The sequence below is a fragment of the Streptomyces sp. NRRL WC-3742 genome (assembly GCF_000720635.1).
Lineage (GTDB): Bacteria > Actinomycetota > Actinomycetes > Streptomycetales > Streptomycetaceae > Kitasatospora.
In genome coordinates this window covers 1-57,031 of record NZ_JOCF01000023.1, presented here as the reverse complement: position 1 = coordinate 57,031, position 57,031 = coordinate 1, and the positions used below count along the sequence as shown (strand labels likewise).

General features: G+C 72.6%; 45 protein-coding genes and 3 pseudogenes (1 of these 48 cut by a window edge). 16 read left to right on the top strand and 32 right to left on the bottom strand.

Annotation, left to right across the window (positions count from 1 at the left end):
• The 4 genes in view from IH61_RS46945 to IH61_RS0114905 are tightly spaced (at most 4 nt apart) and all read left to right on the top strand, a layout consistent with a single transcriptional unit that may run on beyond the window.
• On the top strand, positions 1–418 hold the final stretch of the coding sequence (locus IH61_RS46945; protein ID WP_051837074.1) for a sugar efflux transporter. Its footprint begins 854 nt before the window's first position; only the last 418 of its 1,272 coding nucleotides appear in the window; the start codon falls outside the window, past its left edge; it ends in the stop codon at positions 416–418.
• On the top strand, positions 415–1,362 hold the full coding sequence (locus IH61_RS0114915) for a glycosyltransferase (protein WP_063763204.1): 948 nt from the start codon (positions 415–417) through the stop codon (positions 1,360–1,362). Before IH61_RS46945 ends, IH61_RS0114915 begins: the two co-directional genes overlap by 4 nt.
• Positions 1,359–2,150 carry a PIG-L deacetylase family protein gene (locus tag IH61_RS42880; RefSeq protein WP_031069725.1) on the top strand — a complete coding sequence of 264 codons (792 nt, stop codon included), beginning with the start codon at positions 1,359–1,361 and terminating at the stop codon, positions 2,148–2,150. Before IH61_RS0114915 ends, IH61_RS42880 begins: the two co-directional genes overlap by 4 nt.
• A 4-nt stretch (positions 2,151–2,154) precedes the next feature.
• Positions 2,155–4,755, top strand: a complete 2,601-nt coding sequence (locus tag IH61_RS0114905) for a glycoside hydrolase family 3 protein (protein WP_051837072.1) — start codon at positions 2,155–2,157, stop codon at positions 4,753–4,755.
• Between the two features lie 168 nt (positions 4,756–4,923).
• Here IH61_RS0114905 and IH61_RS0114900 read toward each other — a convergent pair whose 3' ends face one another.
• Positions 4,924–7,908 (bottom strand): glycoside hydrolase family 48 protein, encoded by a 2,985-nt coding sequence (locus IH61_RS0114900; RefSeq protein ID WP_031069720.1) that lies wholly within the window; start codon positions 7,906–7,908, stop codon positions 4,924–4,926.
• Positions 7,909–8,321: 413 nt separating this feature from the next.
• Here IH61_RS0114900 and IH61_RS0114895 point away from each other — a divergent pair, with 413 nt between their 5' ends.
• Complete coding sequence (locus tag IH61_RS0114895) at positions 8,322–9,326, top strand: LacI family DNA-binding transcriptional regulator (RefSeq protein ID WP_031069719.1); 1,005 nt, start codon at positions 8,322–8,324, stop codon at positions 9,324–9,326.
• A gap of 86 nt (positions 9,327–9,412) precedes the next feature.
• Here the strand turns inward: IH61_RS0114895 and yjfF are convergent, their stop codons facing one another.
• The 9 genes from yjfF to IH61_RS0114850 all read right to left on the bottom strand — a co-directional run bounded on the left by yjfF (position 9,413) and on the right by IH61_RS0114850 (position 21,203).
• A complete protein-coding gene (gene yjfF, locus IH61_RS0114890) occupies positions 9,413–10,390 on the bottom strand; it encodes a galactofuranose ABC transporter, permease protein YjfF (protein ID WP_031069717.1) in 978 nt (325 codons plus the stop codon).
• Complete coding sequence (locus tag IH61_RS0114885) at positions 10,390–11,454, bottom strand: ABC transporter permease (protein ID WP_037972752.1); 1,065 nt, start codon at positions 11,452–11,454, stop codon at positions 10,390–10,392. Before IH61_RS0114885 ends, yjfF begins: the two co-directional genes overlap by 1 nt.
• A 56-nt stretch (positions 11,455–11,510) precedes the next feature.
• Positions 11,511–13,043, bottom strand: a complete 1,533-nt coding sequence (locus tag IH61_RS0114880) for a sugar ABC transporter ATP-binding protein (RefSeq protein WP_031069711.1) — start codon at positions 13,041–13,043, stop codon at positions 11,511–11,513.
• Positions 13,044–13,151: 108 nt separating this feature from the next.
• The gene (locus IH61_RS0114875; protein ID WP_031069709.1) at positions 13,152–14,141 is read right to left on the bottom strand and encodes an ABC transporter substrate-binding protein; all 990 of its coding nucleotides are present in this window, start codon (positions 14,139–14,141) and stop codon (positions 13,152–13,154) included.
• Between the two features lie 189 nt (positions 14,142–14,330).
• Complete coding sequence (locus tag IH61_RS0114870; protein WP_031069707.1) at positions 14,331–15,746, bottom strand: PHB depolymerase family esterase; 1,416 nt, start codon at positions 15,744–15,746, stop codon at positions 14,331–14,333.
• 69 nt (positions 15,747–15,815) lie between these two features.
• Positions 15,816–18,176, bottom strand: coding sequence for a beta-glucosidase (locus IH61_RS0114865; protein ID WP_078911107.1), 2,361 nt, complete (start codon positions 18,174–18,176; stop codon positions 15,816–15,818).
• A gap of 8 nt (positions 18,177–18,184) precedes the next feature.
• Entirely contained in the window at positions 18,185–19,003 is an 819-nt protein-coding gene (locus IH61_RS0114860; RefSeq protein ID WP_031069703.1) for a carbohydrate ABC transporter permease, read from the bottom strand.
• A complete protein-coding gene (locus IH61_RS0114855) occupies positions 19,003–19,941 on the bottom strand; it encodes a carbohydrate ABC transporter permease (protein ID WP_031069700.1) in 939 nt (312 codons plus the stop codon). Before IH61_RS0114855 ends, IH61_RS0114860 begins: the two co-directional genes overlap by 1 nt.
• A gap of 11 nt (positions 19,942–19,952) precedes the next feature.
• Positions 19,953–21,203: an ABC transporter substrate-binding protein gene (locus IH61_RS0114850; RefSeq protein WP_234327186.1), complete on the bottom strand. Its 1,251-nt coding sequence runs from the start codon at positions 21,201–21,203 to the stop codon at positions 19,953–19,955.
• 200 nt (positions 21,204–21,403) lie between these two features.
• On the opposite strand from IH61_RS0114850, the gene IH61_RS0114845 reads away from it, so the two are divergent.
• From IH61_RS0114845 to IH61_RS0114835, 3 genes and pseudogenes are all read left to right on the top strand, one after another.
• The gene (locus tag IH61_RS0114845) at positions 21,404–22,429 is read left to right on the top strand and encodes a LacI family DNA-binding transcriptional regulator (RefSeq protein ID WP_031069697.1); all 1,026 of its coding nucleotides are present in this window, start codon (positions 21,404–21,406) and stop codon (positions 22,427–22,429) included.
• 442 nt (positions 22,430–22,871) lie between these two features.
• Positions 22,872–23,501, top strand: a pseudogene (locus IH61_RS0114840) (glycoside hydrolase family 11 protein); the annotation flags it as partial.
• Between the two features lie 186 nt (positions 23,502–23,687).
• On the top strand, positions 23,688–25,181 hold the full coding sequence (locus IH61_RS0114835; RefSeq protein WP_031069694.1) for an endo-1,4-beta-xylanase: 1,494 nt from the start codon (positions 23,688–23,690) through the stop codon (positions 25,179–25,181).
• Positions 25,182–25,194: 13 nt separating this feature from the next.
• Here IH61_RS0114835 and IH61_RS40895 read toward each other — a convergent pair whose 3' ends face one another.
• Complete coding sequence (locus IH61_RS40895; RefSeq protein WP_420713923.1) at positions 25,195–26,163, bottom strand: RNA-guided endonuclease InsQ/TnpB family protein; 969 nt, start codon at positions 26,161–26,163, stop codon at positions 25,195–25,197.
• 217 nt (positions 26,164–26,380) lie between these two features.
• Positions 26,381–26,449, bottom strand: a pseudogene (locus tag IH61_RS50275) (helix-turn-helix domain-containing protein); the annotation flags it as partial.
• Between the two features lie 257 nt (positions 26,450–26,706).
• Here IH61_RS50275 and IH61_RS40890 point away from each other — a divergent pair.
• A pseudogene (locus IH61_RS40890) lies at positions 26,707–28,064 on the top strand (non-reducing end alpha-L-arabinofuranosidase family hydrolase).
• Between the two features lie 112 nt (positions 28,065–28,176).
• Here the strand turns inward: IH61_RS40890 and IH61_RS0114820 are convergent.
• Positions 28,177–29,829, bottom strand: a complete 1,653-nt coding sequence (locus tag IH61_RS0114820; RefSeq protein ID WP_051837063.1) for a hypothetical protein — start codon at positions 29,827–29,829, stop codon at positions 28,177–28,179.
• Positions 29,830–29,974: 145 nt separating this feature from the next.
• Here IH61_RS0114820 and IH61_RS0114815 point away from each other — a divergent pair, with 145 nt between their 5' ends.
• Positions 29,975–30,466, top strand: a complete 492-nt coding sequence (locus IH61_RS0114815; protein ID WP_037972730.1) for an Lrp/AsnC family transcriptional regulator — start codon at positions 29,975–29,977, stop codon at positions 30,464–30,466.
• Here the strand turns inward: IH61_RS0114815 and IH61_RS0114810 are convergent.
• Positions 30,445–31,383 carry an EamA family transporter gene (locus IH61_RS0114810; RefSeq protein WP_199823317.1) on the bottom strand — a complete coding sequence of 313 codons (939 nt, stop codon included), beginning with the start codon at positions 31,381–31,383 and terminating at the stop codon, positions 30,445–30,447. The two genes, IH61_RS0114815 and IH61_RS0114810, sit on opposite strands and share 22 nt — an antisense overlap.
• Before the next feature lie 40 nt (positions 31,384–31,423).
• Here IH61_RS0114810 and IH61_RS0114805 point away from each other — a divergent pair, with 40 nt between their 5' ends.
• Together IH61_RS0114805 and IH61_RS0114800 are read left to right on the top strand one after the other, a co-directional pair.
• Entirely contained in the window at positions 31,424–31,996 is a 573-nt protein-coding gene (locus IH61_RS0114805; protein WP_078911113.1) for a MarR family winged helix-turn-helix transcriptional regulator, read from the top strand.
• An 81-nt stretch (positions 31,997–32,077) separates the two neighbouring features.
• Positions 32,078–32,776, top strand: a complete 699-nt coding sequence (locus IH61_RS0114800; RefSeq protein WP_031069686.1) for an SDR family oxidoreductase — start codon at positions 32,078–32,080, stop codon at positions 32,774–32,776.
• Positions 32,777–32,824: 48 nt separating this feature from the next.
• On the opposite strand, the gene IH61_RS0114795 is transcribed toward IH61_RS0114800, so the two are convergent.
• Positions 32,825–33,364 carry a hypothetical protein gene (locus IH61_RS0114795; RefSeq protein ID WP_031069684.1) on the bottom strand — a complete coding sequence of 180 codons (540 nt, stop codon included), beginning with the start codon at positions 33,362–33,364 and terminating at the stop codon, positions 32,825–32,827.
• Positions 33,365–33,555: 191 nt separating this feature from the next.
• Positions 33,556–34,410, bottom strand: coding sequence for an alpha/beta fold hydrolase (locus tag IH61_RS0114790; RefSeq protein WP_031069682.1), 855 nt, complete (start codon positions 34,408–34,410; stop codon positions 33,556–33,558).
• Between the two features lie 560 nt (positions 34,411–34,970).
• On the opposite strand from IH61_RS0114790, the gene IH61_RS44515 reads away from it, so the two are divergent.
• Positions 34,971–35,450 carry an ArsR/SmtB family transcription factor gene (locus tag IH61_RS44515; RefSeq protein ID WP_051837061.1) on the top strand — a complete coding sequence of 160 codons (480 nt, stop codon included), beginning with the start codon at positions 34,971–34,973 and terminating at the stop codon, positions 35,448–35,450.
• 62 nt (positions 35,451–35,512) lie between these two features.
• Positions 35,513–36,172 (top strand): SMI1/KNR4 family protein, encoded by a 660-nt coding sequence (locus tag IH61_RS0114780; protein ID WP_031069681.1) that lies wholly within the window; start codon positions 35,513–35,515, stop codon positions 36,170–36,172.
• Between the two features lie 45 nt (positions 36,173–36,217).
• Here the strand turns inward: IH61_RS0114780 and IH61_RS0114775 are convergent, their stop codons facing one another.
• The 12 genes from IH61_RS0114775 to IH61_RS0114720 all read right to left on the bottom strand — a co-directional run bounded on the left by IH61_RS0114775 (position 36,218) and on the right by IH61_RS0114720 (position 48,547).
• The gene (locus IH61_RS0114775) at positions 36,218–37,432 is read right to left on the bottom strand and encodes an LLM class flavin-dependent oxidoreductase (RefSeq protein WP_031069679.1); all 1,215 of its coding nucleotides are present in this window, start codon (positions 37,430–37,432) and stop codon (positions 36,218–36,220) included.
• The gene (locus tag IH61_RS0114770; RefSeq protein WP_037972728.1) at positions 37,429–38,784 is read right to left on the bottom strand and encodes an NtaA/DmoA family FMN-dependent monooxygenase; all 1,356 of its coding nucleotides are present in this window, start codon (positions 38,782–38,784) and stop codon (positions 37,429–37,431) included. The genes IH61_RS0114775 and IH61_RS0114770 overlap by 4 nt, the downstream gene beginning before the upstream one ends.
• Positions 38,781–39,710, bottom strand: coding sequence for a hypothetical protein (locus IH61_RS0114765; RefSeq protein ID WP_031069675.1), 930 nt, complete (start codon positions 39,708–39,710; stop codon positions 38,781–38,783). The genes IH61_RS0114770 and IH61_RS0114765 overlap by 4 nt, the downstream gene beginning before the upstream one ends.
• 71 nt (positions 39,711–39,781) lie before the next feature.
• Entirely contained in the window at positions 39,782–41,029 is a 1,248-nt protein-coding gene (locus IH61_RS0114760; RefSeq protein WP_051837102.1) for a pyridoxal phosphate-dependent aminotransferase, read from the bottom strand.
• 21 nt (positions 41,030–41,050) lie between these two features.
• Entirely contained in the window at positions 41,051–42,745 is a 1,695-nt protein-coding gene (locus IH61_RS0114755) for an AMP-binding protein (protein ID WP_037972726.1), read from the bottom strand.
• The gene (locus IH61_RS0114750; protein ID WP_051837059.1) at positions 42,742–43,872 is read right to left on the bottom strand and encodes a Glu/Leu/Phe/Val dehydrogenase dimerization domain-containing protein; all 1,131 of its coding nucleotides are present in this window, start codon (positions 43,870–43,872) and stop codon (positions 42,742–42,744) included. Before IH61_RS0114750 ends, IH61_RS0114755 begins: the two co-directional genes overlap by 4 nt.
• 31 nt (positions 43,873–43,903) lie before the next feature.
• Positions 43,904–44,467 (bottom strand): type 1 glutamine amidotransferase, encoded by a 564-nt coding sequence (locus tag IH61_RS0114745; RefSeq protein ID WP_031069668.1) that lies wholly within the window; start codon positions 44,465–44,467, stop codon positions 43,904–43,906.
• A complete protein-coding gene (locus tag IH61_RS0114740; protein WP_031069667.1) occupies positions 44,464–45,273 on the bottom strand; it encodes an acetylglutamate kinase in 810 nt (269 codons plus the stop codon). The genes IH61_RS0114745 and IH61_RS0114740 overlap by 4 nt, the downstream gene beginning before the upstream one ends.
• Positions 45,270–46,325 carry an N-acetyl-gamma-glutamyl-phosphate reductase gene (gene argC, locus IH61_RS0114735; protein ID WP_031069665.1) on the bottom strand — a complete coding sequence of 352 codons (1,056 nt, stop codon included), beginning with the start codon at positions 46,323–46,325 and terminating at the stop codon, positions 45,270–45,272. The genes IH61_RS0114740 and argC overlap by 4 nt, the downstream gene beginning before the upstream one ends.
• Positions 46,322–47,173: an ATP-grasp domain-containing protein gene (locus tag IH61_RS0114730; RefSeq protein ID WP_031069663.1), complete on the bottom strand. Its 852-nt coding sequence runs from the start codon at positions 47,171–47,173 to the stop codon at positions 46,322–46,324. The genes argC and IH61_RS0114730 overlap by 4 nt, the downstream gene beginning before the upstream one ends.
• A gap of 1 nt (position 47,174) precedes the next feature.
• Positions 47,175–47,360: a hypothetical protein gene (locus IH61_RS0114725; protein WP_031069661.1), complete on the bottom strand. Its 186-nt coding sequence runs from the start codon at positions 47,358–47,360 to the stop codon at positions 47,175–47,177.
• A gap of 35 nt (positions 47,361–47,395) precedes the next feature.
• Complete coding sequence (locus tag IH61_RS0114720; RefSeq protein WP_078911104.1) at positions 47,396–48,547, bottom strand: isopropylmalate synthase; 1,152 nt, start codon at positions 48,545–48,547, stop codon at positions 47,396–47,398.
• Between the two features lie 257 nt (positions 48,548–48,804).
• Here IH61_RS0114720 and IH61_RS0114715 point away from each other — a divergent pair, with 257 nt between their 5' ends.
• On the top strand, positions 48,805–49,581 hold the full coding sequence (locus tag IH61_RS0114715; RefSeq protein ID WP_031069658.1) for an arylmalonate decarboxylase: 777 nt from the start codon (positions 48,805–48,807) through the stop codon (positions 49,579–49,581).
• A gap of 54 nt (positions 49,582–49,635) precedes the next feature.
• Here the strand turns inward: IH61_RS0114715 and IH61_RS0114710 are convergent, their stop codons facing one another.
• From IH61_RS0114710 to IH61_RS0114690, 4 genes are all read right to left on the bottom strand, one after another.
• Complete coding sequence (locus IH61_RS0114710; RefSeq protein ID WP_051837057.1) at positions 49,636–50,352, bottom strand: response regulator transcription factor; 717 nt, start codon at positions 50,350–50,352, stop codon at positions 49,636–49,638.
• Positions 50,353–50,409: 57 nt separating this feature from the next.
• Entirely contained in the window at positions 50,410–51,612 is a 1,203-nt protein-coding gene (locus tag IH61_RS0114700; RefSeq protein ID WP_420713922.1) for an IS701 family transposase, read from the bottom strand.
• Positions 51,613–52,053: 441 nt separating this feature from the next.
• Positions 52,054–53,283: an MFS transporter gene (locus tag IH61_RS0114695; RefSeq protein WP_031069651.1), complete on the bottom strand. Its 1,230-nt coding sequence runs from the start codon at positions 53,281–53,283 to the stop codon at positions 52,054–52,056.
• 58 nt (positions 53,284–53,341) lie between these two features.
• Complete coding sequence (locus IH61_RS0114690) at positions 53,342–53,887, bottom strand: SDR family NAD(P)-dependent oxidoreductase (RefSeq protein WP_031069649.1); 546 nt, start codon at positions 53,885–53,887, stop codon at positions 53,342–53,344.
• A 194-nt stretch (positions 53,888–54,081) separates the two neighbouring features.
• Here IH61_RS0114690 and IH61_RS0114685 point away from each other — a divergent pair.
• A partial coding sequence (locus IH61_RS0114685) for a BTAD domain-containing putative transcriptional regulator (protein WP_031069647.1) occupies positions 54,082–57,031 on the top strand: 2,950 nt, incomplete at its 3' end.

The following is a 57,031-nucleotide window of genomic DNA, read 5'->3' as shown; positions in this document are numbered from 1 at the left end:
GCTGATCATCATGGCCGGTGCCTGGGCCGAACGGATCGGCAAGGCCCGGCTGCTGCTGACGGCCGCCGTCTGCGCCACGCTCTTCTTCGCCGCCCTGCCGACGGTGCACGGCCAGGCCCTGCTGCTGCTCCTCCAACTGCCCAACGCGTTCTGGACGGCAGTCGTGATGAACATCCCGGTCATCATGCTGCAGGACTCCCTGCCCGGGCGCCCCGGCACCGCCTCCTCGCTCTACTCCAGCGCGTTCAAGACCGGCATGTTCCTCGGCGGCCTGGTCGTCGGCACGGTCGCGACCTGGACGGGGTACGGGCAGGTCTTCTGGGTGTGCGCCGGCCTCACCGCCCTCGCCGGACTGCTGGTCCTCGCCTCCGAACGCGCCGGCACCCCCGCCCCCACCTCCGAAGGGAACGCCGTATGACCGCGCCGCCCGTCTGCACGGTGATCGTGCCCACCTACAACCGCTCCGGACTGCTCCGGCACACCCTCGACTCGCTGGCGCGCCAACGCCTCGCCCCGGGCGAGGAGTTCGAGGTGATCGTCGTCGACGACGGCTCCACCGACGACACGGCCGCGACCGCGACCGGCTACCGCGAGCGGCTCGACCTGCGGTACCTCTTCCAGGAGGACCAGGGCTACCGGGTGGCCGGGGCCCGCAACCTCGGCATCGCCGACGCCCGTGGCGAGGTCTGCGTCTTCGTCGACTCCGGCGTGATCCTGCACTCCGGCGCGCTCGCCGCGCACCTGGCCGCGCACCGCCGGGCCGAGGGCCCGGTCGCCGTCCTCGGCTACGTCCGCTGCTTCAACGAGGGCAACGAGGACGGCGAACAGATCACCGCGGAGATCGACTTCACCGACCCGGACGCCTCCCTCGGCCGGTTCACCGAACAGCACCGCTGGCCGGACCTGCGCGAGACCTACTACGAGCGGTACGGCGAGGACCTCGGCGCGCTCACCGCGCCCTGGCTCATGTGGTGGACGTGCCACGTGTCCGCGAACACCGCCCAGCTGCGCGAGGTCGGCGGGTTCGACGAGGCGTACCGCTCCTGGGGCGCCGAGGACGTCGACCTCGGCTACCGGCTGCACCGGGCCGGCGCCCGGTTCGTGCTGCGCCGCGACGCGGCCTCGCTGCACGTGCCCCACCCCAAGGTCTACGAGGACAACATGGCCTCGGCCGCCGCCAACTACCGTTACTTCGCCGAGAAGTTCGACACCCCGGTCGCCCGACTGGTCCCCGACCACCACTTCGAGGAGATCGAGGACATCCTGCGCTCCCGGGGCCTCGCGGACGGGGCCGTGACCGACCTCTTCGGCACGGTCACCCGCCCGGTCGACCTGCCCGTCGCCGAGAGGAGCGGCCGGTGACTCCCCCGCTCCTCGGCACCTGGACCGAATGGCACCTGCGCGCCATGCGCTCCCAGGGCACCGTCCTGGTCTTCGCACCGCACCCCGACGACGAGGTGATCGCCTGCGGCGGCACCATCGCCCGGCTCGTCGCCGAGGGCGCCCGGGTGCGCGTGGTCTTCGCCACCGACGGCGCCATGTCGCACTCGGCGGTGCTCGGCATCCACACCGACCCCACCCCGGCCGAACTCCGCACGATCCGCCGGGGCGAGGCGCTGGCGGCCGCCCGGGCGATGGGGCTGCCGGAGGGCGCCGTACGGTTCCTGGACTTCCCGGACACCCGGCTCGCCGACCACCTGGAGGAGTTCCGCACCGAGGTCCTCAAGGTGCTCCACCAGTACCCGGACGCGGCCGAGGTGTACCTCCCGCACGAGGTGCGCGAACTCAACGCCGACCACCGGCTGACCGGTGAGACCGTGGTCGGCTGCCTGGCCGAACTCGGCCTCACGCCGACCGCCTACCGCTACGTGGTCTGGGACGAGCGCACGGAGCAGGAGTTCGCCTTCGTCAACCGGAACCCGCCGGCCGCGAGCGCCGGAGCGGCCGAACGGCTCATCGCCGCCGACATCACCGAGTACCTGCCGCGCAAGCAGGCCGCGCTGCGCGAACACCGCACCCAGGTCGACCTGTTCGCCCCCGGCCAGACCCGGCCGGTCGTGCCCGAGCCGTTCCAGGAACGCGTACTGACGGCCCGGGTCGAGGAGTTCTGGATCAACGAGCCGGCGAGCGCCCGGCCGGAAACGGAGTGACCCGGTGACGCAGACACCGCCGCCCCTCGAGCAGGCCGGCGGGCGCACCCCGCTGCCCGCGCTCGCACCGCTGCCCACCTGGCCCCGGCTCACCTCGGCGATCGCGCCCGATCCCGTGATTGAGCGTCAGGTCGCCGAGATCGTGGCGCAGTTGACGCTGGAGGAGAAGATCGGGCAGATGATCCAGCCCGAACTCGCCCAGCTCACCGCCGAGGACATCCGCGAGTACAGCATCGGCTCGGCCCTCAACGGGGCCGGGATCTGGCCGCACGGCCGCCGCCACGCCACCGTCCGGGACTGGGTGGACCTGGTGGACCACTTCTGGACCGCGGCCGAACAGACCTGGCAGGACCGGCCGTTCCGCATCCCGTTCATGTGGGCCACCGACGCCGTCCACGGCCACAACAACGTCCACGGCGCCACGGTCTTCCCGCACAACATCGGCCTCGGCGCGGCCGCCGACCCCGACCTGATCCGCCGGATCGGCACCGCCACCGCCCGCGAGGTCGCCGCCACCGGCATGGACTGGGTCTTCGCCCCCACCGTGACCAATCCGCGCGACCGCCGCTGGGGCCGCTACTACGAGGGCTACGGCGAGGACCCGGCGCTCGGCCACGCCTACGGGCGTGCCATGGTCGAAGGGCTCCAGGGCGACGTCGCCGCGCTGCGCACCGACCTCCGGGTGCTGGCGACGCTCAAGCACTGGATCGCCGACGGCGGCACGGCGGACGGGCGCGACCGGGGCACCGCGCTCTGCTCGGAGCAGGTCCTGCGCGACATCCACGCCCAGGGCTTCCTGGGCGGCATCGAGGCCGGGGCGCAGAGCGTCATGGTCTCCTTCAGCAGCTGGGAGCACCCGGCCAACTACGACCACACGCCGGGTGGCGGCGAGCCCTACAACCACAAGGTGCACGGCAGCCGGTACCTGATCACCGACGTGCTCAAGGACGCCCTGGGCTTCGACGGCATCGTGATCAGCGACTGGGACGCGCACTCCGAGGTCTCGCGCTGCTCGGCCGGGGACGCCGGGTACGCGATCAACGCGGGCCTCGACGTGCTCATGGTGGCCGGCCGGGAGGCGTGGCAGAGCGTCCACCGCACGACCGCGGCACAGGTCCGGGCCGGCATCGTCCCGCAGGAGCGGATCGACGACGCCGTCTCCCGCGTCCTGCGGGTCAAGCTGAGGGCGGGCCTGTGGGAGCTCCCCCGGCCGTCCGAACGGTCGCTGACCCGCCCGGGCGCCGTGGCGGTGATCGGCTCACCGGAGCACCGCGCGCTGGCCCGCGAGGCCGCCCGCAAGTCCCTGGTGCTGCTCAAGAACACCCCGGGGCTGCTGCCCGTACCCCGGACGGCCCGGGTGCTCGTCACCGGCAGCGCGGCCGACGACCTGGGCAAGCAGTGCGGCGGCTGGACCCTCACCTGGCAGGGCGACGACCTGGACCGCGGCGACCTCCCCGGCGGCGCCACCATGGCCGACGCGGTCCGCGAGGTCGTCGGCGAAGCCCGCTGCACGGTCGACCCGGAACCCTCCCTCACCGCGCCCGGGGAGTACGACCTCGCGATCGTCTGCATCGGCGAGGACGCGTACGCCGAGATGCGCGGCACCGTCAGGCCCTGGCGCTCGATGGGCTACGCCGACCTCAAGCGGAGCTACGCCCGGGACCTGGCTCTCCTGTGCCGGCTGCGCGCGGCGGGTGTGCGCACGCTCACCGTCCTGTTCACCGGCCGCCCGCTGTACTGCACCGAGGAGATCAACCTCTCGGACGCCTTCGTGGTCGCCTGGCTGCCCGGCCCGTACGCCCAGGGGGTGACGGACGTGCTGTTCGCGCCGCAGGAGGGGGCGCCCGCGCACGACTTCCAGGGGCGGCTGCCCTCCTCCTGGCCGAGGACGCGCGACGCCAGCGCCGTCAACGGCGTTCCGGCGCACCTGCCGGACTACCGGGTGCCGGCCGAGGAGACGGCGCCGGAGGGCCGCCACACCCCGCTGTTCCCGGTGGGCCACGGCCTGTCCCTGCACGACCCCGCCCCGGCGGGCGGGCCCCTGCCGGTGGACACCCCGGCCGCCCCGCCACCGGCCCCGCGGGCGAGCGGCCCGCTGCGCGTGCTCGACGCGCAGGGGACGCCCTACCGGCTGAGGGTGGGCGGGCACAACACCTGGTCCCGGGAGGACGTGGGCCTCGACAAGCCGATGGACTGCCTGATCGTCCGGGCGACGCCGTTCCCCACACCGGAGGGGACGGCCCTGCGGCTGCTCTTCAAGGGCAACCCGGCCTTCGTGTACGCCGAGTCCCCGTCCGGGCTCCCCGCCGACCTGCGCGGGTACCTCGAGGCCGGGGCGCAGGTGCGGTTCGCCGTACGCGTGCTGCAGCAGCCCTCCGCCCCGCTGCTGCTGGCCTGCCACGACGACTACCCCGCCCAGCCCGGGGTCGACCTGACGGCCCGGCTGCGCGAGGCCGGGCCGACGGACTGGACCACCGTCTCCGTCCCGCTCGCCGAACTGGCCGCGGCCGGTACGGACCTGCGGAACGTCGACGTGCCGTTCATGCTCTACACGGACGGCACCGCGGAGCTGGAGGTCGCCGACGTCTCCTGGTGCCTTCCGTAGGACCGTACTGCCCGTGCTCCCCGTACTGCCCGTACTGCCCGTACTGCCCATGGCCCGGCCCCGGCTCCGCGTACGTACGCGGGGCCGGGGCCGGGCCGTTGTGCGGGATCAGGGTGCGCGGGATCAGGTTGTGCGGGATCAGGTTGTACGGGGTCAGGGTGTTCGGGCTCAGCTGCCCGGGTTCACCGTCGGGAACAGCTGGGCGAAGGCGTCGAAGGCGGTGGCGATGTCCGCCTCGGCCCAGAACCGGTGGTAGTTGAAGCTCGGCGCGGCGCCGCCGTCGAGGTAGGTCTGCACCTTGGACCACTGCGGGTCCTTGGTGTACCACGGGCGGATCGACAGGAAGGTGTTGCTGGCCGAGCTGATCTTCGTGCCGTCCGGGTAGGTGCCGGTCCAGCCGGGCGGGACGTACAGGCCCTGATGGGTGCTCGGCGAGTACGCCTGGGTGAAGCGGCTGTAGTCGGTGCGGGTCTCGGCCGCCGAGTAGCCCAGGGGGTCGGTGTACTTGGCGTGCAGGACGTCCAGGATGTTCTGGGCGAACTTCTGGGCGCCGCTGCTGCCGGACTTGGCCGCGTAGTAGGAGAGGGTCTTGGCGAGCGACCCGGCCACGCCGACGTCCGTGGCCGCACCAGTGGCGGTGACGTGCAGGCCCGTGTTGCCTCCGGGGCTGGTCGCGTTCCAGGTGTCGGGCGCGCCGGTCCAGGTGAGCTTGTCGGGGGTGGTCAGGGTGCCGGTGGCCGGGTCGGCCCTGGAGACGGACATCGCCCACGGGATCCACTTGTCGAGGATGGCCTTGGCCCGGGTGTCGCCGCTGGCGTAGTAGTACTCGGCGAACCGCTCCATCGACCAGGTCTGGAACCCGAACCACTGGTTGGAGGCGGGGTCGTGGTACTCGGGCTGCCAGTCGTAGTAGAGGCCGTAGAAGGTCGGGTCGCCCGCCGGGGGTGCCGCGTCGTCGCCGTAGTTGCCGCCCCAGCTGTTGGTGGCGCCGCCGGAGATGCCGCCCTCGCTCGACTGGAGCCACTGGAAGAACTGGAGCTGCTTGTCCAGGCTGCCCGCCCAGTCGGCGGCGGCGCTCGGCGAGGCCGGCTTCAGGCCGGGGTCGTTGGCGAGCGCCCAGGCGGCCATCGGGTTCTGGTAGCCCTGGTGGGCGGCGGAGCCGGAGATCCGCCAGGACCAGGTGCCGTCGGCCGCGCCTCCCCAGGCGAAGTACCAGGTCATCAGGCCGAGTTGCTCGTTCGCCTTGGAGGTGCCGCCGGGGCACGTGGTGGAGCCGAGGCAGTTGCCCGCCTGCTTGAAGTACTTGTCGTAGAGCGAGTAGCGCAGGTAGTCGCCGAGCTTGGACGCCTTGGCGAGGGTCGCGGTGATGTCCGCGCTCTTGCCCTGCGACTTGGCGAACTGCCCCGCCCAGTAGGCGGCCTGGACGAGCCGGGCGTCGGCGTCGGGCGCGTCGGTGAACTTGTACTGCTTGCTGAAGCTGCCACCGCCGTCGTTGAAGAGGCTGAGGAAGCCGGAGCTGCTGTTGCCGTACTTGAACAGGTCGCAGTCGGGCTGCGGCACGGTCTCCCAGACGGACTCCTCCGGGCCGCGCTGGAAGGTGTTGATCAGGCTGGGCTTGGTGGTTCCGTCCTCGCACTGCCCGAAGCCGTACTTGTTGTCGGCGTCCAGCAGCCAGGCCGGAGCGTAGACGTCCGCGGTGCCGTAGGCGGTCTTCAGCTCGGCGGAGAGCGGGTCGGTGCCGACCGGTACGTTGGGGTTCAACTTGGCCGGGTACTGGTCGGGTTGGGCCTTCTCGGGGCCGTACTGGCCGGGCTTGGCCGGGTTGTAGGAGCTCTGGCCGGGCTGCTGGGCGTGGCTGGGGATCAGGTAGGTCTCCAGGTTGCTCCAGGCGTTGTTGAAGCCCGTCCAGTCGCCGGTGACGCGGCCGTAGTCGGCCTCCAGCCACAGCCAGTAGCTGTAGGTCTCCGAGGTGGTCTCGTGGCCGTAGTCGGGGGCCTCCACGATCAGGGTCTCCACCGCGTGGTACGGGATGCCCTGCGGGCTGAAGTACCCGTTCGCGGGGTTCTTGATCTTGCTGTAGAGGTCCAGGAAGTACTGGTCGTAGCCGGAGCTCTTCGCCGCCTCGGTCACCGTGACGGCGCCGGAGCCGAAGCCGGTCGCCGAGGCGGTGAAGGTGGCGGTGCCGCCGACCTGCCCGGCGTCGGTGCCGGCCGCGACGGTGACGGTCTGCGGGACGTTCCAGTTGCCGGGGGTGAAGGTGAGCGCCGCGCCGGACTTCACGGTCAGGTCCGGGTCGCCGGCCGAACGGGCCACCGTGACGGTGGTGTTGACGGTCGGCGCCTGGGAGAGCGCGACGGTGAAGGTGCCGGCGCTCCCCTGCTGGACGGCCAGCGAGGCCGGGGTGACCAGGATGCTCGGCCCGGCCACCTTGATCGCGACCGGGGTGGAGGTGGTGGTGGCGCCCGCGTCGTCGGTGGCGACGGCGGTGATCGAGTAGTCGCCCGTCGCCGCGTTCGCCCAGTCGACGGTGTACGGCGCGGTGGTGGCGGTGCCGATCAGGGTGTTGGCGGAGGCCGAGGTCGAGGCGTAGAAGTCGACCTTCGCGACAGTGCCGTCGGTGTCGGCCGCGTCGGCGGCGAGCTTCACGGTGGAGCCCGGGGTGAAGGTCTGCCCGGCGGACGGTGAGGTGAGCGAGACGGTCGGGGCCTTGTTGGCGCCGCGGCAGGGGGTGCCGTTGACGGTGAAGGCGGTGGGGGCCGTGTTGGGGCCGGTGTAGGAGAAGTTGGCGCTGGTGGTGTAGGAGGCACCGGGGTCGATGGTGGGGGCGTAGGCGGGGTTGGTGGCGGTGACGGCCCGTCCGGTCTGGGACCAGGTGCCGTTCCAGCCGTTCTGGAGGGTCTGGTTGCCGGTGTAGGCGTAGCCGAGGCTCCAGCCGTTGATCGGGGTGGTGCCGGTGTCGGTGAGGGTGATGTTGGCGGTGAAGCCGCTGCCCCAGTCGTTGACGGCGTAGGTCACGCCGCAGGACAGCCCGGCGGTGGCCGCCACGGCGGGCACCGTGACGGCGCCGCCCGCGGCGCCGAGCAGGGCGAGCGCGGTGGCCGTCGCGGTGAGGGTGAGCCGACTGCCCCTGGCACGCAGGGTTGTGCGTCGCATGCGCGTCCTCCTGATGGGTGGGGTACCGCGGCGCGGGGGGATGCGCGGCGGACGGAGGTGCTGCGTGCGATCGTGGGCCGGTGCGCCCGGCTTGGGAAGCGACCGCCGGGCCCGCCGGGCTCGACCGGCGGGCGCGCCGGGGGTGGACAACGGCGGCGACCAGCGCGGAGCCGCCTGCGCCGTCCGTGGAGCGAGCGGTGCGGCGGCGTGTAAGTTACACGGCCCGACGGGAGCGCTCCCACGCCGTGCGGCGGGGGTGCGGGCGGGGGTGCGGGCGGGAGTGCGGGCGGGAGTGCGTCCGTTCCCTTGACGCTGATCGTCCGCCCGGCCAAGCTGGCAGAGGTGGCGGCCCGTCGCGGGTGACGGGTCCGAGGGTGCAGTTTCCCCGTCGAGGACCGATCCAGGACGCCCCCATGCCCCAGCCCGTTCGCGGCGACGACGCCGTTCCCACCCTGGCCGAGGTCGCCCGTCACGCCGGCGTCTCCACGGCGACCGCCTCCCGGGTCATCAACCGATCCGCCCGGGTCTCCACCGAAGTGACGGCCCGGGTGGAACGGGCGGTGCGCGAGCTGGCGTACGTCCGCCTCCGGGCGCCCGGCACCCGGGAGACCGGCGTGGTGGCCGTCGTGGTCTTCACCGATCCGCTGCACTACCACTCGGACGCCTTCCCGGCCCGGCTGCTGGCCGGGCTGCGGCGCTCCCTGCCGGGCGCCGAGCGGGAGTTGGCCGTCTTCACGGTTCCCCGGCGCTCCCGGCGGACGCCGCTGGTGCGCTACCTGTGCGGCGGCCACGTGGACGGCGTGCTGCTGGTCGGCCCCTGGGGGGACACCGCGCTCGCCCGGCTGCTGCACGCGGCCAGGGTGCCCGTGGTGTCGCTGGGACGGCCTCCGGAGCCGGGCTCCGTGGCGTTCGTGGACGCCGACAACCTCGCCGGCGCCAGGGACGCGGTGCAATGGCTGTACGCGTCCGGGCGCCGCTCGGTGGCCACCATCGCCGGGCCGCCGGACACCGCCGCCGGCGCGGACCGGCTGGCCGGGTACCACCAGACGGTGGCCGCGATGGCCGCGGCCCGGCCGGCCGTGGCGTACGGCGACTTCAGCGGCGCCTCCGGCGAGCACGCGATGCAGCGGCTGCTGGACCAACGCCCGGACGTCAACGCGGTGTTCGCCGCCTCCGACCTGATGGCCGCCGGAGCCCTCAGAGCCCTGCGGCGGCGCGGGCTGCGGGTGCCCGAGGACGTCGCCCTGGTCGGCTTCGACGACTCCCCGCTCGCCGCGCGCTGCCGGCCCGGGCTGACCACCGTCCGCCAGCCGGTGGAGGAACTCGGCTCGCGCGCCATGGACCTGCTGCTGCGCGGCCCCGCCCGCGGCGACTCGGTGGTGCTGCCCACCCGGCTGGTCGTCCGCGCGTCGGGCTGAGCGCACGACGCTCCCGGCCGCCCGCCCGAGGGAGCGGGCGTGCGGCCGGGAGCGCGGTCAGCGGCGGCGTGCGGCCGGGAGCGCGGTCAGCGCCGGCGGGCGGTGATCAGGCGCTGCAGGACGATGAAGACGAACAGCAGGGCGCCGATGACGATCCTGGTCCACCAGGAGCTGAGGGTGCCCTGGAAGCTGATCACGGTCTGGATCAGTCCGAGCACCAGCACGCCGAGCACGGTGCCGAGCAGGTAGCCGGAGCCGCCGGTGAGCAGGGTGCCGCCGATGACGACCGCGGCGATCGCGTCGAGTTCCAGGCCGACCGCGTGCAGGCCGTAGCCGGAGAGCATGTAGAAGGTGAGCAGGACGCCGCCGAGTGCGGAGCAGAAGCCGCTGATCGCGTACACGGTGGTCTTGGTGCGCTGCACCGGCAGGCCCATCAGCAGGGCGGACTGTTCGCTGCCGCCGAGTGCGTACACGTTGCGGCCGAGCCGGGTGTGGTGGAGGACGACGAATCCGGCGGCGACCACCACCAGGGCGATCACCGCGCTCGGGGAGACGAACAGGCTGCCGAGCGGGATCCGGGTCTGCGCCATCGCGGTGTACTGCGGGTCGGTGATGGAGATCGAGTCGATGCTGATCGTGTAGCACAGGCCCCGGGCCAGGAACATGCCGGCGAGGGTGACGATGAACGGCTGGATCTCGAAGACGTGGATGACCCAGCCCATCAGCCAGCCGCCGGCGGCGCCCATCAGCAGCACCAGCGGGATCACCAGCAGCGGTGGCCAGCCGTGCTGTTCGACCAGCCAGGCGGAGACCATGGTGGACAGCGCGACCACCGCGCCGACCGACAGGTCGATGCCGCCGGTCAGCACGACGAAGGTCATCCCGACGGCGACGACCAGCAGGAAGGCGTTGTCGATCAGCAGGTTGAGCACGACCTGGCCGGAGAAGAAGCCGTCGTACTCCGCCGAGCCGACGCCGAACATCGACACCAGCAGGACCGCGGTGACCAGCAGCGGGATCTGCCCGCGCAGGCGGGCCGACAGGGTGTGAGCGTTCACATTCATCATTCGCCGACCTCCGGGACGGCGGGGGCCTGGGTGTGCGACCGAGAGGTGTGCCGGGACCGGGCGGCGCGGGCGGCGAACTTGGCCCGGAAGGCGGGCGACTGGATCAGGCACACCGTGATCACCACGAACGCCTTGAACACCAGGGTGGTCTCGGGCGGGATGCCGACGGTGTAGACGGTGGTGGAGAGGGTCTGGATGATCAGCGCGCCGAGGACGGTGCCGCCGATCGAGAACCGGCCGCCGTTGAGCGAGGTCCCGCCGAGCACCACCGCGAGGACGGCGTCGAGTTCGATCCACAGGCCGGCGTTGTTCCCGTCCGCCGCCGAGACGTTGGAGGAGACCATAAGTCCGGCGACGGCCGCGCACAGCGCGCTGAACACGTACACCAGACCCACCAGGCGCATCGCCCGGATGCCGACCAGGCGGCTGGCCACCGGGTTGCCGCCGACCGACTCCAGCAGCAGGCCGAGCGCGGTGGACCGCGTGAGCAGCGCGGTGAGCAGCGCGATCGCGCCGCTGAGCAGGATCGCGAACGGCATGCTCAGCCAGTAGCCGCCGCCGATCAGCTTGAACGGATCGCTGGTGACGGTGATGATCTGGCCGTCGGTGATCAGCTGGGCCACCCCGCGCCCGGCGACCATCAGGATCAGGGTGGCGATGATCGGCTGGACCCCGGCCCTGGCCACCAGGACGCCGTTGACGAGGCCGAGCACCACGGCGGCGCCGAGGGCGTAGCCGAGGGCGGTCAGTACGGTGCCCAGGGAGCCGGGGTCGTCGGACCCGCTGATGTGCAGGCACGCCAGCGCGCCGGAGATCGCGACGGTCGAGCCGACCGACAGGTCGATGCCGCCGGTGGCGATCACCAGGGTCATGCCCAGGGCGACCAGGATCAGCGGGGCGCCGAAGTGCAGGATGTCGATCAGGGAGCCGTAGAGGTGGCCGCCCCGCAGGTGGAGGGCGAAGAAGTCGGGGGTGAAGGCGAGGTTGGCGACCAGGAGCACGGCCAGCACCGCCGCGGGCCAGAACAGCCGGTACCGGGTCACCGCTCTCACCGCGCTCATCGCCTTCACCGCCCTGCTCGCCTTCTCCTTCTCCGGGCTCGTCGCCGTCACCGTGCTCAATGCTCCGCTCCGCTCGCGATGGCGGCCATGACGCGCTCGGGGGTGAGCGCGCCGTCGTTGTCCAGTTGGGCGACCATCCGGCGGTCGCGCATCACCCCGACCCGGTGGCTGAGCCGCAGCACCTCCTCCAGTTCGGCGGAGATGAAGAGCACCGCCATGCCGTCCTCGGCGAGCTTCGCCACCAGCTTCTGGATCTCGGCCTTGGCGCCGATGTCGATGCCGCGGGTCGGCTCGTCCAGGATCAGCAGCGAGGGTTCGGTGATCAGCCAGCGGGCGAGCAGCACCTTCTGCTGGTTGCCGCCGCTGAGGTTGCGCACCAGCGCCTCGGGGTTGCCGGGGCGGATGTCCAGGGTGGCGATCCAGCGCAGCGCCAGGTCGTCCTGCGTGGTGCGGGACAGCGGGCGGGCCCAGCCCCGGGCCGCCTGCAGCGCCAGCACGATGTTCTCCCGGACGGTCAGTTCGCCGACCAGGCCCTCGGTCTTGCGGTTCTCCGAGCAGAACGCGATGCGGCGGGCGATGGCGTCGGCGGGGCCGCGCAGGGCGGTCTCGATGCCCCCGATCCGCAGTGTGCCGCCGTCGCTGCGGTCGGCGCCGAACAGCAGCCGGGCGGCTTCGGTCCGTCCGGAGCCCAGCAGCCCGGCCAGTCCGACCACTTCGCCCGAGCGGACGGTCAGGTCGTACGGTTCGACGGCTCCCCTGCGGGCCAGCCCTCGGGCCTCGAGGAACGCCGTTCCGGTGGCCGGTGCGGTGCGGTCGCTCCGGCGGCCGCCGCCGAGCCGGTCGAGTCCGTCGAGCTCGGCGAGTTCGGCGCCGATCATCCGGGAGACGAGTCCGGCCTGGTCCAGGTCGCCGGTCAGGTACTCGCCCTCGAGACGGCCGTTGCGCAGCACGGTCATCCGGTCGCAGATCTCGTAGACCTGGTCGAGGAAGTGCGAGACGAACAGGATGGCGACGCCCTGGTCGCGCAACCGGCGCATCACGGCGAAGAGTTGGAGGACCTCGTCGCGGTCCAGGCTGGAGGTGGGCTCGTCCAGGATCAGCACCTTGGCGGAGACGGAGACCGCGCGGACGATGGCCACGAGCTGCTGGACGGCGATGGAGTAGCTGTTCAGCGGCGCGCTGACGTCGATGTCCAGTTCCAGTTCGCGGACCAGTTCGGCGGCCCGGCGGCGCATCGCGCCCCAGTCGATCAGGCCGAACCGGCGGGGCTCGCGCCCGATGAAGATGTTCTCCGCGACCGACAGGTTCGGGCAGAGGTTCACCTCCTGGTAGACCGTGCTGATGCCGGCCTCCCGGGCCTGCGCCGGCCCGGCGATCCGTACCGGCCGGCCGGCGAGGAGCACCTCGCCGCCGTCGACCGGGTGGACGCCGGTGAGCACCTTGATCAGCGTCGACTTGCCGGCGCCGTTCTCCCCCATCAGGGCGTGCACCTCGCCGGGGAAGAGCCGGAAGTCGACCCCGTCCAGCGCCACCACCCCGGGGAACTCCTTACGGAGCCCCCGCACTTCCAGGACCGGTTGCTGCCGCACCCCGGTTCTCCTCTCGTCTCTGCCGGACACCTCCCACCCTCGGGCGGTCCGGCCGGCTCGTGCGGGGCCGGGCCGCAGGAGCGGTCCGGCCTCGCACGAACGGGTGGGTCAGTACTGGCGGTTGGGGAGGGCCGCGGTGGCCTGCTCGGGAGTGAAGGTGCCCTCCTCGGTCTTGATCCGCCGGGGCACCTGCTCACCCGCCTTGACCTTCTTCACCAGGTCCATCAGCTGGTCGCCGAGCAGCGGGTTGCACTCGACGTCGTAGTTGATCTTTCCCTGGCTCATCGCGGTGAAGGCGTCCTTGACACCGTCCACGGAGACGATCTTGATGTCGGTGCCGGGCTTCTTGCCCGCCTCCTCGATGGCCTGGATCGCGCCGAGCGCCATGTCGTCGTTGTGCGCGTACAGCACGTCGATCTTCGGCTGGGACTTGAGGAACGCCTGCATGACCTCCTTGCCCTTGGCCCGGGTGAAGTCGCCGGTCTGCGAGGCGACGACCTTGAACCTGGACTGGCCCTTGACGGCGTCCGCGAAGCCGGACTTGCGGTCGTTGGCCGGCGCCGAGCCGGTGGTGCCCTCCAACTGGACGATGTTCACGTCACCACTGCCGGCCGCGTACTCCTTGACCAGCCAGTCGCCGGCCGCCTTGCCCTCGGCGACGAAGTCCGAGCCGAGGAAGGAGGCGTAGAGCGACTCGTCCTTGGAGTCCACCGCCCGGTCGGTCAGGACGACCGGGATGTGGGCGTCCTTGGCCTCCTTCAGGACGGTGTCCCAGCCCGACTCCACCACCGGCGAGAAGGCGATCACGTCGACCTTCTGCTGGATGAACGAGCGGATCGCCTTGATCTGGTTCTCCTGCTTCTGCTGCGCGTCGGAGAACTTGAGCTCGATCCCGGCCTTCTTCGCCGCCTCCTGGACGGACTTGGTGTTGGCGGTGCGCCATCCGCTCTCCGCGCCGACCTGAGAGAAGCCCAGGACGAGCTTGTGACCGGAGCCCTTGTCGGCACTGCCTCCGCCGCCTCCGCCGCCGGAACCGCAGGCGGTGAGGGTGAGGACCATCGCGCCGGCGGCCAGGGCCGCCGCAGCTCTCTTGGACATGTGGGGAGTTCCTCTCGGGAGCGTCCGTCTCGGTTCGCTCGATTGTTAGCGCTAACATTCATGCTCGACAAGATCCGTACAGCCCGTTACCGAATCTTGACCGCCCTCGGTGGCGCGTGGGTGCCGGTGCCCGAAGGGCTGTCAGGGCTCCTCCGGGCACCGGCCGTTCATGATCGTCCGGGCGTCGGGTCAGCCCAGCGACCACTGCTGGTTGCGGCCTCCGCTGCAGCTCCACAGCTGGACGGGCGTGCCGTCGGCGGTGCCCAGGCCCGCCACGTCCAGGCAGAGGCCCGACTGCACGCCGGTGACGGTGCCGTTCGCGTTCAGCTGCCACTGCTGGTTGACCTGGCCGTTGCAGGACCAGACGATCGCCTTGGTGCCGTTGGCGGTTCCCCTGGCCTCGGCGTCCAGGCAGAGCGTGCTTCCGCCCACCGTCACGGTCAGCTGGTTCGAGGCCGTGCGGGTCCAGGTCTGGTTGGCGCCGCCGTTGCAGGAGTTGATCTGCTGCTGGGCGCCCGCCGTCGCGTTGCCGGTCGCGGTCAGGCACTTGCCCGCGTCCACCGCGCGCAGCGCGCCGGTCGTACCACCGCCGCCGGAGGAACCCCCGTCCAGGCCCATGAAGTGGACGGCGGTCGCGGCCATCGCCGTTCCCTGGACGGGCAGTTCGTGCCCGGCCCCGGCGATGCTGTACGCCTCGACCTGGGTGGTGCCGGAACTGTTGTTGTACCGCGTGCGGTTCCAGTTGGCCGCCGGGGTGTCCGAGGCCGAGGGGGTCTGGCTCACGCCGAGGACGTTGGTCCACTCCTTGATCTCTTCGCCGAGGTTGTTGTGGCTCAGGATCGTGTCGGCCGTTCCGTGCCACAGCTGCACGCGCGGACGCGGGCCGTTGTAGCCGGGGTAGCCCGTGTTGCGGACCAGGTTGCCCCACTGCTGCGGGCTCATGGAGAGCCTGCCCTGGGCGCAGTCCCCGTTCCAGCCGCGGACGGAGCCGGTGTAGAAGCAGTGGTAGGGAACGCCCATGAACGCCGCGCCCGCCTTGAACACGTCGGGGTAGTCGGCGAGCATGACGTTGGTCATCATCCCGCCCGAGGACTCGCCGGTCACGTACACCGCGTTGGCGTTGCCGCCGTAGTGCTGCTCGGTGTAGGTGATCATCGACATGAGCCCGACCGGGTCACTGCCGCCGTTGCGGGTGAGCGCCTGGTCGGAGGAGACGTCCCAGCAGCTGCCGTTCGGGTTCGTCGAGGGGTAGATGACGAGGAACCCGTACCGGTCGGCGAGCGAGGCGAAGTCGGTGCTGGAGTACAGGTACGGCCCGGACCCCTGGCACCCGTGCAGGGCCAGCAGGATCGGCGGGTTGGCCTTGGCGCTGCCCGGCACGTACAGGTGCATCAGCAGACCGGTCGGGTTGGTGCCGAAGTTCGTGATCTGCGTCAGCGAGGCGGCGAGCCCGGTGGTGGCCTGCGGGGCGCCGGTCTGCGCGGCTTCGGCGTTCTGCGGGGCGGCGGCGGCCCCGGGCGCGGCCTGGAGGCCCAGGCCGAGCGCGAGACCGAGAGCTGCGAGGGTGCCCAGGAGGCGGGCGGGTAACGAGCGGGATCGGAACATGGGTGGTGGACCTCTCCGTCTGGGTTCCAGGGGTGCGAGGAAGGTTCCGGCGGCGCGCGCGGCGGCGGATCAGGTGCTGCGGATGTCCGCGTGCAGGCGCCGGGTGTGGTCCAGGACTCGGACCGGACCGTCCAGTCGGACGGTGGCGGTGAGCCGGGCGTCGGTACTGGAGGCGGCGACCCGCAGCTCCAGCTCGCCCGGCTCGACGATGCGTCGGCCGTCGCGCCCGGTGAAGGACGCGAGGTCGGCGGGGACGCGGACCCGGACCCGGGCCCGCTCCCCCGCGTCGAGGGTGATCCGCCGGTAGCCGATCAGCCGCTGGACGGGCTGGACGACGGAGGCGACGGGGTCGTGCAGGTAGAGCTGGACGGTCTCGCTGCCGCTGCGCGCACCGGTGTTGCTCAGGGTGAAGGCGAGGCCGAGCTCGCCGTCGGTGGTGGCGACGGCCCGCTCCACCTCCAGGTCGGTCCAGTCGAAGGTGGTGTAGCCGAGGCCGTGGCCGAATCCGAACGCGGCGGTCGGGTCGGTGCTGGACACCTCGCTGCGTCCGGCCAGGCGGGCGGCGAGGTAGGTGGCGGGCTGCACGGCGGGCCGGGCCGGGATGCTGACCGGCAGTCGGCCCGAGGGGTTGGTCCGGCCGCTGAGCACGGCGGCGATCGCCTCGGTACCGGCCTCGCCGGGGAAGAAGGTCTGCACCAGGGCCGCCGCCTCGGTCGCCGCGCGTCCCAGCGCGTAGGGGCGGCCGGCGAGCAGCACCGGCACCACGGGTCTGCCGGTGTCCAGCAGCACGTCCAGCAACTGCTGCTGCACCCCCGGCAGTTGGAGGGTCTCGACGTCGCAGCCCTCGCCGCTGGTGCCGCGCCCGAACAGGCCGGCCCGGTCCCCGAGGGCGAGGATCACGACCTCGGCCCACCGGGCCGTCTCGAGGGCCTCGGCGAAGCCGGAGGTGTCGGGCCCGTCGACGCTCGCCCCGGCCGCCGTCCGGATCTCGCTGCCCGGGAACTCGGACGCCAACGCCTCGTACAGGGTGGGCAGTTCGATGCCGAGCGGGACCTCGGGGTGCGCGCTGCCGACGTGCACCGGGAACGCGTAGCAGCCCAGTACCGAGGTCGGGGTGTCGGCGTTGGGGCCGATCAGCGCGATCCGGCGCGGGCCGCGCAGCGGCAGGGTGCCGTCGTTGCGCAGCAGTACCACCGCCTGCTCGGCGATCTCCCGGGCCAGGGCGCGGTTCTCCGGGCGGTCCAGGTCGACCGAGCCGCGCAGCGCCTGCGGGTCCTCGAGCGGACGGCCCGCGAGCACCGCCGGGACGGCGTCCCAGTCCTGGTCCAGCAGCCCGAGTTGGGCCTTCTGCACCAGCACCCTGCGAAGTGCCCGGTCGACCAGGGCTTCGGGGACCGTCCCGTCCTCGACGGCGCGCAGCAGCGGCTCCCCGAAGGTCTTGACGGTGGGCAGTTCCACGTCCACGCCGCCGGCCAGGGCCAGGGCGGCGGCCTCGGCCCAGTCCCCGGCGACGCCGTGCAGCACCTTGAGGAAGGCGATGCCGAAGTAGTCGGCGACCACCGTTCCCTCGAAGCCCCAGGTGTCGCGCAGCAGTCCGGTCAGCAGCGCCTCGTCGGCGGCCGAGGGGATGCCGTCGGTGTCGGTGTAGGCGTGCATGACCGAGCGGGGGCGGCCTTCGCGCACCGCCATCTCGAAGGGCGGAAGGATCACGTCGGCCCGCTCCCGCGGGCCCATGCCCACGGGGGCGAGGTTGCGCCCGGCGCGCGAGGCCGAGTACCCGGCGAAGTGCTTGAGCGTGGCGACGATCCCCGCCGCCTCGAGGCCCTGCACGTAGGCGGTGGCCACCGTGCCGACCAGGTAGGGGTCCTCCCCGATGGTCTCCTCGACCCGGCCCCAACGGGCGTCGCGGACGACGTCGAGGACCGGGGCGAGGCCCTGGTGGACGCCGACCGCGCGCATGTCGCGGCCGATGGCCTGGGCCATCCGCCGGATCAGGTCCGGGTCGAAGGTGGCGCCCCAGGACAGCGGCACCGGGTAGGCGGTGGCGCCCCAGGCGGCGAAGCCGGCCAGGCACTCCTCGTGGGCGAGGGCCGGGATGCCGAACCGGTTCGCGGCGGCGATGCGCTGCTGGCTGCGCGCCAGTGAGAGCGCGCCCAGCGCCGGGTCGACGGGCGCCGTGCCGAAGGGCCGCGTCAACTGGCCCAGCCCGGAGGGGAGCAGGTCGTCGAGGTCGGGCGGTTCCTCCATGTCGTGCTGGTGCGGGGCGACGTCGCCGCCCTCGTCGGAGGCGCCGACCCAGACGCCGACGAGCTGGGCCAGTTTCTCCGGAAGCGTCATCTCGGCGAGCAGGGCGTCCGCGCGTTCCTCGGAGCTGAGCGCGCGGTCGTGCCAGCGGGCGGTCGAGGCGGCGGTCGAGGCGGCCAGGTTCATGTTAACGCTCACTTTCCCCCGACGCCCATGAGGCCCTGGACCAAGGCTCGTCGGGCGAACAGGTAGACGATGAAGACGGGGAGCGTCGACAGCACGACGGCGCTGAGCAGGCCGGGCACGTCGACGCCGTGCTCGGTCTGGAACTCGTACAGGCCCAGGGTGATGACCTTGGTGCCCTCCGACTGGGTGAGGATCAGGGGGAACAGGAAGCCGTTCCACGCCTGGAGCGCGGAGAAGACCACGACGGAGGAGAGGCCGCCCCTGGACAGGGGCACCACCAGCTGCCAGAACACCCGCCAGGGGGTGGCGCCGTCCATGGCCATGGCCTCGTAGAGCTCGCCGGTGATGTCCCGCATGGCGCCGGTGAGGACCAGCGTGCACACCGGCAGGCAGAACGCCGCGGTGGGCAGGATGACGCCGAGCAGGTTGTCGTACAGCCCGGCCTTGCCGATGACGTAGAACATCGGCACGATCACGGCCTGAGCCGGGATCGCCAGCCCCAGCAGGAAGATCCGGAAGACCGTGGCGATGGTCCTGCCCCGGGCCCGGACGATCGCGTAGGCCAGCGGGGGCACCACGAGCAGCACGATCGCCACCACGCTCACGGTGACGAGGAGCGTGTTGAGGAAGTCCTGGCCGAAGCCGTTGGAGAAGTCGTCCAGGTAGTTCTGCAGGGTCAGGTGCGCGGGGAAGGTGAGCGGTCCCTGTTCGGCGTAGTCGGAGCGGGTCCGGAAGGTCGCGATGAGCAGGACGTACAGCGGGAAGCCGACCAGCGCCAGCCAGATGAGCGAGCCGAACCCGGCGAGGTAGTTGGGACGCCGTCGCATCAGAGTCCCTCCGTGGTGCTGCGCATCCTGTCGTAGCCGGACAGGCGTACGACGGCGAGCGAGATCAGGGTGGCGACCACCACGAGGACCAGGGCGATGGTCGAGGCCGCGCCGAAGTCGAAGCTCTTGAACGCCTGTTGGTACATGTAGTAGGCACTGTTGGTGGTGTCGGTGCCGGGGCCGCCCTGGGTGAGGATGAGGACGGTGTCGAAGGTGGTGAGGCCGCCGACCACCATCAGGATCACCGAGGTGATCACGGTGTTGCGCAGCTGGGGCAGGGTGATGTGGATGAACTGGCGCACCTTGCCCGCGCCGTCGATCGACGCGGCCTGGTAGAGCACCCGCGGGATCGCCCGGGCGCCGCCCTGGTAGAGCAGGGCGTGCATGGGCGTCCACTGCCACATGCCGACGAAGGTGAGCACCGCGACGGCGCTTCCCTGACTGCCCATCAGATTGCCGTCGCCGAACAGCCAATCGAGCTGCGAGGGCACACCGAAGTTGGGGTCGAGGACGGCGCGCCAGACCACCGAGATCGCGGTCGCGGACAGCAACAGCGGGACGAAGAAGATCGCGGACAGCACGGCCCGGTTGCGCTGGTGGCCGGCCGCCCAGACGCCCAGCAGGATGCTCACCGGGGTCTGCACGACCACGCCCGCCACGGTCAGCACCAGGGTCAGGCCGACGCTCTGCGTCATCACCGGGTCGTGCAGCAGGGTGGTCCAGTTGGCCAGGCCGTTGAACCGGGGGGCGTCGACACCGTTCCAGCTGGTGAAGGAGAGCACCACCACCAGGACCAGCGGCAGGAGCGCGAACATCAGGAAGAACACGGTCGCGGGCAGCGCCCAGGCCAGGCCCGGGCGGGTCACCCCGACACCGGTCCGGCGAGGCCGCGCCCGAAGGCGGCGGCCGTACCCGGACACTACGGAGGGAGCACTCATGGCGGTCCGTCTCAGGAGGCGGGAAGGGCCTGCATGGCCTTGATGAAGCCGTCCACGTCGAGCTTGCCGTCGAAGAACTGCTGGACGGCGGTGCCGATCGACGCGTTGGCGGCCGGCGGGTACGCCTGGTCCCAGGACAGCTGGAACGACGGGGCGGCCTTGACCAGGTCGTACTGGTACTTCGAGTAGTCGGGGTTGTCCGCGGTGGCGAGGAACTGCTCGGTGTTGGTGGTGGTCGGCAGGTTGCCGATCCCCAGCTGCGCCTTCACGAACTCGTCGGAGTACATGAGCTTCAGGAAGGCGGCGGCCTCGACGGGGTGCTTGGTCTTCTTCAGCACCGAGTAGAAGTTGTTGGTGTTGCCGACCAGCGCGGCCGGGTCGCCCTTGCCGCCGGGCACGGAGGGGAAGGCGCCGTACCCGAGGTTGTTCTTGACGAAGTCGGGGCTCGCGTCCCGCTGGGTGGCGTACTCCCAGGAGCCCATCAGCTCCAGGCCCGCCTTGCCCTTGGCCAGCAGGGCCGGGGAGCCGCCGTCGGTGAACTTGACCGAGTCGAAGTTCGAGCCGAACGCCCCGGCGTCGACCAGCTGCCTGAGCATGCCCAGGGCCTTCTTGGCGTCCTCGCTCTCCCAGGCGCTCTTGTCGCCGGACAGCGCCTTCTGGAACAGTTCGGGGCCCGCGACGCGGTCGAAGACGTACTCGTACCACATCAGGGTCGGCCACTTGTCGCCGCCGCCGAGGGCGATCGGGGTGATGCCCTTGGCCTTGAGCGCCCGGACGACGGCGAGCAGGTCGTCCCAGGTCTTGGGGGCGCTGAGTCCGGCGTCGGCCAGCACCTTCTTGTTGCTGAACAGCAGCACGGGCTGGGTGCCGCGCATCGGGACGCCGTAGGACTTGTTGTCGATCACCGCGGTGTTGAACACCGAGGGCAGGAAGTTGCTCCTCAGCTTCGGGTCCTCGGCGATCATGCCGTCCAGCGGGAGCAGCAGGTCCGACTTGACGTAGGGCCGGATGCTGCCGCCGCCCCAGTTGAAGAAGACGTCCGGCGCGTGGTCGGTGTTGATGACGGTGTTGAGCTTGGCCTGGTAGTCCGCGCCGGGGATGGTGTCCAGGACGGCCTTGACCTTCGACGTCTTGTTGAAGGTGTCGACGAGCTGCTTCTCGACCTTGTTGCTGGCGTCGCCGTAGACCAGCACGTGGATCGTGCCGGAGTCCCCGCCGGCGGAGGAGGACCCACCACTGCCGCAGGCGGTCGTCCCCACCATGACGGCGGCGAGGCCCAGCGCGGCGGCGAAAGCGTTTCTCTTCATCAGGACTCCTCTAAAGTTTCGACCCGATTCTCGAAATAACCGCATGGCCCGGGACGCTAGGTTGCGAACATGTTTCGGGTCAACCCCTCGGATCAGGGGTTACTGAAGCGTGATACGCCAACTGGCCCGCGCCGCCGGTGCCCTATGCTGCCCCCATGGAAAAGGGCGATGAACTGGGACGGGTGACCCTCGCGGACATCGCGCGCGAGGCCGAGGTCTCCGTTTCGACGGTTTCGAAGGTCCTCAACGGCCGTACCGACGTGGCGGCGGCCACCCGCGTGCGGGTCGAGCAGGTCCTGAGCGACCACGACTACCAGCGCGCCACCCGCGGCGGCGGCGAGGCGCCTCTCGTCGAGATCGTCTTCCACGAGCTCGACAGCCTCTGGGCGATGGAACTCCTGCGCGGCGTGGAGGCCGTGGCGAACGAGCACGGGGCGGCGGTCGTGGTCAGCCACAGCGGTTCGCGCCACGCCCCGGGGCCCGAGTGGATCGAGGCGGTGCTGCGCCGGCGCCCGCTCGGCGTCGTCCTGGTCTTCTCCAGCCTGCCGCCCGAGTTCAAGGCCCAACTGCGCGCCCGCTCCATCCCGTTCGTCATCGTCGACCCGGCCGGCAACCCCGACCCGGACGTGCCCTCGGTGGGCTCGGCCAACTGGGCCGGCGGGCTCGCCGCCACCCGGCACCTGATCGAGCTCGGCCACCGGCGCATCGCCATCGTCACCGGCCCCGAGGACACCCTCTGCTCCCTGGCCCGCCTGGACGGCTACCGCTCCGCGATGACCATGGCCGGCCTGGCGGTCGACCCCACGCTGACCGCCTTCGGCGACTTCCACGCCGAGGGCGGATTCGCCCAGGCCGGACGGCTGTTGGAGCTCCCCGACCGTCCCACCGCGATCTTCGCCGGCAGCGACCTCCAGGCGCTCGGGGTCATGGAGGCGGCCCGGGTCCGCGGCCTGCGCGTGCCCGAGGACCTGTCCGTGGTCGGCTACGACGACCTGGACATCGCGCAGTGGACCAGCCCCGCGCTGACCACGGTCCGCCAGCCCCTGCGCGCGATGGCCGAGCAGGCGACCCGCCTGATCCTCGCCCTCCGCAACGGGGAGGCCCCGGAGGCACCCACCCGCCTGGAACTGTCGACCACCCTGGTGGTGCGCTCCAGCGCCGTGGCGCCCGGCCGGCCCTGAACGGAGCGGCACGGCCGTCCGAGCGGCAGGGCCCTCGGACGGCCTGCCCCTGCGCCTGCCGCCTTGCTGCCTTGCCCCTTGCCGCCTTGCCCCCTTGCCCCCTTGCCGCCGGTACGAGTAGCGAAACTATCGCTGTTTCTGCCGAAAGCGTTGACAGCCTGTCGATGCCCGGTCAACACTGTCGCCGTCGACAAGTCCGAGCGGCCACGGCTCCCGGCCGCACGCGCCAACCACCCACGGGCGCAGCCCTGTCGACGAGAAGCCGGTTCCGCGCACCACTGCACCACGCCGTCCCGCCGCCCCCACCACCCTCGCGGCCGACGGTGACGCAGCGCTGCGCGCCCACCCATCGGCAGAACGGACCAACTCCGTGAAAATCCCCCATCTCAAGAGCCGCAGCCTCACCCGCCGCCCCGGACGGTCGGCCGGCAAGGCACCACGCATCCTCGCACTGGCCGCCGTGGCCGTCCTGGCCACGCCGGGCACCGCCGAAGCGTCGACCGTCACCACCAACCGGACCGGCACCGACGGCGGGTACTTCTACTCGTTCTGGACCGAGGGCTCCGGCGCGGTCTCGATGTCCCTGAACGGCGGCGGCAACTACGGCACCTCCTGGAACGGCGCCGGCAACTTCGTCGCCGGCAAGGGCTGGAGCACCGGATCGCGCAATCCGGTGAGCTACTCGGGCTCGTGGAGCACCAACGGCAACGCCTACCTCTCGCTCTACGGCTGGACCACCAACCCGCTCGTCGAGTACTACGTCGTCGAGAACTACGGCTCCTACAAGCCCACCGGCGCGTACAAGGGCACCGTCACCACGGACGGCGACACGTACGACATCTACGAGACGACGCGCTACAACGCCCCCTCCATCGAGGGCATCAGGACCTTCAACCAGTACTGGAGCGTCCGCCGGGCCAAGCGGACCGGCGGCACCATCACCGTCGGGAACCACTTCGACGCGTGGGCCAGGTCCGGCATGAACCTCGGCGCCATGAACTACGAGATCCTGGCCACCGAGGGCTACCGGAGCAGCGGCAGCTCGAACATCACGCTCGGCTCCGGCCGGGGCAGGCTCGCCGAACACTGAGGACCCGCCCCCGCGCCGGATATTGACACGGCGCATCCCCCGCGGTGAATTGTTAGCGCTAACGGACGCTGCCGAAGGGTCAGGACCAGGCACAGCGTCGCGCACCCGCGCACCGGCTTCCCCGACCGGTGCGCGGGACCTCCCCCCACCCAAGGAGAACGATCCCTCATGTCATCGCCCACATCGCCCACCAGGAAGCCCCTCCCCCGCAAGGCCCTGACGGCCGCCGCCGTCGCGCTCGCCGGCTCGCTCACCGCCGTCACCGTCGTCACCGCGAGCCCCGCGGCCCAGGCCGCCGGGACCACGCTGGGTACTGCGGCAGCCGACAGCGGCCGCTACTTCGGCACCGCCGTGGCCTCGGGCCGCCTCGGCGACCCGACGTACTCCGGCATCCTCGACCGGGAGTTCAACATGATCACCCCGGAGAACGAGATGAAGTGGGACACCATCGAGCCGTCCCGGGGCAACTTCAACTTCGGCCCCGCGGACTCCATCGTGGGCCACGCCTCCTCGCACGGCCAGCGCATGCGCGGCCACACCCTCGTCTGGCACTCCCAACTGCCCGGCTGGGTCTCGTCCATCGGCGACGCGAACACGCTGCGCAGCGTGATGAACAACCACATCACCGGTGAGATGAACCACTACAAGGGCAAGATCTACGCCTGGGACGTGGTCAACGAGGCGTTCTCCGACGACGGCAGCGGCCGGCACCGCCCCTCCGTCTTCCAGAACACCCTCGGCGACGGCTTCATCGAGGAGGCGTTCCGCACCGCCCGGAACACCGACTCCTCGGCCAAGCTCTGCTACAACGACTACAACATCGAGAACTGGAACGACGCCAAGACCCAGGGCGTCTACCGCATGGTCAAGGACTTCAAGTCCCGTGGCGTGCCCATCGACTGCGTCGGCTTCCAGAGCCACTTCGGCGCGGGCGGCCCCCCGTCGAACTTCCAGACCACGCTCTCCAGCTTCGCCGCGCTCGGCGTGGACGTCCAGCTCACCGAGCTCGACATCGCCCAGGCGCCCGCCACCGCGTACGCCGACACCGTCCGGGCCTGCCTGTCCGTCGCCCGCTGCACGGGCATGACGGTGTGGGGCATCCGCGACAGCGACTCCTGGCGCAGCGGTGAGAACCCGCTGCTGTTCGACGGCAACGGCAACAAGAAGGCCGCCTACGGCGCGGTCCTCGGCGCCCTGGGCGGCGGCGGCAGCACACCGCCGCCCGGCGGGGGCATCGTCTCCGGCACCGTGTACACGCTCTCCGACGTGGCCGCCGGACGCGTCCTCGACGAGCCCGCGGGGCAGAACGGCAACGGCACCCCGCTCCAGGTGTGGGACGCCAACGGCGGTGCCGCCAACCAGAAGTGGCGGGCCGACCGCAACGGCGACGGCTCGTACACGCTGACCAACGTCGCCAGCGGCCGGGCCCTGGACGAGCCGGGCGGCCAGACGGGCAACGGGACGAAGCTGCAGGTCTGGGACGCCAACGGCGGTGCCAACCAGCACTGGCGGGCCGACCGCAACGGCGACGGCTCGTACACCCTGACCAACGTCGCCAGCGGCCGGGCCCTGGAGCTCCCCGGCGGGCAGACCGCCAACGGCACGCCCGTCCAGATCTGGGACGCCACCGGCGGTGCCAACCAGCACTGGACCTTCAATTGACATCCTCCCCGCTCTAAAGGACGGGGATCCCTCCCGCGCCTGCGGCACGGACTCCCGTGCGCGGCAGGTCGCCGAGGTGGGTTCCCCGTTCATCGGGCCGTGCCCGGCGTGGGATTGCCACGCCGGGTCTGACCGGCCCTCCAGGGGCGTTTAGCCTGTCCGCCTGCCCGGCGGCCAGGATGTTGCGAGCAGCATTGAGGTCACGGTTATGCAGCACACCACACGCGCCGCAGGTCCACTCGCGGACCGCGAGTGGCTTGGGCCCGTCCCGGTGCCCGCACCGCGAGCAGAGCTGGGAGGACGGGAACGCGCGGGGCACGATGCCGACGGTGCGCCCGTACCGGGCGGCCTTCTCCTCGAGGAGGCGCCGGAAGGCGGACCATCCGGCGTCGTGGACGGACTTGGCCAGCCGGCCGCGTCCCAGGCCGCGCACGTTCAGGTCTTCCAGGTACACCGCTTGGGTTTCGCGGATGATCCTGGTCGTCTGTTTGTGCAGCCAGTCCCTGCGGGTGTCGGCCACCTTGGCGTGGGCCTTGGCGACCTTGCGGCGGGCCTTGGCCCGGTTCTTGCTGCCCCTGGCCTTGCGGGAGAGTTCCCGCTGCGCGGCCTTCAGCCGGCGTTCCGCCTTGCGCAGGAAGCGTGGGTTGTCGATCACCTGGCCGTCGGAGAGGACGGCGTAGGTGGTCAGTCCGAGGTCGATGCCGATCTCGGTGTCCAGCTCGGGCAGGTGGCTCGGCTCGACGTCCACGACGAAGCTCGCGTGGTACCGGCCCGACGGATCGAGCAGGATCGTCACCGAGGACGGATCGGCGGGCAGCGCACGCGACCACTTCACCCGCACGTCGCCGATCTTCGCCAGGTTCAGCTTCCCGTTGGAGCGGATGCGGAACCCGTTGCGGGTAAAGCGAAGGCTCTGCCGGCTGTCCCGCTTCGACTTGAACCGGGGAAGCCCCACCGGAGGCCCGGCGCGCCTGCCGGACACCCAGTCGAAGAAGTTCCGTGTACGCGGTGTCCAGGTCCCGCAGGGACTGGATCAGCGGGTCCACACCGACCGAGGCGAGCCACGCCCGCTCAGCGGTGCGCTTCGCCGCAGTGATCACCAGCTTCTGCAAGTCAGTGCCCCTGGGATACGGAAGACCGTCCTTACGGGCCTGCTTCCGAACCGCCAACGCATCGTTGAACACCACCCGCGCACACCCGAACGTACGGGCCAGCGCCAAGCGCTGACCAGCCGTCGGGTAAATGCGACATGAGTACCGAAGGTGCACGGGATCAACCTAGCGGGAGCCACTGACAACGGCTCCTGCCCAAACCTCCGAAGCCAACTCCGCCGCTTCGCCTCCGAGCCAAGGACCCTCCCCCACCCTCCGGGCGGGAGGACCCCCATCTCCCCGGCCCGAAGGCCGGGGCGTCCTGAGGGGTCAAAGGTGAGCCGCAGGGGCGCGCGCTCGCAACGGGCGCGCGCCCTCTGGTCTGTGAGCGCTCACATTTCTACGTGACCCCACCCGTTCACGAAGGAGATCCGATGTACGAACGAAGTTCCCGCCGCAGGCCCCTGCCCGCGGTCCTCACCGCCGTGCTCGCCACCGTGGCGGCCCTGGCGGCGATGCTCGTCGCGGCCCCCGCCCACGCGGACACCAGCGGTGCCCTGCGCGGTACGGGCTCCGGCCGCTGTCTCGACGTGTCGAACGCCAGCCAGGCGGACGGCGCGGCCCTGCAGATCTACGACTGCTCGAACGGCTCCAACCAGCAGTGGACGTCGACCAGCGACAACAAGCTGACCGTCTACGGCAACAAGTGCCTGGACGTGCCCGGCCACGCCACCTCGAACGGTACCCGCGTGCAGATCTGGAGCTGCACCGGCGGCGCGAACCAGCAGTGGCGGGTGAACTCCGACGGCACGATCGTCGGCGTCGAGTCCGGGCTCTGCCTGGACGTCACGGCCAACGGCACGGCCAACGGCACTGCGGTGGAGATCTGGACCTGCCACGGCGGCAACAACCAGAAGTGGACGGGCCTGTCGTCCGGGCCGACCACCCCGCCGGGCACCTGCGCCCTGCCCTCGACGTACCGCTGGTCCTCCTCCGGCGCCCTGGCGCAGCCCGCCAACGGCTGGACCTCGCTCAAGGACTTCACCACCACCACCTACAACGGCAAGCACCTGGTCTACGCGTCGAACGTGAACGGCTCCTCGTACGGCTCGATGGCGTTCGCCCCGTTCACCAACTGGTCGGACATGGCCTCGGCCGCCCAGACCGGGATGAACGAGAAGGCCGTGGCGCCCACGCTGTTCTACTTCGCGCCCAAGAACATCTGGGTGCTGTCCTACCAGTGGGGCGCGTGGCCGTTCATCTACCGCACCTCCAGCGACCCGACCAACCCCAACGGCTGGGCGACGACCAGAACATGTACCTGTTCTTCGCCGGTGACAACGGCAGCATCTACCGGGCGAGCATGCCCATCGGCAACTTCCCCGGCAACTTCGGCTCCGGATACACCACCGTGATGAGCGACTCCACGGTCAACCTGTTCGAGGCCCCGCAGGTCTACAAGGTCCAGGGCCGCAACCAGTACCTGATGATCGTCGAGGCCCGCGGCGCCACGGAGCAGCGCTACTTCCGCTCCTTCACCGCCACCAGCCTCAACGGCTCCTGGACCCCGCAGGCCGCCAGCGAGAGCAACCCCTTCGCGGGCAAGGCCAACAGCGGCGCCGGCTGGACCAACGACATCAGCCACGGCGACCTGGTCCGCAACAACCCCGACCAGACCATGACCATCGACCCCTGCAACCTCCAGCTGCTCTACCAGGGCAAGAACCCCAACGCCACCGGCCCCTACGACCAGCTCCCCTGGCGCCCGGGCCTCCTCACCCTCCAGCGCTGACCCTCCACCGCGCTCCTGCGCGCACTCCTGCCGCCGGAGACAACTACTCGTGTAGTGGCACTACTGACGTAGTGCCACTACACGAGTAGTGCCGCTTGTACCGCCGTCAGGGTTACCGGCCCAGGATCGCCGGGTCCTCGGCGAGTTCGGCGAGGAGGGCGTCCAGCTTGGCCCGGTCGACCGAAGGCATCACGAACACGTGCACGTAGGTGCGCCTGGTCGACTCGTCGCCCGGGACCATCACCACGTCCTGGGAGGACAGCGACCACTTGGCCACCAGCTCCGGGCTCGGCTTGCGGAACCGGACGGTCACGGCGCCCGGGGTGCGGGCGGGCCAGAGCTCGACGCCGAGCTCGCCCTCCATGGCCGTCAGGCGCTGCTCCAGGTACGCGGCCAGCTCCTGGGCCTCACGGATGCGGTGGACCTGGTCGCGGTAGGAGTGGCGCGAGAGGTGGTCCCAGAGGATCAGCGGGGAGAACCCGTTGCGGGAGCCGGCGAAGGTGGTGTCGGGGGCGCCGATGTAGTCGGGTTGGGAGGGCGGGGAGATCTGGTACTTGACCTTGGTCATGTAGATGCCGCACGGCCAGGGCGCGCCCGCCCACTTGTGGCCGCTCATCGCGATCGAGGAGACCATGTCGACCTCGCCGTGGCCGGCGGTGGGCAGCCGCAGGCCGAAGTCGAACTCGGGCGGCGCGACCTCCGGCGTCCAGCCGTACGCCTGCGGGTCCTCGGCGGCCAGCCGCAGGAACGGCGCGTACCCGGCGCCGAGCGCGCCGTCCACGTGTATCCAGAAGCCGCGGCGCACGTCGACCAGCGCGCGGCCGGAGTCCGGGCAGCGGCCGTAGACGACCTCGCGCTCGACCAGGCCGTACCGCTCGAAGATCGGCAGCAGCCGCTCGCAGACCGCGCGGACGTCGTCGTGGGCGCCCTTGAAGGTGCTGCCGAGGTTGAGGTTGACGAAGACCGGGTGGCCCTTGGCGGCGAAGAACTCCACGAGCGTGGCGAGGGCGTCGACGTCGATCTCGCCGGTGCCGTCCCAGGAGAGACCGGACGGGCCGGGGCGGGAGGGCACCTCGGTGGGCCAGGCGCGCAGGCCCGTGACCGGGTCGGTCAGGGGGCTCTCGTCGGGGTACAGCTCCTGGCCGACGGCGTGGAACGTCTCCACGCCCAGGACGGCGACGGCCTTGGCGAAGGAGTAGTGGGTGTCCTCGGAGTAGAAGGCGACGGGGTGGTGGGCGTTGGGGTTGTGCCGGTCCGGGTCGGCCTTGACGTAGCGGACGGCGTCGAAGGGGGCGGCGGGCGGCTTGATCAGCGCCTTGCCGCTCAGGTAATCGCGGGCGTTCCACAGGGCGTACATGTTGCCCTCGGTGGAGCCCATGGACAGCATGTAGCCCCAGTAGGACTCCGGGTCGGCCGGGTCGTGGGGGCGTTCGGCGTGCCAGAGGCGGGCGTAGTAGTCGAGGACGGCCCGCTCGACGACCTTGGTGTTGGGCTTGTAGCCGCCCGCCTGGAACGGGTCGCCGAGGTTGTTGATGTTGTTCGGCAGGAACCGGGCGAGGTCGAGCGCCGTGCCCTGCATGTCCTGGGTGGCCTGGTAGCCGACCAGGTGCCTGCGCTTGCGGGTCAGGTACTCGTCCACCGCGTCCAGCGCGTGCAGTCGGCGGCCGTCGTCCAGGCCGCCCTCGGGGAGGGCGAAGTCGCCGCCGTCCAGTTCCGGGCCGGGGTCGACGGCGGTCGCGGCGAACGGGGAGGCGGTCGGGCTCATGGACGGGTCGCTCCGGAGGACGGCGGTGGGGGACGCCCGTAAGAATGGAACTTTCGGGCGCTGCGGGGAAGACCGTCCGAAGAACATTCGGCCCGAGGTCGATCAGGTTTGCGAATCTGCGGAACGGGCTGGGATCCTGGCGGGCATGCCGAACAATCCACAGGCCCGCCGGTCGCCGGTCGACGAGGTCGACCGGGCGATCGTCCGCGCCCTGGCCGACAACGCCCGCCTGCCCAACAACGCCCTCGCGGCCGCCGTCGGCATCGCCCCGTCCACCTGCCTGGCCCGGGTCCGGGCGCTCCAGGACCGCGGCATCATCCGCGGCTTCCGCGCCGAGCTGGACCCGGCCGCGATCGGGCTGCCGCTCCAGGCGATGATCTCCGTCCGCCTGCGCGCCCACACCCGCGAGCAGAACGAGAGCTTCCGCAGCACCGCCCCCGACCTGCCCGGCGTCCTCGCCGTCTTCCACATGGCCGGCTCGGACGACTACCTGCTGCACGTCGGCGTCGCCGGCCCGGAGGCGCTGCGCGACTTCGTCGTCGACCACCTCACCACCCACCCGGCGGTGGCCCAGACCCGCACCAACCTGATCTTCGAGCAGATCCCGGGCCGCCGCTACCTCGCCCCCGGCCGCTGACCCGCCCCCGACAGGCGGCGCCGTCGCGGCGCTTCGGCCGGGTGCCCTTCGTCGCCGCCGCGCCGCCCCGCGCGGGTGGGCCGGCCCAGGACGACCCCGGCCAGGACGAGGGCCAGCCCGCACAGCTGCTGGACCGTCAGCACCTCTCCGGCCACGGCCGTTCCGAGCAGGACGCCGGTGACGGGGTTGAGCAGTCCGACCAGGCCGACGGTGCCCGCGGGCAGGTGGCGCAGCCCGGTGAACCAGGCGACGAAGGCCAGCGCGGTGGCGACCAGGGAGACGTAGCCGAAGGCGAGGAGGGCGGGCGCGGGGAGCGCGGGCGGCGGGCCCTCCACGAGCGCGGCGACCGGCAGCAGGAACAGCCCTCCGGCGGTGAGCTGCCAGGCGGTGGAGGCGAGCACCTCGGTGCCGTCGGTGTTCCAGCGCTTGGTGAGGATGTGGCCGAAGGAGGAGACGAGCATGGCGGCGGCCGCGGCGAGGACTCCCGGGACGCTGACCTCCCCCGCTCCGGTGAGCAGCATGAGGCAGACCCCGCCGAGGCCGATCCCGGCGCCGGCCAGGTGGGCGCGGCCGGGCCGTTCGGAGACCAGGGCCCAGGCGATGAGCATCATCGCCAGCGGGGAGAGGGCCATGACGGTGGAGGCGATGCTCGTGGACAGCAGCTGGGAGGCGGCGTAGACGAGCACGAAGAACACGCTGACGTTGAGCAGCCCGAGCACGGCGGAGCGCCACCACCACGCCCCGCGCGGCCGCCGTCGGCACAGGGCCAGCAGGACGAGACCGGCGGGCAGGGCGCGCAGGGCGGCGCCGTAGAGGGGGCTGTCGGGCGGGAGGAACCGGTGGGTGACGTAGTAGTTGGCGCCCCAGGCGACCGGGGCGAGGGCGGTCAGGGCCACCCACCGCACATTAGCTTCCATGGAAGGCAATATAGCTTCTCGGGAAGCTATGCTGGTCGGCATGGACGCCCCAGTGCCTTTTGACCGCGTGGCCCCCGAGCGCGCGCCCTCCGACCACGTGCCCTCCGACGACGTGCCCCCCGACCGCGTCGCCCGCATCCAGGCCGACTGGCACCGCGAACGCCCCGACCTGGACGTCTCCTCCCTCGGCGTGATCGGCCGCCTCCACCGCCTGGCCGACCACCTCACCGAGGAGCTCTGCCTCGTCTACCGGCGCTACGGGCTCGGCGAGGGCGAGTTCGACGTCCTGTGCGCACTGCGCCGCGCCGGCGAGCCCTTCGAGCGCGCGCCCGGCGAACTCGCCGCGCACACGATGGTCACCACCGGCGCGATGACCAAGCGCATCGACCGCCTCGAACAGGCCGGACTCGTCACCCGGCGCCGCTCCGACGACGACCAGCGCGGCCGCATCGTCGCCCTCACCCAGCCCGGCCGCGAACTCATCGACCAGGCGTTCGCCGACCACATGCGCAACGAACGCCGCCTGCTGGGCATGCTGACGCCCGCCGAGAACGAGGCACTCGAAGGGCTGCTCGCCACCTGGCTCTCGAAGGTGGAGAACCCTCGCCCGTAATTCCGGGGGCGGATGATCCCAATCCGCGTATAGTGCAGGCGTTTCGGGACCCCCGGGACCACGAACACCGAGGAGGCCCCCATGGAACCCGTCAGCCTGATCACCGGCGGCTCGACCGGCATCGGCGCCGCCACCGCCCGCGCCCTCCTCAAGCAGGGCCACCGCGTGGCCGTCACCGGACGGGACGCGGGCAAGCTCGCCGCCTTCGCCGCCTCGGCCGGGGCGGGCGAGCGGCTGCTGACCGTCGCCGGTGACACCGGCGAGGCCGAGGACGTCGCGGCCGTCGTGCACCACGTGGTGGAGACCTGGGGCCGGCTGGACAACGTCATCGCCAACGCCGGCTTCTCCCTGCCCGGCAACCTGGAGAGCCACTCCCCCGAGGACATGCGCGCCATGGTCCTCACCAACGTCCTCGGCCCGGCCCTGCTGGTCCAGCGGACCCTGCCGCACCTGCGGGAGTCCAAGGGCCGGATCGTGATCCTCGGCTCGGTCGCCGGGGTGCGCAACACCCCCGGCAACCTGTACTCCGTCACCAAGTGGGCCGCGCACGCACTCGCCGAGAACACCCGGCTGCTGGTCGCCAAGGACGGCATCGGCGTGACCGTCGTCGCCCCCGGGATCGTGGACACCCCGTTCTGGGACGAGCGCGGCGGCACCCCGTCCACCGAGCCGGTGATGACCGCCGAGCAGATCGCGGACACCATCGTCTTCGCCCTCAACCAGCCCGTCGGCGTGACGATCAACCACATGACCGTGCGCCCGACCGGCCAGGTCGGCTGAAACCCGGCCCGCCCGGCGTCTCCGGTTTCACCGGGCGGGCCCGACGGGTCAGTCGTCGTCCATCCTGGCCAGGGCGTCGCTGATCAGGCGGGTGGCGAAGTCGTGGTCGTCCCCGGCGACGCGGTTGACGTGCTCGGCCGTCATGACGGCGAGGGCCTCCAGCGGGTTCATCTCGGCGCGGGTCCAGGGGCCGTACTGGGCGCGCCAGAGGTTGGGGCTCAGGCCGGTACCGGCGGCGACGAGGAGGCCCGTCATGGTGGGGATGACCTCGGGGCTGAAGGTCCTGGGCATCATCCGCATCGTGCCCACCAGCGCCGGGACGACGTGTTCGACGACGTCCCGGTCGTGGTCGTCGCAGGCGGCCTTCAGCCAGGTCATGTAGAGGTAGATCACCGTGCAGGTGCCGTCCACCAACTCCGCGAGCCCGTTGGGGCCGAGGGAGGCGGTGACCTGGTTGACCAGGGCCTGCTGGCGGGCGTCCGAGCCGCCCCTGCCCTCGTAGACGGATTTGAGCCGGGAGTCGATCACCATCAGCGCCGTGCCGACGTCGCCGATGGGGGCGGATTCGGGACCGCAGGTCGATGCCATGCCTTCTCCTCTGACCGTTCTGACCGTTACGGCAGGTGATGTTTCGCACCCGCAGCGTAGACAGGACGGCGGGCCGGGCGGCGGGGTTTCTCCGACCTTCACCCGGGAGTGCGACGGGCCGTCAATTCCCTTCGACACCGGTCGACTCCCGTCAACTCCCCTCGACTCCCGTCGACTCCCGTCGCCTCCCGTCAACCGGCGGTGGCGAGGAAGCCGCCGACCGTCGCCGTGAACGCCTTCGGGTCGTCCAGCCACGGGTAGTGCCCGGCGCCCGGCTGGACGGCGAGCGTCACCTCGGGGAAGAGCGCGGAAGCCTCGGCGGCGGACGCGGCGGTGGGCCACAGGTCGACCTCGCCCGCGAGGAGCAGCACCGGGCAGCGCAGCGCGCCCAGGCTCCGGCGCAGTTCCTCGGTGTCGGGCGTGTAGCCCCGGTAGTAGTTCTCGCTGACGGGCAGCGCGCGCTGGGCGGGGTCGGCGGCGGCGTGGGCGCGGGCGGCGTCGTCCCAGCGGCCGTACATCAGCGGCTCGAAGGCGAGGCGGTACGGCGCGGCCTCGGCGAAGGAGGTCGCGGTCGTCATGTGCCGGTGCGCGGTGACGGCCTCGGCGTGCCAGGGCTCGGCCGCGCGGGAGGCGATCACCTGCTCGACGCCCGTGTCGGAGGGCAGTCCGACACCGGCGAAGGACGGGGTGACGAGGGTCAGGCTGGACAGCCGCCCGGGGTGGGCGGCGGCGTAGAGCATGGCGAGGCTGCCTCCGGCGGAGTGGCCGAGCAGGTCGACGCGCTCCAGGCCGAGGTGGCGGCGCAGCGCCTCGACGTCGGCCACCAGGCGGTCGACCCGGTAGGTGGCCGGGTCGGCGGGTGTTCCGGACGCGCCGGTGCCACGGGTGTCGGGCAGGATCAGGGTGCGGTGGGCGGACAGGCCCCCGAGGTCGCCGAGGTACTCGGCGGCGCGGCCGGGGCCGCCGGGGAGGCAGAGCAGCGGCGGGCCGTCTCCGAGGGTGCGGAAGGCGAGCGTGGTTCCGTCGTACGAGGTGATGAACTCCATGCCGGAGAGTCTGGGCGGCGGCCGCCCGGCCCGGCTACCGTTCAGCCACGGCTAAACGATCAGGGGCGGGGCAGGCATGGCGGTGGAGATCCGGCTCTCGGCGGCCGAGGTGGCGCGGGTACGGCTCGCGGTGTCGCCGCTGGCCGAGACGGTGCTCGGGGTGCGGGCGGCACTCGGGGTCGGCGGGCACGAGGTGCACCGGCCGTGGGTGCGCGAGGCGGAGCGGGTGCTGGCCGGGGAGCCGGAGGCGCCGCTGCTGCGGGCGCTGCTCGAGAGCTGCCTGCCGTCGTTCCTCTTCCCGGTGCCGGACGAGCGCCTGCCGGGCTTCGAGGCCGAGGTGGCGGGGCTGCGGGCGGCGGACCCGGCGTACGTCGCGGCGGAGTGCGCCGCCGCGCTGGGGGACGCCCGCGCTGCGCGGCTGCCGCGTCCCGAGCCGCTGTTGGAGCGGGTCGCCGAGGCGCTGACCCGCTGTCACGACCGGCTGGTGGCCCCGCACTGGGGGCGGATGCGCGCGCTGCTGGAGGCGGACCTGGGCCGGCGGGGCGCTGGTCGACGGCGGGGTGGAGGGGCTGTTCGCGCAGCTGCACGCCGATGTGGTGTGGCGGGAGGGCGAGTTGGTGGTGCACGGGCGCCGCCGCTCGGGCGCGGTGTGGACGGTCGAGGCCGACGGGCACGGCCTGGTGGTGATGCCCTCCGTCTTCGGCTGGCCGGACGTGATCGTCGACTACTCCCCGCGCGCCGCCGCTTCCATCCGCTACCCGGTCCCCGGGGTCGGGCTGCTCTGGGAGGAGCCCCGGCCGACCCCCGGGGGCCTCACCGCCGTCCTCGGCCGCACCCGCGCCGCCCTCCTCGCCGAACTCGGCGAACCCCTGAGCACCCCCACCCTCGCCACCCGGCTGGGCGTCACCCCCGGCGCCGTCTCCCAACACCTCGGCGCCCTCCGCGGCGCGGGCCTGGTCACCACCCACCGCACGGGCCGCACGGCCGTACACCTGCGCACCCGCACGGGCACGGCCCTCGTGGCGGAGCCGCCGAACTGAGTTGATCCCGGCCCTCCGACTTGGCACGATCGCTGCGGGTCGGAAGGTGGGAGGGGTCGCAGATGAGTTGGTCAGGGGTGCGCGAGCGGGTGCTGGCGCTGCGGAAGGCGCCGGGCGCGGCCAAGGTGTTCGGGGCCAACGGGCACGGCTTCCGGCTGGACCCGCCCCTGAGCGAGGCCGAGGTCGCGGAGGCGGAGCGGCAGTTCGGGGTGTCCTTCCCGCCGGCGTATCGCACCTTCCTCCTGGAGGTCGCCGCGGGTGGCGCCGGGCCGGACTACGGCCTCTACCCGCTGCGTCGCGACGACCAGGGGTGGCACTGGGTCGCCCTGGGCGACACTCGCGAGGTCAACCCGCTGCTGGGGCGGCCCTTCCCCTCGGAGGCCGAACGCGCCCGCCGGACGGAGGAGCTGGACGCCCGCGAGCCCCGCGAGGAGGACTTCCCCGACGAGGACGCCTACCGCGCCGCCTTCCGCGCCTGGGACGACGAGTGGGAGCCCCTGAACGAAGCGATGACGGCCGGAGCGGTCTGCCTCGGCCACCAGGGCTGCGGCTACTTCACCTGGCTCGCCGTCACCGGCCCGGACAGCGGCACCCTCTGGAACGACCTCCGCGCCGCCGACGGCCCCCTCGAACCCCTGACGGACGGGACCGGCCGCCTGGACTTCCACACCTGGTACTTGACCTGGCTCCGCCGCGCGACCCGCGAGGCGGCCGGGGCATGAGTGCGGACACCGCTCCGACGGTCGAACTTCCGGGCGTACGGCGCCTCACCCCTTCGCCGCGTAGCGGCTGGTGGGCCGCTCCAGGCCCAGGTGGCCGCGGAGGGTGGTTGCCTCGTACTCGGTGCGGAAGGCGCCGCGGCGTTGGAGTTCGGGGACGAGGCTGCGGGTGATCCGGTGGAGGTCGTGGGGAAGGGTGGCGGGGCGGAGGCGGTAGCCGTCCAGGCCCGCCTGGCGCCAGTCGAGGAGGAGGTCGGCCAGTTCGGCGGCGGTGCCGGTGAACACCTCGGCGTCGGAGGTGAGTTCGGTGCCGTCCAACGCGTCGAGGTGGGCCTTGCGCTCGGCGGCGGCGCCGGGCTCCTCGTCCAGGAGGACGAGGAGGTCGGCGAAGCGCAGCAGCGGCCGGGCCCGGGTGTCGCGGCCGGTGGCGGCGACGGCGGCGTCGACCTGGCGGAGGATGTCGACGGTGCCCGCGCGGGAGTGCGGGGTGAGGTAGACGAGGTCGGCGGCGCGGGCCGCGAACTCGTAGGGGACGGAGGCGTGGGCGAGGCTGGTCACCAGGGGCTGGCCCTGCGGGGAGCGCGGGGTGATGGAGGGGCCGCGGACGGAGAAGTGGTCGCCGGTGAAGTCGATGTGGTGGATCCTGTCGCGGTCGACGAACCGGCCGGTGGCGGCGTCGCGGATCTCCGCGTCGTCCTCCCAGCTGTCCCACAGCCGCCGGGTGGCCTCCACCACGTCGGCCGCCTCCTCGAAGAGCGGGCGCAGCCGCCGGGCGATGAGCTCGGAGTCGCGGACGTCCTCCTCGGTGAGCTGAGGGGTCACCCGGCGGCCGAAGTGCGCGGCGTCGGCGGCCCGGGAGGCGATCTGGGGGCGCAGGCCGCCTCGGCCCTCGCTGGCGTGGTCGAGGGTGGCGATGCCGACGGCGACGTGGAAGGGCTCGGTGTGGGTGACGTTGACGGTCGGGACGAGCCCGATCCTCGACGTGACCGGGCCGAGGAAGGAGGCGATGAGCGCCGCGTCCAGGCTGCCCCGGACCCGTGCGGTGTCCTCGTCGGGCCGGTGGAAGGCGGTGGTCTGGAGGCCGAGCGCGTCCTCGATGGTGACGAAGTCGAGCAGGCCCCGTTCGGCCTCGGCGGCGAGGTCCGCCCAGTAGGCCGGGGTGAACAGCTCACCGGGCCGGGCGCCTTCGGCCCGCCAGGCGGCCGGGTGCCAGCCGGCGCCGTCGAGGGCGACGGCGAGGTGGAGCGGGGGCGGCGGGGTCACGAGGTACTTCCCTTCTCGATCGGGGAGATCCCCAGGTGGTCGCGCAGGGTCGTGCCGGTGTACTCCCGCCGGTGCACGCCCTTGTCCTGGAGGAGCGGCACGACGCGGTCCACGAAGTCGTCGAGGCCCGTGGGGGTCAGGTGCGGGACGAGGACGAAGCCGTCGGCGCCGCCGGTCTGCACGAAGTGGTCGATCCGGTCGGCGACGGTCTGCGGGGAGCCGACGAAGGTCTGCTGGGCGCCGTCGACCTCGATGACCAACTCCCGGATGCTCAGGCCGCGTTCCTCCGCGAGGGCGCGCCAGCGGCGGGCGGTCTCGGCGCGGTCGCGGCGGAAGATCGAGTGGCCCTTGAGGGTCTGCGCGTCGCCGTCGGGGTCGATGTCCGGCAGCGGGCCGTCCGGGTCGTAGGCGGACAGGTCGCGGCCCCAGACGGCTTCCAGGTGGGCGATGGCGGTCTGCGGGCCGACCTGGGCGCGGGTGATCTCGCGGGCGAGGGCCTGGGCCTCCGCGTCGGTGTCGGCGACCACCGCGCTCGCCGTGGGCAGGATCTTCAGCTCGTCCTCCGTGCGGCCGTGGGCGGCCAGGCGGCCCTTGACGTCCCGGTAGAACGCGCGGGCCTGGTCGAGCCGGTTGTACTTGCTGAAGATGACCTCGGCCTCGGCGGCGGCGAACTCGCGGCCCGCGTCGGACTCGCCGGACTGGATGATCACCGGGTGTCCCTGCGGGGAGCGGGGGGTGGTGAAGCGGCCGGAGATGTCGAAGTGCCGCCCCTGGTGGGCGAATCGGCCGACCCCGGGCCGTACGTACTCCCCCGAGGCCGCGTCGGCGATGACGTCGCCGTCGGCCCAGCTGTCCCACAACTTCCGTGTGGTGGTGAGGAATTCGGCCGCGCGGCTGTAGCGGTCGCGCTCCTCCAGGAAGGCGCCGCGCCGGAAGTTCTCGCCGGTGAAGGCGTCGAAGCTGGTGACGATGTTCCAGGCGGCGCGCCCGCCGCTGAGGTGGTCGAGGGTGGCGAGGCGGCGGGCCAGCTCGTAGGGCTCGTTGAAGGTGGCGTTGACCGTCCCGGCGAGGCCGAGCCGGCTGGTGACGGCGGCCAGGGAGATCAGTTGGGCGAGGTTGTCCGGGCGGCCGACCACGTCGAGGTCGTAGATCTCCCCCTTGTGCTCGCGCAGGCGCAGGCCCTCGGCGAGGAAGAAGAAGTCGAAGAGGCCGCGTTCGGCGGTCTGCGCGAGGTGGCGGAAGGACTCGAAGGCGATCTGGCTCCTGGAGCGCGGGTCGGCCCAGAGGGTGATGTTGTGGATGGCGGGCAGCTGCACCGCGAGGTGCACCTGCCGGCGGGGCGCGGCGCTCATGCGGCGGGGAGGGAGGCGAAGGCGGCCGGGGAGACGTAGCGCACGGTGTTCTCGAAGGCGACGCCGTGGCTCTTGACGTCGATGGCGATGGTGTCGCCGTCCTCGATCCGGAAGCCGTCGTGGAAGCTGGCCTCGTCGGCGCCCAGGAGCACGTAGTTGACGAGCCCGGGGCGGCGTACGGCGGGGAAGGTGAACAGGTGGTCGACCATGTCGTTGATCCGGTGGTAGAGCGCGTCGCCGCCGGCCTCGAAGGGGCCCTCCCAGGCGGTGGCGCCGCCCCGGGTGATGGTGGTCCGGCCGGTGAAGGTGCGCGGCGGGGGGCCGAGGAAGAGGGTGGGCGCGAGGGCGGTGTCGCAGAGCTTGCAGTACGGGTTGTAGCCCGGCTCCTTGCGGTGAAGGCCGATGTCGCACAGGTCGTTGCCGAAGGTGTAGCCGGCGTAGTGCGGGTAGCCGTCGGCGTCGTTGACGAAGACGAGGGCGATCTCCGGCTCCTCGATGAGGGCGACCGGCTCCGCGGGGACGGTCAGCGGCTCGCCGGGCAGCTTGGCCCACTCGCCGAAGCCCTTGAAGAACCACCTGGGCGGGACGAACTCGCCTCCCTCGGGGGCGCTTTCGCCCCCCCACTTCTTCCTGTGGGTGCCCATGAAGCCGCTCAGCAGCGCCGAGCCGGAGGCCCCGGGCAGCAGCGGGACCAGCGGCTGCACGTCCGGGTCCCCTGCGGGCAGGACGACGGTCTCGGCGCCCTCGGTGACGGCGGCGCAGACGGCCTCGGCGGAGCCGTCGGTGGTGGTGAACGCGGCGGCCAGGGCGCCTTCGGCGATGCGGTGGAGCGTCTGGGGCTCGCCCGGTCCGGGGCGGTCGAAGGTGACGTAGCGGCCGCCCCGGTAGGCGACTTCGGTGAGGACGGGCGGCAGTGACTGGGACATGGGGGCCTCCGAAGGACGGTCAGGTGCGGGTCGGATCCGGTCGGGTGCGGTCAGGTATAGGTCGGTTCCGGTCAGGCGCGGGTGAGGTCGGCGAGGGCCCCGCCGAGGTGGTCGAGGGAGCGGCCGATCCACGGCAGGGCGACCGGGTCGGGCGCGGCCAGCGCGGCGAGGCGCTGCTCGTCGGTGTCGCCGTACAGGCGGCTGGTGGCGGCGCGGATGCGCAGGACGCCCTCGGGCTCGCCGAAGGCGCTGCCGGGCAGGACGCCGATGCCGTGGCGCTCGACGAGGAAGCGGACGATCCCCTCGCCGCCGGTGACGCCGTGCGCCTCGGCCAGGCGGTCGCGCAGCGGCTCGAAGTCCGGGTAGAGGTAGCAGGTGGCGGTGACGGGCGCCACCAGCGCCCCGGCGGCCGCGAGGTGACCCGCCGCCGCCCGGGCGACGGCCGCGTGCAGCCGCCTGCTCGCGGCGATCCGCTCGGTGATCTCCGGAGGTTCGGCGAAGGCGTACGCGGCGGCCGTCTGCACGGGGGCGGGCGGGCTGGACCAGATCTGGCTGGCGACGGCGACGAGCCGGGTGTGCAGTTCCCGCCCGATCGGGCCCTCGGGCAACCGGGCGACGCCCGTGCGCCAGCCGCCCAGGGCGAGGTTCTTGGTGAGGCCGGTGGTGACGACCGTACGCTCGGGGGCGTACGCGGCCGGGGAGACGGCCGGGCGGGCAGGGTCGTGGACGAGGTCGCCGTAGATCTCGTCGGAGACGATGATCAGGTCCAACTCGCGTGCAGTATCGGCGAGTTGACGCACCACTTCCGGGGAGGCGACCGTCCCGGTCGGGTTGTCCGGGACGGTCACCACGACGGCACGCGGGTCCTGCCCGGCGGCGCGGGCGGCAGTGACCGCCCCGCGCAGCCGGTGCGGGACGGGCACGCCGCCCTGGCCGGGCAGGATCGGCACCGGCAGCGGACGGCCCCCGGCGAGGCGCGCCTGCGCGGCGTAGCTGACCCAGCCGGGGACGGGCACCACCGCGTCGCCGCCGACGGCGAGCAGCACGGCGAACAGCAGGGACTTGCTGCCGGGGCCCGCGACGACGAGCCCGGGGTCGGTGGGCAGGCCCCGGCGGCTCCAGTACCCGGCGGCGGCCTCGCGCAGGGCGGGGCTGCCGGCCACCGGGCCGTACGCGTTCTCCCCGGCCGCGGCGGCGAGGCGTTCGCGCAGCACGGGCAGGACCGGAAGCCCGATCTCGCCGCTGGTCATGGGCAGGACGCGCTGCCCGGAGCGCCGCCGCTCCTCCAGGGCGGCGTCGGCGGCGAGCGTCGCCGACATGGGGACGGTCACGGTGCCCACCTAGGCCCTCTCTTTCGGAGCCCCGTACCGCTCGCGCAGCTCGGCCTTGCGGACCTTGCCGGTGAGGGTCTTGGGCAGCGCGGGCAGCAGCTCCACCCGCTCGGGCAGGAAGCGCTCGTCGTGGCCCGACTCGCGTACCCGGGCGCGGACTTCGTCGAGCGTCGGGCCGCCCTGCTCGCCGCGCGGGACGACGACGGCGAGGATCACGGGATCAGCGCCCTCCGCGATGCCGGGCAGGCCGACCAGCGCCGCCTCGAGGGCCTTGGGGTGGCCGCCGATGACGGCCTCCAGCTCGGTCGTGGGTGCGACCAGCCCGCCGCGCACGACGGCGTCGCGGGCCCGGCCGATGATGCGCAGGCCCCCACGGCCGTCCTCGCGGGCGAGGTCCCCGGTGTCGAACCAGCCCTCGGCGTCGAACTCGGCGTCGAAGACCTCCTGGCGCCGGTAGTAGCCGAGGGCGAGGGAGGCGCCGCGCACCTTGAGGCGCCCGGCACCGCCGGCCGTGCCCTCAGCCGTGCCCTCGATGCGGGTGCTCATGGCCTCGATCGGGCGGCCGTTGCTGTGGGCGGCCCAGTCCTCGGGGTCGGCGGGCCCGGTCATGGTGACCGGGCCGTTCTCCGACATGCCCCACAGCGAGTACGTACGCGCACCGAGGGTCTCGTGCACCTCGTCGGCGAGAGTCTGGAGGACCTGCGCCGAACCGATGACGACGTGCTGCAGGCTGCTGGTGTCGCGCCTGCGCTCGCGCTGGGAGGCGGCGACGTCGGAGAGGGTGGCCGGCGGGCCGTACAGCAGGGTGGCGCCGTAGCGCTCCACCAGATCGAGCAGCGCCTCGTTGGCGCGGACGTCCTGGAAGGCGACGGTGCCGCCGAGCAGGACACCCGCGAGGATGCCCTGCGCGAAGCCGGAGTAGTGGACGAGCGGGGTGGAGACGGCGGCCGTCCAGTCACCGTTCGTGCCGAAGCCGAAGGCGTCGACGTAGCCGCGCACGGCGGAGTGGACGGTGTTCTGGCTGTGCAGGACGCCCTTGGACTCGCCGGTGGTGCCGGAGGTGAACAGCACCACGAACGGCTCGTCGGCGCTCAGCGCCAGCCCGTCCAACTCGCCCGTCCCGTCGGCCTCTTCGTACGCCGGGGCGACGAAGTGGCCGTGGAAGGAGAGCGCGCCGTCGGGCACCGGGCCGTCCACCACGGCGACGTGGGCGAGCGAGGGCAGTTCGGCCTTCAGGCCGGTGACGATCCGCGCCAGCGGGGTGCCGTCCCACTCGGGCAGGGTGACGACCACCCGGGCCTCGGTCAGGCCGAGGCGGTGGCGCAGCTCCTCCTCCGGGCAGACCGGCGAGATCGGGCAGATGACCGCCCCGACGCGCAGGCTTGCGAACAGCAGCGGCACCATCTCCCACCGGTTGGGCAGCTGGACGGCGACGACGTCGCCCCGGCGCACGCCCAGGCGCAGCAGCGCGAGGGCGAACCGGTCGGTGAGGCGGGCGAGTTCGGCGTAGTCCAGGGTGTCGGTGCGCGCCTCGGCGACGCGGCGGGCGGCGATGGCGAGCTTGTGGGGGCGCTCGCGGGCCTGGCGGTGGAGGTCGTCGAGGAAGGTCTCCTCGCGCCACCAGCCTCGGCTTCGGTACTCGGCGGCCTGCTCCCTGGTGGTGGCACGGACGGCGGCGGCCGGGACGGCTGCGGGCGCGGTCACGAGCCGTCCTTCAGGCGGTCCTTGCGGCGGGCCTCCAGCAGTTCGGGCAGCGGGTCGCCCGCCCGGCCGGCGGCGATCTCCAGCAGGTCCCGGGTGTTGCGCCGCACGCGGTCGCCGACCCAGTCGAAGACCCACGTCTTGCGGGCCTCCGCCTCCAGGTCGAAGGGGACGACCCGGGTGACGGCCAGGGCGGCGGACGCGGCCCCGCCGATGTTGGCGATCACGCCCGGCACCAGGGCGGCGCCCGAGGCGGCCACCTTCTCCTTGGCCGCGGCGCTGGAGCCGAGGTTGGCGCCCTCGACGACCAGTCCGGCCCGCAGCCGGTGGGCGTTCTCGGCGCCGAGCGCGTACTTCTGCGCCGCGAGGACGAGCAGGTCGGCGTCGAGGTCGAGCCAGGCGTCCGGCTCGGTGGAGAGGGTGACGCCCTGCGGCAGGCGGGAGCGGTCGATGCGCCCGAACTCGTCGGTGATGGCGAGCAGTTCGGCGACCGGAAGCCGGTCGGCGCTGATCGTGCCGTCGATGTCGGCCACGCCCACGACGATGTGCCCGCGCTCCTCCAGGAACTTCGCGACCGAGCGGCCCACCGTGCCGAAGCCCTGCACCACGACCCGGGCCTTCTCGGTGTGCCCGCGCGCCTCCAGGGCGGTGACGGCGGCGACGCCGACGCCGTGGCCGGTGACGTCGATCAGCGGCTCGTAGTAGGTGCGCCAGTCGATCGGCATGTCCGGGGCGCCGAGCCGGTAGCGCGGGTCGTACCCGGCCTCGGCGAAGAAGACGGCCCGGTCGGCGGAGGTGACGCCCATGTCGATGCCGAGGTGGATGCCGCCGTGCAGCAGGGGCTTGACGGTGCGGCCGAAGGTGCGGAAGGTCTGGTCGCGGTCGGTGCCGTCGGAGACGATGCCGCCCTTGGCGCCGCCGATGCGCAGCCCGGCGAGGGTGAACTTGTCGGTCATGTCGCGGGCGAGGCCCCGGACCTCCTCCTCGGTCACCCCGGGGGTCATCCGCACCCCGCCCATGGCGAGGCCGTCGACGAGCGAGTCGACGACGACCCAGCCCTTGATGGCGCCGCCGCTGCCGTTGAGGTGGGTGACGAAGGCGGGCTCCTGCACGTCTTCCGGAATGCTCATCGGTTCGTCCTTGCCTGAGGGGTGAGTGGGGTCAGCGGTACAGCTCGGTGAAGCCGCGCAGGATCCGCAGGCCGTCGCTGCGGAACTCCAGGTGCGCCTGGGCGCCCAGGATCCGGCCGTCCTCGCTGCGCAGGAACTCCACGGGCGCGTGCTCGGAGCGGCCGATGGAGCGGAAGCCCTCGGGGGCCTCCTGGAGGTAGAGGGTGTGCCGGTGGAACACCGTCACTTTCGGTTCGACGTGGCTGAACAGCGGCTCGGTCGTGTCGACCTGCACCTCGTAGCCGCCGACGCGCTGCGGTCCCTCGGCGAGGCGGCCCCCGGCGGAGACGGCGAGGATCTGCATGCCGCCGCAGATGCCGAAGACCGGCACGTCGGAGGAGAGGATCAGGTCGACCAGCGGCCTGTAGTGGTCGAGGTCGTAGGCCCGCACCTTGGTACCGCTGAGCACGATCGCCTGGTAGCGGCCGTCCAGGCTCGACGGCACGGACAGGGCGTCGACGGCCTCGGTCTCCGAGCCCAGGTCCTCGAAGCGGCGCCGCAGTTGGGGCAGGGACAGGGTTCCGTTGTCGACCACCAGAACGCGGGGCTTCGTCATGACCGTCCTCCTCCCGTTCGCTCGATGACGGTGCCGGTACGGCCGGCGAGCAGCTCGCTGACGGGCGCGCTGCCGATGACGACCCGCCCCGCGCCGCGCTCCAGGGCTTCCCCGGCGGCGCGCAGCTTCTTGCGCATGCCGCCGGTGGCGCCCTTGTCGCGGAACGCGGCGGCGGCCTCGGCGCCGATCTCGCGCACCGGCTCGCCGTCGATCAGCAGGTGGGCGACGTCGGTCACCAGCACCAGCTCGGGCGCGCCGACGGCCCCGGCGAGGGCGGCGGCGGCCCGGTCGGCGTCGGTGTTGACCTCCCGCCCGGCGGCGTTGCGGGCCAGCGGGGTGACGAGCCTGGCCTGGCCGGGCTCCAGGCCCTTGAGCAGGGTGGGGTCCGCCTCGCGGACCGGGCCGACCAGGTTCTCCAGCTCGACGAGCTGCTTGCCCTGCCACCACCAGCGCTCGGCCTCGCCGGCCGTCAGCAGCCCGTCGCTGCCGAGCAGCCGCGCGGCCTCGAGGCCGCGCCGCTCCAGCCGGTCGAGCACCTCGGCGCCGAGGCGGGCGCTGACGGTCCTGATGTCCTCGATCACCTCGGGCGTGGTCCAGCGGCTCTGGTTGCCGTACCGGTCGCGCAGGATCGCCGAGGGCTCGCGGTAGCGGGCGTGGTGCTCGCGCAGCGGCTTGGACCAGCCGTGCACCAGGACGAGCGGACGGCTGCGGCCCAGCTCGGCCAGGTCGTCCCACCAGGCGCCGTCCAGGCCGTCCAGGCAGCTGCCGCCGAGCTTGACGACGGCGGGGGCGTGGTCGGTGCTCATGCGGGCATCACCGGCTGCATGGTCAGTCCCGTCTCCTCGGGCAGTGCGAAGCGGAGGTTGGCGGCCTGTACGGCCTGCCCGGCCGCGCCCTTGACCAGGTTGTCCAGGGCGGCGAGGACGACGATCCGCCCGCCCTCCTCGTCGAGGAGGGCCGTCACGTCGCAGTAGTTGGAGCCGAGGACGGCCTGCGGGTCCGGCACCGGGATCAGCGTCTCGGTGTGCCGGCGCACCCGGACGAACCGGTGCCCCTTGTAGAAGCGCAGGTAGGCCCGTTGCAGGGTGCGCTGGTCGACGGCGTCGTCGGTGAAGACGTAGCTGCTGGTGAGCAGCCCGCGCACGTGCGAGACGCCGTACGCGGACATGCTCAGCGAGCCGACCGTGCCGGGCTTGCTGCGCTCCAGGAAGTCGGCGACCTCGGCCGCGTGCCGGTGGCCGGTGGGCGCGTACGGGGCGATGGCGCCGTTGCGGTAGGGGTGCAGGTCGGCGGTGCGCAGGTGGACGCCGCCGCCGCTGGAGCCGCTCTTGCCGTCCACGACCACGGTCCTGAGGTTCAGGCCGAGGCCGAGGGTCAGCGGGGCCAGGCCCAGGGTGATGGAGGTGGCGTAGCAGCCGGGCAGGGAGATCAGCGCCGCGTCGGCGAGCTGGTCGCCGACCAGCTCCGGGACGCCGTAGACGAACCGGTCGGCGAGGTCGGCGCGGCGCGCGACCTTCGGGTACCACCGCTCGTGCCGCTCCTGGGAGCGGATGCGGAAGGCGCCGCTGAGGTCGATGATCGCCGGGACGCGGTCGGCGAAGCGCGCGGCCAGCTCGGCGGAGACGGGCGCGGGCGTGGCCAGGAAGAGGACGTCGACCTTGCCGGCGACGTCGTCGGTGACCGGCTGCACCGTCAGGCCGTTGTCGATGCGCAGGTTGGGGTGCAGCTCGGCCGGGCGGCGGCCGATGTTGGAGGAGCCGCCGAGGAAGGTCAGCTCCAGGTCGGGGTGCTGGGTGATCAGTCTGATGAGATCGCCGCCGGCGAGCCCTGAGGCGCCGACGACTCCTGCGCGGATCATGAGAGGAGCTCCTGCACGTAGCGGCCGACGGCCGAGGGGACGTCCGCGCCGGTGGTGGTGGCCACGGCCCGGAAGCCGGGGGCGTGGTTGACCTCGTTGACGAGGAAGCCGTCGTCGGTGCGGAACAGGTCGACGCCGTAGATGCCCGGGCCGAGTTCGGCCGTCACGGCCTCGACGATCTTGACGACCTCGGGGTCGTGGGCGAGGGCCCGGCTGTCGTTGCCCAGCGCGGCGTTGTTGCGCCAGTCGGTGCCGCCGCTGGCGAACTCGGCGGCGCCGACCAGCTCGTGGCCGACGACCAGGCAGCGCACCGAGGTGCCGCCGCCGAGGTACGGCTCGACCAGGCACGCCTGCTCGAAGGCGTGGCCGAGGTCCTCGACGTAGTCGTAGACGGACTGGGCGGTGTCGGAGTGCCGAATGAGGGTGACGCGCTTGCCCATGCCGCCGAAGACCGGCTTGAGGACGACGGGCAGCTCGATCTCGGTGAGCGCCTGCTCGAAGTCCTTGCGGGAGAGCACCAGCCGGAAGTCCGGCACCGGTACGCCGGCGGCGCGCAGCAGGATGCGCAGCTCGGCCTTGTTCTCGCAGGCGTGGATCGCCCGGGCGGTGTTGAGGACGCGCGCCCCGGCCGCCTCGGCGAGGCTGGCGACCAGGCCGCCCCGGGTGTAGCTGCGGCTGCGCACCAGCACGGCCTCGTAGCCGCGCAGGGACGGCGCCCCGGGGTGGCCCAGGCACAGGGACTCGTCGTTGACCCAGTCGATGCTCAGGCCGAACTCGTCGGCCTGCTGGATGAGTTGGCGCTCCTCCCAGGCGATCCGGTCGGCGACCAGAGCGACGTGACGGGCCATCTCACTGGCCCCAGTCGCGCAGCTGGACCTCGACCATCTCCAGGGTCAGCCGCCCGTCCGTGATCTCCTCGACCCGCAGGGTGAGGAGGCATTCCGGGCAGGAGAGGGTCTCGCCCTGGACGACCGGGGGGACGGTCAGGTCGGTCTCGCACTCCGGGCAGGCGCCGGAGAGGGTGGCGGTGGTCATGGTGGAACTCCGTTTCCTTGCAGAGGGGTTGTTGTTCAGGCGGCCTGGTAGTCGATCGCGGCCTTGCGGACCGCGTCGCGGTCCAGGAGCGGGGCGCCGGAGCGCTCCTGGCGCTCGATCAGCCAGCCGGTGAGCCCGTCGGCGTCGACGTCGATCCCGGAGTCGGCCAGCGCCCACCGGACGAGCGCCGGGGTAAGCCGGGTGCGCACCCGCAACTCCCGGCTGTTGCCGACGAGTTCGGCGGGCAGGGTCTCGTACGCCTCCGGGTGGGTGAGCTGGCCGGGCAGCTCGTAGGCGAAAGCGTGCTCGGTGGTGGGCCCGGACTGGAACGCCTCGCCGAGGCCCGCGCCGGTCAGCGCCAGGCGGGACAGCTCGGTGAGGTGGGTCAGGTCGAAGCGGGTGTCGCCGTGGACGATCCGCAGCGAGGTGAGCAGCTCGGCCAGGGGCGCGTTGCCGCCCCGCTCGCCGATGCCGCCGACCGTCGCCGAGATCCACCGCGCCCCGGCGCGCACGGCGGCCAGGGAGTTGGCCACGGCCATGCCGAGCATGTTGTGGGAGTGGATCTCGATCTCGGAGCCGTCGATGGCGGTGAGTTCGCCGATCACCTTCTCCATCTGCCAGGGCGACAGGTAGGCGACGGTCTCGGCGAGCCGGAACCGGTCGGCCCCGGCCTCGAAGCCGGCGGTGACGTACGGGACGAGCCGCTCCTTGGGGGTGCGGGCACCGTCCTCACCGCTGAAGGTGACGTGGAAGCCGCGCTCCTTGGCCTGGGTGATCGCCGAACGGGCCAGCGTGTTCAGGAACTTGGCGCTCGGTGAGCCCAGCTTGAGCTTGGCGTGCTGCTCGGAGGTGGGGATGGAGTACATGACGTGGCGCACGCCCAGGCGCTCGGCCTCGTCCAGGGCCCGGGCCACCTGCTGGCGGTCGCGCACCACCACGAGCGTCATGCCGCGCTCGGGGCCCACGGTCTCGTGCACGGCCTCCACCAGGTGGGCGTCCTTGGAGCCCGGGCCGGAGACCATGCCGACCTCGACCAGCTCGACGCCGGTACGCACCAGCAGGCGGGCGATGGCGGCCGCGTCCTTCGGCCCGAACTCGACTCCGGCCATGTGTGCGGAGTCGCGAAGCGTCGCGTCCGATATCCGGGGCGGGTTCGGGAGTTTCTCGTGGTCTTCCACTGCTGCCATTTCCGTCCACTCCTTGTTCCGGGCGGGGAATTCGCTCCCCGTTTCCGGAGGCATTCGGTGAACCGCAATCCGGGAACGGTTGCGGCGGCGCTGATCAACAGCCTCCCCGGTGCGGCCGGTCGAAGGCAATGACGGCCGCGTAAAAAGGATGTTGATTACTGTCAGGAATTGTCAGGAAGGACAGGCCGTGCAAGGACGGCGTGGACCGTTCGCAAAACACCGGCGATTTCGGCGGCCCGGCGCCTACCGTGCCGTTCATGGACCTTCTCCCACTGCCCCGGCTCGGACTCGTCGTCCCGCCCGAGAACCCCACCGCGGAACCGGAGTTCGCCGCCCTCTTCGGCCACCGCGTCAACGTGTACACGGCCCGCTTCCCGGTGACGCCGGGCCTGGACCTCCTGGACATGCTGGAGTCCTACAACCGCGTCCTGCCCGACACCCTCGGCCTCTTCGGCGGGATGCGCCTGGACGGGGCCGTGGTGGCCTGCAGCGCCTCGCACTACCTGCTGGGCCCGGACGGCGACCGCGCCTTCTGCGAGGACCTGTCCGAGCGCGCCGGGTACCCGGTGTACTCCTCGACCCGGGCCACCCTGGCCGCCTGCGAAGCCCTGGGCATCCGCCGGCTCACCCTCGTCTCGCCCTACCAGCCCTGGCTGACCGACACCTCGCGCGGCTTCTGGGAGCGCGCGGGCCTGACCGTCGACGGGGTGGTGACCGTCCCGGTGCCCGGCAGCGGCGGCAGCGGCAGCGGCAGCGGCAGCAGCGACGAGGAGCACGACCCGTACCGGGTGACCACCGCCGCGATCCTGGACCGGCTCGACGCGAGCACCTACCCGAAGGACACCGCCCTGCTGTTCACGGGCACGGGCATGGCCACCCTCGCCGCCCTGGAGGAGCTGGCCCGGCGCGAACCCGGCCGCACCCTGCTCACCTCCAACCTGGCCTCCGCCTGGTGGGCCCGCCGCGCCCTGCCCGGCGCGGACGCGGGCGAGGCGCACCCGCTGCTGCGGCGGCTGGAGACCGCAGGGGTCTGACGAACAGCGCGAAGGGCCCGGGCACCTACGCCCGGGCCCTTCGTGGCGGCGGACCTACGACGCCTCGGGCATCTCCGAGGTGTCCAGGACCTCCGGGGCGCGCCCGCCCGCGTACCCCATCCGGTACCCCACCCCGCGCACGGTGGTGATCCACCGGCCGCTGCCGAGCTTCGCCCGCAGGCTGCTGACGTGCGTGTCGATGGTGCGGCTGGTGCAGGCCCAGTTGCTGTCCCACACCGTCGCCATCAGCTCGGTACGCGAGACGACCGTCTCGGGATTGACGGCCAGCGCGTGCAGCAGGTCGAACTCCTTCGAGGTGACGGGCACCACCCGGTCGTGCAGCCGCACCTCCCGCCGGAGCGGGTCGATGTGCAGCGGGCGCAGCGAGATGGCCCGCGCCCCGGCGGCGGCCGCGCCCCGGGAGCGGCGCAGCACGGCGTCGATCCGCGCACCGATCTCCCGGAACCCCCAGGTCCGCACCACGCAGTCGTCCGCGCCGGCGCGCAGCGCGAGCACCCGCTCGAGGCCGTCGTCGCGGTCGGTGACGGCGATCAGCGGGGTGTCCGCACCGCTGCGCACCGAGCGGCAGACCTCCAGCCCGTCGACGTCGGCGAGTTCCAGTGAGAGCAGCACCAGGTCGGCGTCGCGGGCGGCGCGCAGCGCCCGGGCTCCGGTGTCGACGCTGCGCGTGGTGTAGCCCTGTCTGCGCAGGTCGTGCTCCATGGCCTCCGCGGCGGAGACGTCCCCCTCCACCACGAGTACGTTCGTCATTGCAGTCGTCCCCTCTCCCTCGGCTCCCCCGGTCCCCCCTCTTCCGCCCGGTGCCCGTCAGCCCGCGGCGGCGCCGATCGCGGCCTCGGGCGGGGACCACTGGCGCGGGAGGACGGCGGGGGCGCCGTCGAGGTGCTGGTGGACGTACGCGGCCGAGGCCATCGTCATGTGGTGGTGCCAGCCCGGGTAGGAGCGGCCCTCGAAGTCCAGGGCGCCGAAACGTTCCTCCAGGACCGAGAGGGCCGACAGGGCGGCGCTGCGGCCGCGCACCAGGGCGAACACCTGGTCCACCGACTGCTCGGTCAGGCTGGTGATCCAGTACCGGGACGGCAGCTGGCCGTCCACGGCGGACCGCTCCAGGATGCGGTAGGTGCGCCCGGCGCCGTCGGCGCCCGTCTGCTGCGGAAGCCGTACGGTGCCCGCGTAGGCGCGGATCGGCACCACGTTGGTGCGCCCGTCCGGGGTCTGGCGCGTCATCATCTGCGACTGCCGGGCGTGCCGGATGCCCATCAGCGCGCCGACGGTGCTCACCCTCGGCGAGTGCCGCCCCGCGAGGACGACCTGGCCGGGGTCGACCTCGCACACCACGTCCAGCCGCTCCCTCGCCAGGCCCGCGAGCACGCCGGCCGCCTCCTCGTACCCGGTGAGGTCCAGCACCCAGGGCAGGGCGGCGAGGCTCGGCAGGGCCACGGCCCGCACGGCCTGCTCGAGGACGTGGGCGCCGGCCGGGCGGGCGGTCTCCGCCTCCGGTATCCGGGCGCGCCGTCTGAGCTCCTCGTCCCGCTCCCAGGCGCCGCCGAGCAGCAGGCTCCAGTCCACCGGGAAGGCGCGGCCCTCCGCGACCAGGAACAGGCCCAGCGCCCGCTGGCCGTGCACCCGCTGCCCGGTCGCCGGGTCCGTCCGGGCGTGCACGCCCACCGAGTGGTCACCGCTCTTGGGGATGGCGAGTTCGGCCACCGTCCAGGCGAAGGGCGCCGCCACGGCGGCCACGCGCTCGGCGAGCCGGCGGCGCACCGGCTGCCAGTCCCAGGGGCTGACGTTGATGAACTGGTGCAGCCCGTGCACCGCCGCCGGCGGCAGGGCGCCGAAGCGGGCCAGACGCCGGGGCGTCTTGCGGCCGGAGCCGTGCACCAGGCCCCACAGATAGGCCCGCGCCCAGCGGCGTTGTTCCACCCGGTGGAGCGAGCGGAAGACGTCCTCCACGAAACCCCGCATTTGCGCGTCTTCACCCGTTGCCGCGCGCGTCCCACTCGACAACATAACGCTGAGCCCCCTCGTATCTCGCAACGCCCGCCGACGCCCGCAGACGCCCGCACCGAGGTCTGGGTACGGGTCGGGGTCGGTGCATCGTGCAACTTGTACGGCCAACAAAATACCTGCGAAGGGACATTCCTGTCCTTCGACCGTACGGACTTCGGGACTTCGCACGCTGAGCTGGGCGAACACGGACGATTGTTGCGGGAGGACGAAGGGGAACGGAGGCAGAAATCTCAGTTCGGCCCGAAATCGATCCCCCACCCCGGGTTCGACCCGGAACTGTAAAAACTTCATGAACAAACCACCCGTGGGAAAAACGCCGACGACCGCCGAAGGCCGGGGGATGCCTTCGGCGGTCCGTTCTCGGGCCGACCGTACGCGGCGTCAGCGGCGGCGCGCCTCCAGGGTGTCGAGCGCTCGCGTACGTCCGGTCTCCGGGATCCCCTACGCGGCCGGCCTCCTGACGGGGAACCCGTGGCCGCGGGCGAGCACCACCACGGCGATCACCGGCAGCATCAGCAGCAGCACGCTCCACGGCAGGGCGTCCGCCCCGCTCACGTCCAGCAGCACGCCGCCGATCACGCCGCCGCCCGCCATCGCCACGTTCCACAGCGTCACCAGCATGGCCTGCGCCGCGTCGGCGGCCTCCTCGCCGCCCGCCTCACCGGCCGCCGTCTGCAGCAGGGTCGGCACCCCGCCCCAGCCCAGACCCCACAGCACGGCCGCCACGTACACCAGCGCCGTCTGGTCGGCCAGCAGGGCCAGCACCGCCGCGGCCACCGCGACCAGCAGCGAACTGGCCACCGTCAGCGCCCGCAGCCGCCGGTGGATCTGCGCGCCGACGATCCAGATGCTCGCCAGCGAGGCCGCGCCGAACACCAGCAGCACCAGGTCGGTGTTCCCGCCGATGCCGAGGTCGTCCAGGAAGGAGGCGATGTACGCGTAGATGATGGTGTGCGCCAGCACGAAGACCAGGGTGACGAACAGGATCGCCGCCACGCCCGGCACGCGCAGGGCGTGCAGCATCTTCGGCCGCTCACCGCGCTCCTGCCCCGGGAAGTCCGGTACGGCGGCCACGATCCAGGCCAGCAGCAGCACGGTCAGCACCGTCATCACCAGGAAGGCCACCCGCCAGCCGGAGACCTTCCCCAGGAAGGTGCCCGCCGGCACGCCCAGCGACAGCGCCACCGGGATACCCGCCATCGCCACCGCGATCGCCCGGCCCTGCAGGTGCGGCGGGGCCAGCCGGCGCGCGTACCCGGCCAGCAGCGCCCAGGCCACGCCCGCCGCGATTCCGGCGACGAAGCGGGCCACCATGGTCAGGCCGTAGGCGGAGGAGACGGCCGTGACGGTGTTGGCGACGGCGAAGCCCGCCATGGACGTCAGCAGCAGCCGCTTGCGGCGCCAGGCGGAGGTCAGCGCCGTCAGCGGGATCGCGGTCAGCGCGGTGCCGAGCGCGTAGATCGTGACCGTCTGCCCGGTCGCGGACTCGCTCACACCCAGGTCGCGGCTCATCGCCGGGAGCAGACCGGCGGGCAGGGTCTCGGTGAGGCTCGTGATGAAGACGGCGGTCGCGAGGGCCAGCAGGGCGAACATGGGCAGCTTCTGCGCCTCTGTGTCCTGCTGTGCCGCCGTCTGGTCGGTCTTCGCCGCCGAATCGGCTGCGGTGCTCATGGAAGTGCTCCAGGGTTGTCGCGGACGGGGGTTCGGGGTTCGGTGAGGGGAGGTCGTCCTACGGGGAACCGAGCCCGCCGTCGACCGGCAGGCGGACTCCGGTGGTGAACGTCGCCTCGGTGGCCAGGAACAGCGCGGCCCGGGCCACCTCCTCGGCGGCGCCGAGACGGCCCAGCGGCGGCAGGGGTGGTACGGGTGCCCCGCCGGGCACCTCGATACAGCCCGGCGCCACGGCGTTGACGCGCACGCCCCGGGAGACCAGCTCCCCCGCGAGCGCACGCACGGCGGCGGACGGCTGGCCCGCCGCCGTCAGCACGACCGCGCCGCCGTCCCTCAGGTGCGCCAGCAGCGGCCGGGCGGTGGCAGCGGTGTCGGCGAACAGCAGGTCCACACCGTCCCCGGGGCCGAGGCGGGCCGTCAGCTCGGACGCGGCCACCACCCGGGCACTGGAGCCGAGTTCGGACCCCAGCGCCCGGCGCTCCTCGGCGGACGGAGCGGTCAGCACGACCCGGGCGCCGCCCTCCACCAGGCGCTTGGCGATGGCCAGCCCGATCGCGGTGGCCTCCCCGACCACGACGGCCGTACGGCCCGCGTACCTGGTCATGCTCCCGCTCCCTCCCACGCTCGTGCTCCCGCACCCGTGCCGGGAACGCGTGCTGCGACCGGCCGATACGACTGTGCGCCCGGCCGCTTCGGGAAACCTTCGGACCGGCTGACGGCCGCTTCGGGCCCCTCCCGTACGGCTCTGACCTGGGTGGCCGTCGAGAACCACGGGCCCCGTGACGTACATTGACGCGCATGCGGTTTGGGGTGCTCGGCCCACTGACGGTGTGGGACGACGACGGGGTGGCCATCAGCGTTCCGGAGACGAAGGTCCGGGCGCTGCTCGCCGACCTGCTCGCACACGACGGCGGCCCGGTCCCCGCGGACCGCCTCATCCACGACCTCTGGGGCGACCGCCCGCCCGGGCGGCCCGCGGGCGCCCTGCAGGCCAAGGTCTCCCAGCTGCGCCGGGCGCTCGGCCGCGACCACGTGGTGCACCAGCCCGCCGGCTACCGCCTCCAACTCGACGCCGCCACCGACGAGATCGACGCCGCCCGCTTCCTCGGCCTCGTCGGGCGCGCCCGCGACGCCGCCGACCCGGCCACCCGCGCCGCGCTGCTCACCGAGGCCCTCGACCTGTGGCGCGGGCCCGCCTACGCCGACTTCGCCGACCAGGAGTTCGTCCGCGCCGCCGCGCAGCGCCTCACCGAACAGCGGCTGTCCGTCCTCGAGGAACAGGCCGAGGCACGCCTCGCCGCCGGCGACCACACCCTCCTCGCCGGAGAACTCGCCGACCTGACGGCCCGCCACCCCCTGCGCGAACGCCTGCGCGCCCTCCAGATCCGGGCCCTGTACGCGGCGGGCCGCCAGAGCGAGGCCCTCGCCGCGTACGAGGACCTGCGCGCACGCCTCCTCGACGACCTCGGCGTCGACCCGAGCCCCGAACTCGCCGCGCTCCACCAGGCGGTACTGCGCCAGGCCCCGGAACTCAACGCCGCCGCTCCCCCGCCACCGCCCGCGCCCGCCGCCGCCTCCTCCAACCTGCCCGTCGCCCTCACCCCGCTCATCGGGCGCGACGAGGCCCTCGCCCACCTCGCCCAACTCCTGCGCACCGCCCGCCTGGTGACCCTCAGCGGCCCGGGCGGCGTCGGCAAGACCCGTCTCGCCGTCGCCGCCGCCGAGGCCGTCCGCCGCGAGGGCCTGCCCGACGGCACCTGGTTCGTGGAGTTCTCCGGCGTCCGCCACGGCACCGCCACCGAACTCGCCCAGGTCGTCGCCTCAGCCCTCGGCATCAGCGACCACGCCCCCGCCGCCCTCCCCGTCTCCGGCGCCGGAACCTCCTCCCCCGCCCACCACCTCGCATCCGTGCTGCGCGACCGGTGCACCCTGCTCGTCCTCGACAACTGCGAACACGTCGTCGACGCCGCCGCCGACCTCGCCACCCTCCTGCTGAGCACCGCACCCGGCCTGCGCGTGCTGACCACCAGCCAGGAACCGCTCGCCCTGCCCGGCGAGGAGGTCTTCCTCGTCGAACCGCTCCCCACCGACGACGCCGTCCGGCTCTTCACCCAGCGCGCCGCCGCAGCGGCCCCCGGCTTCTCCCCCGCTCCCTCCGACCTGTCGGCCGTCACCGAGATCTGCCGCCGCCTCGACGGCATCCCCCTCGCCCTCGAACTCGCCGCCACCCGCGTACGGGCCCTCGGCGTCCACGAGTTGGCCACCCGCCTCGGCGACCGCTTCCAACTCCTCACCTCCGGCCGGCGCGGCGCACCCGAACGCCAGCAGACCCTGCGCGCCGTCATCGACTGGAGCTGGGAACTGCTCAGCGCCCCCGAACGCATCGTGCTGCGCCGCCTCGCCGCGTTCAGCGACGGCTGCGACCTCCAGGCCGCCGAAGCCGTCTGCGCGGGCGACGGCGTCGCCGTCTCCGAAGTGGCCGACCTGCTGATCCGGCTCGTCGACCGCTCCCTCGTCCTCGTGGTCACCTCCGCCACCGGCCCGCGCTACCGCCTCCTGGAATCCGTCGCCGCCTACGCCACCGAACGCCTCCACGAGATGGAGGACCTCCCCGCCGTCCGCGACCGCCACCTCACCCACTACCTCGCCCGCGCCGAACGCGCCGAACCCGAACTGCGCAGCACCTGCCAGCGCACCTGGCTCACCCGCCTCGACACCGAATCCGGCAACCTGCTCGCCGCCCTCGACGAAGCCCTCCGCCGCGCCACCGCCGGAGCCCCCGCCCAGGCCGTACGCCTCGCCACCGCGCTCGCCTGGTGGTGGCTCGTGCGCGGCCGCCTCACCCGGGCCCGCCGCAGCCTGCGCGCCGTCCTCGACGCCGCCCCTTCGGCGTACGACGCCGAACTCACCCTCCTCCACACCGCGTTCACCCTCCTCACCGGCGCGCCCGCCGCCCCCGTCCTGGCCGCCCCCGCCCCCGACGGCGACGGCCTCTGCGACCCCGTCCGCCGCGCCCGCTCCCTCTGGCTCTGCGCCTACGGCCTCTTCAGCGCCGGAGCCGCCGACCGGAGCACCGAACTCAACGACCGCGCCCTGAACCTCTTCACCACCGCCGGCGACCAGTGGGGCACCGCTGCCGCCCTCGGCCTGCGCGCCACCCTCGCCCTCATCCGCGGCGACCTCGCCGGCCTCGGCCGCGACGGGCTGCGCAGCGCCGCCCTCTTCCGCGAGATCGGCGACCGCTGGGGCGAACTCCAGACCGTCTCCCCGCTCGCCGCCCTCGCCGAGATCAAGGGCGACTACGAGGAGGCCGAACGCCGCCAGCTCGAAGGGCTCCGCATCGCCCGCGAGCTCGACCTCGCCGCCGAAGTCTCCGCCCGCACCTCCGGTTTGGGCCGCCTCGCCCTCCTCGCCGGCGACTGGGACCGCGCCCGCGACCTCCACGAACAGGCCCGCCGCAGCGCCACCGAACAGGGCTACAAGTACGGCGAGATCCACGCCGAAATGGGCCTCGCCCTCGGCGCCCGCCGCTCCGGCGACCTCGACGCCGCCGAAACCCACCTCCACCACCTGCGCGACGGCTACGCCGACGTCTCCTCCCTCGCCGGGGACCACCTCGTCCACGCCGAACTCGGCTTCCTCGCCGAACTCCGCGGCGACGCCGCCGCGTCCGCCACCCACCACCTCCGCGGCCTCGCCGTCGCCCACACCCTCGCCGAACCCCGCGCCCTCGCCCTCTCCCTCGAGG

What these genes read in the sequence shown, in the direction of transcription:
- IH61_RS0114695 (WP_031069651.1), bottom strand. Translation starts at nt 53,283, where the DNA reads ATGAGCACCGCAGCCGATTCGGCGGCGAAGACCGACCAGACGGCGGCA.
- IH61_RS0114750 (WP_051837059.1), bottom strand. Translation starts at nt 43,872, where the DNA reads ATGAGCATTCCGGAAGACGTGCAGGAGCCCGCCTTCGTCACCCACCTC.
- IH61_RS0114745 (WP_031069668.1), bottom strand. Translation starts at nt 44,467, where the DNA reads ATGACGAAGCCCCGCGTTCTGGTGGTCGACAACGGAACCCTGTCCCTG.
- IH61_RS0114730 (WP_031069663.1), bottom strand. Translation starts at nt 47,173, where the DNA reads ATGGCCCGTCACGTCGCTCTGGTCGCCGACCGGATCGCCTGGGAGGAG.
- IH61_RS0114800 (WP_031069686.1), top strand. Translation starts at nt 32,078, where the DNA reads ATGGAACCCGTCAGCCTGATCACCGGCGGCTCGACCGGCATCGGCGCC.
- IH61_RS0114835 (WP_031069694.1), top strand. Translation starts at nt 23,688, where the DNA reads ATGTCATCGCCCACATCGCCCACCAGGAAGCCCCTCCCCCGCAAGGCC.
- IH61_RS0114790 (WP_031069682.1), bottom strand. Translation starts at nt 34,410, where the DNA reads ATGGAGTTCATCACCTCGTACGACGGAACCACGCTCGCCTTCCGCACC.
- IH61_RS0114770 (WP_037972728.1), bottom strand. Translation starts at nt 38,784, where the DNA reads ATGAGCGCCGCGCCCCGCCGGCAGGTGCACCTCGCGGTGCAGCTGCCC.
- IH61_RS0114715 (WP_031069658.1), top strand. Translation starts at nt 48,805, where the DNA reads ATGGACCTTCTCCCACTGCCCCGGCTCGGACTCGTCGTCCCGCCCGAG.
- IH61_RS0114865 (WP_078911107.1), bottom strand. Translation starts at nt 18,176, where the DNA reads ATGAACCTGGCCGCCTCGACCGCCGCCTCGACCGCCCGCTGGCACGAC.
- IH61_RS0114915 (WP_063763204.1), top strand. Translation starts at nt 415, where the DNA reads ATGACCGCGCCGCCCGTCTGCACGGTGATCGTGCCCACCTACAACCGC.
- yjfF (WP_031069717.1), bottom strand. Translation starts at nt 10,390, where the DNA reads ATGAATGTGAACGCTCACACCCTGTCGGCCCGCCTGCGCGGGCAGATC.
- IH61_RS0114740 (WP_031069667.1), bottom strand. Translation starts at nt 45,273, where the DNA reads ATGAGCACCGACCACGCCCCCGCCGTCGTCAAGCTCGGCGGCAGCTGC.
- IH61_RS0114860 (WP_031069703.1), bottom strand. Translation starts at nt 19,003, where the DNA reads ATGCGACGGCGTCCCAACTACCTCGCCGGGTTCGGCTCGCTCATCTGG.
- IH61_RS0114845 (WP_031069697.1), top strand. Translation starts at nt 21,404, where the DNA reads ATGGAAAAGGGCGATGAACTGGGACGGGTGACCCTCGCGGACATCGCG.
- IH61_RS0114885 (WP_037972752.1), bottom strand. Translation starts at nt 11,454, where the DNA reads ATGAGCGCGGTGAGAGCGGTGACCCGGTACCGGCTGTTCTGGCCCGCG.
- IH61_RS0114815 (WP_037972730.1), top strand. Translation starts at nt 29,975, where the DNA reads ATGCCGAACAATCCACAGGCCCGCCGGTCGCCGGTCGACGAGGTCGAC.
- IH61_RS0114780 (WP_031069681.1), top strand. Translation starts at nt 35,513, where the DNA reads ATGAGTTGGTCAGGGGTGCGCGAGCGGGTGCTGGCGCTGCGGAAGGCG.
- IH61_RS0114895 (WP_031069719.1), top strand. Translation starts at nt 8,322, where the DNA reads ATGCCCCAGCCCGTTCGCGGCGACGACGCCGTTCCCACCCTGGCCGAG.
- IH61_RS0114710 (WP_051837057.1), bottom strand. Translation starts at nt 50,352, where the DNA reads ATGACGAACGTACTCGTGGTGGAGGGGGACGTCTCCGCCGCGGAGGCC.
- IH61_RS0114870 (WP_031069707.1), bottom strand. Translation starts at nt 15,746, where the DNA reads ATGTTCCGATCCCGCTCGTTACCCGCCCGCCTCCTGGGCACCCTCGCA.
- IH61_RS0114725 (WP_031069661.1), bottom strand. Translation starts at nt 47,360, where the DNA reads ATGACCACCGCCACCCTCTCCGGCGCCTGCCCGGAGTGCGAGACCGAC.
- IH61_RS0114765 (WP_031069675.1), bottom strand. Translation starts at nt 39,710, where the DNA reads ATGTCCCAGTCACTGCCGCCCGTCCTCACCGAAGTCGCCTACCGGGGC.
- IH61_RS0114760 (WP_051837102.1), bottom strand. Translation starts at nt 41,029, where the DNA reads ATGTCGGCGACGCTCGCCGCCGACGCCGCCCTGGAGGAGCGGCGGCGC.
- IH61_RS0114900 (WP_031069720.1), bottom strand. Translation starts at nt 7,908, where the DNA reads ATGCGACGCACAACCCTGCGTGCCAGGGGCAGTCGGCTCACCCTCACC.
- IH61_RS0114855 (WP_031069700.1), bottom strand. Translation starts at nt 19,941, where the DNA reads ATGAGTGCTCCCTCCGTAGTGTCCGGGTACGGCCGCCGCCTTCGGGCG.
- IH61_RS0114720 (WP_078911104.1), bottom strand. Translation starts at nt 48,547, where the DNA reads ATGGCAGCAGTGGAAGACCACGAGAAACTCCCGAACCCGCCCCGGATA.
- IH61_RS0114700 (WP_420713922.1), bottom strand. Translation starts at nt 51,612, where the DNA reads ATGTTGTCGAGTGGGACGCGCGCGGCAACGGGTGAAGACGCGCAAATG.
- IH61_RS0114820 (WP_051837063.1), bottom strand. Translation starts at nt 29,829, where the DNA reads ATGAGCCCGACCGCCTCCCCGTTCGCCGCGACCGCCGTCGACCCCGGC.
- IH61_RS0114810 (WP_199823317.1), bottom strand. Translation starts at nt 31,383, where the DNA reads ATGGAAGCTAATGTGCGGTGGGTGGCCCTGACCGCCCTCGCCCCGGTC.
- IH61_RS0114795 (WP_031069684.1), bottom strand. Translation starts at nt 33,364, where the DNA reads ATGGCATCGACCTGCGGTCCCGAATCCGCCCCCATCGGCGACGTCGGC.
- IH61_RS0114875 (WP_031069709.1), bottom strand. Translation starts at nt 14,141, where the DNA reads ATGTCCAAGAGAGCTGCGGCGGCCCTGGCCGCCGGCGCGATGGTCCTC.
- argC (WP_031069665.1), bottom strand. Translation starts at nt 46,325, where the DNA reads ATGATCCGCGCAGGAGTCGTCGGCGCCTCAGGGCTCGCCGGCGGCGAT.
- IH61_RS0114690 (WP_031069649.1), bottom strand. Translation starts at nt 53,887, where the DNA reads ATGACCAGGTACGCGGGCCGTACGGCCGTCGTGGTCGGGGAGGCCACC.
- IH61_RS0114805 (WP_078911113.1), top strand. Translation starts at nt 31,424, where the DNA reads ATGGACGCCCCAGTGCCTTTTGACCGCGTGGCCCCCGAGCGCGCGCCC.
- IH61_RS0114850 (WP_234327186.1), bottom strand. Translation starts at nt 21,203, where the DNA reads ATGGTGGGGACGACCGCCTGCGGCAGTGGTGGGTCCTCCTCCGCCGGC.